Annotated in this window: 59 protein-coding genes, 1 pseudogene and 1 other annotated feature (2 of these 61 cut by a window edge); of the genes and pseudogenes, 10 read left to right on the top strand and 50 right to left on the bottom strand. The window is 41.1% G+C overall.

Annotation, left to right across the window (positions count from 1 at the left end; all coding sequences use genetic code 11):
• Positions 1 to 106, bottom strand: a binding site (T-box leader); it reaches 119 nt to the left of the window's first position.
• 59 nt (positions 107 to 165) lie between these two features.
• The 30 genes and pseudogenes from P6709_RS00570 to P6709_RS00425 form a co-directional block, all read right to left on the bottom strand.
• Positions 166 to 684: a DivIVA domain-containing protein gene (locus tag P6709_RS00570; RefSeq protein ID WP_278238937.1), complete on the bottom strand. Its 519-nt coding sequence runs from the start codon at positions 682 to 684 to the stop codon at positions 166 to 168.
• Positions 685 to 806: 122 nt separating this feature from the next.
• Positions 807 to 1583: a YlmH family RNA-binding protein gene (locus P6709_RS00565; RefSeq protein ID WP_278238936.1), complete on the bottom strand. Its 777-nt coding sequence runs from the start codon at positions 1581 to 1583 to the stop codon at positions 807 to 809.
• Between the two features lie 61 nt (positions 1584 to 1644).
• Positions 1645 to 1914: a YggT family protein gene (locus tag P6709_RS00560; RefSeq protein ID WP_278238935.1), complete on the bottom strand. Its 270-nt coding sequence runs from the start codon at positions 1912 to 1914 to the stop codon at positions 1645 to 1647.
• A gap of 34 nt (positions 1915 to 1948) precedes the next feature.
• Entirely contained in the window at positions 1949 to 2374 is a 426-nt protein-coding gene (locus tag P6709_RS00555; protein ID WP_278238934.1) for a cell division protein SepF, read from the bottom strand.
• Positions 2375 to 2389: 15 nt separating this feature from the next.
• The gene (locus tag P6709_RS00550) at positions 2390 to 3061 is read right to left on the bottom strand and encodes a YggS family pyridoxal phosphate-dependent enzyme (protein ID WP_278238933.1); all 672 of its coding nucleotides are present in this window, start codon (positions 3059 to 3061) and stop codon (positions 2390 to 2392) included.
• A gap of 3 nt (positions 3062 to 3064) precedes the next feature.
• Positions 3065 to 3874: a peptidoglycan editing factor PgeF gene (pgeF, locus tag P6709_RS00545; protein WP_278239777.1), complete on the bottom strand. Its 810-nt coding sequence runs from the start codon at positions 3872 to 3874 to the stop codon at positions 3065 to 3067.
• Between the two features lie 77 nt (positions 3875 to 3951).
• The gene (locus P6709_RS00540) at positions 3952 to 4209 is read right to left on the bottom strand and encodes a YlmC/YmxH family sporulation protein (RefSeq protein ID WP_278238932.1); all 258 of its coding nucleotides are present in this window, start codon (positions 4207 to 4209) and stop codon (positions 3952 to 3954) included.
• A gap of 65 nt (positions 4210 to 4274) precedes the next feature.
• Positions 4275 to 5051 (bottom strand): RNA polymerase sporulation sigma factor SigG, encoded by a 777-nt coding sequence (gene sigG / locus P6709_RS00535; protein ID WP_278238931.1) that lies wholly within the window; start codon positions 5049 to 5051, stop codon positions 4275 to 4277.
• Between the two features lie 98 nt (positions 5052 to 5149).
• Complete coding sequence (sigE, locus tag P6709_RS00530; protein WP_442905280.1) at positions 5150 to 5884, bottom strand: RNA polymerase sporulation sigma factor SigE; 735 nt, start codon at positions 5882 to 5884, stop codon at positions 5150 to 5152.
• 3 nt (positions 5885 to 5887) lie between these two features.
• Positions 5888 to 6763: a sigma-E processing peptidase SpoIIGA gene (locus P6709_RS00525; RefSeq protein ID WP_278238929.1), complete on the bottom strand. Its 876-nt coding sequence runs from the start codon at positions 6761 to 6763 to the stop codon at positions 5888 to 5890.
• A gap of 359 nt (positions 6764 to 7122) precedes the next feature.
• Positions 7123 to 8343: a cell division protein FtsZ gene (ftsZ, locus tag P6709_RS00520; RefSeq protein WP_278238928.1), complete on the bottom strand. Its 1221-nt coding sequence runs from the start codon at positions 8341 to 8343 to the stop codon at positions 7123 to 7125.
• 42 nt (positions 8344 to 8385) lie between these two features.
• A complete protein-coding gene (gene ftsA, locus P6709_RS00515) occupies positions 8386 to 9675 on the bottom strand; it encodes a cell division protein FtsA (protein ID WP_278238927.1) in 1290 nt (429 codons plus the stop codon).
• 143 nt (positions 9676 to 9818) lie between these two features.
• Positions 9819 to 9942, bottom strand: a pseudogene (locus P6709_RS00510) (DUF1290 domain-containing protein); the annotation flags it as partial.
• Between the two features lie 307 nt (positions 9943 to 10249).
• Positions 10250 to 11062: a cell division protein FtsQ/DivIB gene (locus P6709_RS00505; protein ID WP_278238926.1), complete on the bottom strand. Its 813-nt coding sequence runs from the start codon at positions 11060 to 11062 to the stop codon at positions 10250 to 10252.
• A 75-nt stretch (positions 11063 to 11137) separates the two neighbouring features.
• Positions 11138 to 12073: a UDP-N-acetylmuramate dehydrogenase gene (gene murB, locus P6709_RS00500; RefSeq protein ID WP_278238925.1), complete on the bottom strand. Its 936-nt coding sequence runs from the start codon at positions 12071 to 12073 to the stop codon at positions 11138 to 11140.
• Between the two features lie 381 nt (positions 12074 to 12454).
• A complete protein-coding gene (spoVE, locus tag P6709_RS00495) occupies positions 12455 to 13537 on the bottom strand; it encodes a stage V sporulation protein E (RefSeq protein ID WP_278238924.1) in 1083 nt (360 codons plus the stop codon).
• Between the two features lie 45 nt (positions 13538 to 13582).
• Positions 13583 to 14932, bottom strand: coding sequence for a UDP-N-acetylmuramoyl-L-alanine--D-glutamate ligase (gene murD / locus P6709_RS00490; RefSeq protein WP_278238923.1), 1350 nt, complete (start codon positions 14930 to 14932; stop codon positions 13583 to 13585).
• Positions 14932 to 15906, bottom strand: coding sequence for a phospho-N-acetylmuramoyl-pentapeptide-transferase (gene mraY / locus P6709_RS00485; protein ID WP_278238922.1), 975 nt, complete (start codon positions 15904 to 15906; stop codon positions 14932 to 14934). The genes murD and mraY overlap by 1 nt, the downstream gene beginning before the upstream one ends.
• Positions 15907 to 16152: 246 nt before the next feature.
• Positions 16153 to 17622: a UDP-N-acetylmuramoyl-L-alanyl-D-glutamate--2,6-diaminopimelate ligase gene (locus tag P6709_RS00480; protein WP_278238921.1), complete on the bottom strand. Its 1470-nt coding sequence runs from the start codon at positions 17620 to 17622 to the stop codon at positions 16153 to 16155.
• A gap of 72 nt (positions 17623 to 17694) precedes the next feature.
• On the bottom strand, positions 17695 to 19599 hold the full coding sequence (locus P6709_RS00475) for a stage V sporulation protein D (RefSeq protein WP_278239776.1): 1905 nt from the start codon (positions 19597 to 19599) through the stop codon (positions 17695 to 17697).
• A gap of 234 nt (positions 19600 to 19833) precedes the next feature.
• Positions 19834 to 22038, bottom strand: a complete 2205-nt coding sequence (locus tag P6709_RS00470; protein WP_278238920.1) for a penicillin-binding protein — start codon at positions 22036 to 22038, stop codon at positions 19834 to 19836.
• On the bottom strand, positions 22035 to 22391 hold the full coding sequence (gene ftsL / locus P6709_RS00465; protein WP_278238919.1) for a cell division protein FtsL: 357 nt from the start codon (positions 22389 to 22391) through the stop codon (positions 22035 to 22037). The genes P6709_RS00470 and ftsL overlap by 4 nt, the downstream gene beginning before the upstream one ends.
• 22 nt (positions 22392 to 22413) lie before the next feature.
• On the bottom strand, positions 22414 to 23349 hold the full coding sequence (gene rsmH / locus P6709_RS00460) for a 16S rRNA (cytosine(1402)-N(4))-methyltransferase RsmH (RefSeq protein ID WP_278238918.1): 936 nt from the start codon (positions 23347 to 23349) through the stop codon (positions 22414 to 22416).
• 29 nt (positions 23350 to 23378) lie between these two features.
• Positions 23379 to 23810, bottom strand: coding sequence for a division/cell wall cluster transcriptional repressor MraZ (mraZ, locus tag P6709_RS00455; RefSeq protein ID WP_278238917.1), 432 nt, complete (start codon positions 23808 to 23810; stop codon positions 23379 to 23381).
• 392 nt (positions 23811 to 24202) lie between these two features.
• The gene (gene bshC / locus P6709_RS00450; RefSeq protein ID WP_278238916.1) at positions 24203 to 25822 is read right to left on the bottom strand and encodes a bacillithiol biosynthesis cysteine-adding enzyme BshC; all 1620 of its coding nucleotides are present in this window, start codon (positions 25820 to 25822) and stop codon (positions 24203 to 24205) included.
• A gap of 168 nt (positions 25823 to 25990) precedes the next feature.
• Positions 25991 to 26380, bottom strand: coding sequence for a DUF3397 domain-containing protein (locus P6709_RS00445; protein ID WP_278238915.1), 390 nt, complete (start codon positions 26378 to 26380; stop codon positions 25991 to 25993).
• Complete coding sequence (locus P6709_RS00440; RefSeq protein WP_278238914.1) at positions 26377 to 27279, bottom strand: 2-dehydropantoate 2-reductase; 903 nt, start codon at positions 27277 to 27279, stop codon at positions 26377 to 26379. The genes P6709_RS00445 and P6709_RS00440 overlap by 4 nt, the downstream gene beginning before the upstream one ends.
• Before the next feature lie 194 nt (positions 27280 to 27473).
• Entirely contained in the window at positions 27474 to 29015 is a 1542-nt protein-coding gene (locus tag P6709_RS00435) for an acyl-CoA carboxylase subunit beta (RefSeq protein ID WP_278238913.1), read from the bottom strand.
• A 22-nt stretch (positions 29016 to 29037) separates the two neighbouring features.
• A complete protein-coding gene (locus tag P6709_RS00430; protein WP_278238912.1) occupies positions 29038 to 29250 on the bottom strand; it encodes an acetyl-CoA carboxylase biotin carboxyl carrier protein subunit in 213 nt (70 codons plus the stop codon).
• A gap of 1 nt (position 29251) precedes the next feature.
• Positions 29252 to 30598 carry an acetyl-CoA carboxylase biotin carboxylase subunit gene (locus P6709_RS00425; protein WP_278239775.1) on the bottom strand — a complete coding sequence of 449 codons (1347 nt, stop codon included), beginning with the start codon at positions 30596 to 30598 and terminating at the stop codon, positions 29252 to 29254.
• Positions 30599 to 30795: 197 nt separating this feature from the next.
• Between P6709_RS00425 and P6709_RS00420 the strand changes: the two genes are divergently transcribed.
• On the top strand, positions 30796 to 31269 hold the full coding sequence (locus P6709_RS00420) for an N-acetyltransferase (RefSeq protein WP_278238911.1): 474 nt from the start codon (positions 30796 to 30798) through the stop codon (positions 31267 to 31269).
• A 292-nt stretch (positions 31270 to 31561) separates the two neighbouring features.
• Here P6709_RS00420 and P6709_RS00415 read toward each other — a convergent pair whose 3' ends face one another.
• The 4 genes from P6709_RS00415 to P6709_RS00400 all read right to left on the bottom strand — a co-directional run bounded on the left by P6709_RS00415 (position 31562) and on the right by P6709_RS00400 (position 34020).
• Positions 31562 to 32179, bottom strand: coding sequence for an RsfA family transcriptional regulator (locus P6709_RS00415; RefSeq protein WP_278238910.1), 618 nt, complete (start codon positions 32177 to 32179; stop codon positions 31562 to 31564).
• Between the two features lie 82 nt (positions 32180 to 32261).
• Positions 32262 to 33038, bottom strand: a complete 777-nt coding sequence (locus P6709_RS00410) for an enoyl-CoA hydratase/isomerase family protein (protein WP_278238909.1) — start codon at positions 33036 to 33038, stop codon at positions 32262 to 32264.
• A 194-nt stretch (positions 33039 to 33232) separates the two neighbouring features.
• Positions 33233 to 33406 carry a 50S ribosomal protein L32 gene (rpmF, locus tag P6709_RS00405; RefSeq protein ID WP_278238908.1) on the bottom strand — a complete coding sequence of 58 codons (174 nt, stop codon included), beginning with the start codon at positions 33404 to 33406 and terminating at the stop codon, positions 33233 to 33235.
• Positions 33407 to 33465: 59 nt separating this feature from the next.
• Positions 33466 to 34020: a YceD family protein gene (locus P6709_RS00400; RefSeq protein WP_278238907.1), complete on the bottom strand. Its 555-nt coding sequence runs from the start codon at positions 34018 to 34020 to the stop codon at positions 33466 to 33468.
• Between the two features lie 283 nt (positions 34021 to 34303).
• Between P6709_RS00400 and P6709_RS00395 the strand changes: the two genes are divergently transcribed.
• Complete coding sequence (locus tag P6709_RS00395) at positions 34304 to 35515, top strand: nucleotidyltransferase (protein ID WP_278238906.1); 1212 nt, start codon at positions 34304 to 34306, stop codon at positions 35513 to 35515.
• Between the two features lie 99 nt (positions 35516 to 35614).
• Here the strand turns inward: P6709_RS00395 and P6709_RS00390 are convergent, their stop codons facing one another.
• Together P6709_RS00390 and P6709_RS00385 are read right to left on the bottom strand one after the other, a co-directional pair.
• Complete coding sequence (locus P6709_RS00390) at positions 35615 to 36664, bottom strand: SepM family pheromone-processing serine protease (RefSeq protein WP_278238905.1); 1050 nt, start codon at positions 36662 to 36664, stop codon at positions 35615 to 35617.
• Positions 36654 to 37451 carry a patatin-like phospholipase family protein gene (locus P6709_RS00385; RefSeq protein WP_278238904.1) on the bottom strand — a complete coding sequence of 266 codons (798 nt, stop codon included), beginning with the start codon at positions 37449 to 37451 and terminating at the stop codon, positions 36654 to 36656. The genes P6709_RS00390 and P6709_RS00385 overlap by 11 nt, the downstream gene beginning before the upstream one ends.
• A gap of 125 nt (positions 37452 to 37576) precedes the next feature.
• Between P6709_RS00385 and P6709_RS00380 the strand changes: the two genes are divergently transcribed.
• Positions 37577 to 38749, top strand: coding sequence for a nucleoside recognition domain-containing protein (locus P6709_RS00380; protein ID WP_278238903.1), 1173 nt, complete (start codon positions 37577 to 37579; stop codon positions 38747 to 38749).
• A 342-nt stretch (positions 38750 to 39091) separates the two neighbouring features.
• On the opposite strand, the gene coaD is transcribed toward P6709_RS00380, so the two are convergent.
• Together coaD and rsmD are read right to left on the bottom strand one after the other, a co-directional pair.
• Complete coding sequence (gene coaD / locus P6709_RS00375; protein WP_278238902.1) at positions 39092 to 39571, bottom strand: pantetheine-phosphate adenylyltransferase; 480 nt, start codon at positions 39569 to 39571, stop codon at positions 39092 to 39094.
• Positions 39572 to 39575: 4 nt separating this feature from the next.
• Positions 39576 to 40148, bottom strand: a complete 573-nt coding sequence (gene rsmD / locus P6709_RS00370) for a 16S rRNA (guanine(966)-N(2))-methyltransferase RsmD (RefSeq protein WP_278238901.1) — start codon at positions 40146 to 40148, stop codon at positions 39576 to 39578.
• Between the two features lie 137 nt (positions 40149 to 40285).
• On the opposite strand from rsmD, the gene P6709_RS00365 reads away from it, so the two are divergent.
• Positions 40286 to 40675, top strand: coding sequence for a DUF7147 family protein (locus P6709_RS00365; protein ID WP_278238900.1), 390 nt, complete (start codon positions 40286 to 40288; stop codon positions 40673 to 40675).
• Positions 40676 to 41037: 362 nt separating this feature from the next.
• Here P6709_RS00365 and P6709_RS00360 read toward each other — a convergent pair whose 3' ends face one another.
• On the bottom strand, positions 41038 to 41313 hold the full coding sequence (locus P6709_RS00360) for a YlbG family protein (RefSeq protein WP_278238899.1): 276 nt from the start codon (positions 41311 to 41313) through the stop codon (positions 41038 to 41040).
• Between the two features lie 86 nt (positions 41314 to 41399).
• Between P6709_RS00360 and P6709_RS00355 the strand changes: the two genes are divergently transcribed.
• Both P6709_RS00355 and P6709_RS00350 read left to right on the top strand, forming a co-directional pair.
• Positions 41400 to 41714 carry a hypothetical protein gene (locus P6709_RS00355; RefSeq protein WP_278238898.1) on the top strand — a complete coding sequence of 105 codons (315 nt, stop codon included), beginning with the start codon at positions 41400 to 41402 and terminating at the stop codon, positions 41712 to 41714.
• An 87-nt stretch (positions 41715 to 41801) separates the two neighbouring features.
• Positions 41802 to 42710 (top strand): glycerophosphodiester phosphodiesterase, encoded by a 909-nt coding sequence (locus tag P6709_RS00350; RefSeq protein WP_278238897.1) that lies wholly within the window; start codon positions 41802 to 41804, stop codon positions 42708 to 42710.
• A 51-nt stretch (positions 42711 to 42761) separates the two neighbouring features.
• Here P6709_RS00350 and P6709_RS00345 read toward each other — a convergent pair whose 3' ends face one another.
• Both P6709_RS00345 and ylbD read right to left on the bottom strand, forming a co-directional pair.
• Positions 42762 to 43208, bottom strand: coding sequence for a YlbF family regulator (locus P6709_RS00345; RefSeq protein WP_278238896.1), 447 nt, complete (start codon positions 43206 to 43208; stop codon positions 42762 to 42764).
• A 96-nt stretch (positions 43209 to 43304) separates the two neighbouring features.
• The gene (gene ylbD, locus P6709_RS00340) at positions 43305 to 43682 is read right to left on the bottom strand and encodes a spore coat protein YlbD (protein WP_278238895.1); all 378 of its coding nucleotides are present in this window, start codon (positions 43680 to 43682) and stop codon (positions 43305 to 43307) included.
• A gap of 108 nt (positions 43683 to 43790) precedes the next feature.
• Here ylbD and P6709_RS00335 point away from each other — a divergent pair, with 108 nt between their 5' ends.
• The gene (locus P6709_RS00335) at positions 43791 to 44276 is read left to right on the top strand and encodes a PaaI family thioesterase (protein ID WP_278238894.1); all 486 of its coding nucleotides are present in this window, start codon (positions 43791 to 43793) and stop codon (positions 44274 to 44276) included.
• Between the two features lie 88 nt (positions 44277 to 44364).
• On the opposite strand, the gene P6709_RS00330 is transcribed toward P6709_RS00335, so the two are convergent.
• Positions 44365 to 45438, bottom strand: coding sequence for a CAP domain-containing protein (locus P6709_RS00330; protein ID WP_278238893.1), 1074 nt, complete (start codon positions 45436 to 45438; stop codon positions 44365 to 44367).
• A 215-nt stretch (positions 45439 to 45653) separates the two neighbouring features.
• Here P6709_RS00330 and P6709_RS00325 point away from each other — a divergent pair, with 215 nt between their 5' ends.
• Positions 45654 to 46013: a YugN family protein gene (locus P6709_RS00325; RefSeq protein ID WP_278238892.1), complete on the top strand. Its 360-nt coding sequence runs from the start codon at positions 45654 to 45656 to the stop codon at positions 46011 to 46013.
• A gap of 189 nt (positions 46014 to 46202) precedes the next feature.
• Positions 46203 to 47252, top strand: a complete 1050-nt coding sequence (gene ytvI, locus P6709_RS00320) for a sporulation integral membrane protein YtvI (RefSeq protein WP_336618983.1) — start codon at positions 46203 to 46205, stop codon at positions 47250 to 47252.
• 295 nt (positions 47253 to 47547) lie between these two features.
• Here the strand turns inward: ytvI and P6709_RS00315 are convergent, their stop codons facing one another.
• The 7 genes from P6709_RS00315 to cyoE all read right to left on the bottom strand — a co-directional run bounded on the left by P6709_RS00315 (position 47548) and on the right by cyoE (position 54139).
• Positions 47548 to 48009, bottom strand: a complete 462-nt coding sequence (locus tag P6709_RS00315; protein ID WP_278238890.1) for a DUF420 domain-containing protein — start codon at positions 48007 to 48009, stop codon at positions 47548 to 47550.
• Positions 48010 to 48045: 36 nt separating this feature from the next.
• Complete coding sequence (gene ctaG / locus P6709_RS00310; RefSeq protein ID WP_278238889.1) at positions 48046 to 48954, bottom strand: cytochrome c oxidase assembly factor CtaG; 909 nt, start codon at positions 48952 to 48954, stop codon at positions 48046 to 48048.
• Between the two features lie 174 nt (positions 48955 to 49128).
• Positions 49129 to 49461 carry a cytochrome c oxidase subunit IVB gene (ctaF, locus tag P6709_RS00305; RefSeq protein WP_041057235.1) on the bottom strand — a complete coding sequence of 111 codons (333 nt, stop codon included), beginning with the start codon at positions 49459 to 49461 and terminating at the stop codon, positions 49129 to 49131.
• Between the two features lie 3 nt (positions 49462 to 49464).
• The gene (locus P6709_RS00300) at positions 49465 to 50094 is read right to left on the bottom strand and encodes a cytochrome (ubi)quinol oxidase subunit III (protein ID WP_278238888.1); all 630 of its coding nucleotides are present in this window, start codon (positions 50092 to 50094) and stop codon (positions 49465 to 49467) included.
• Positions 50094 to 51983, bottom strand: a complete 1890-nt coding sequence (ctaD, locus tag P6709_RS00295) for a cytochrome c oxidase subunit I (protein WP_278238887.1) — start codon at positions 51981 to 51983, stop codon at positions 50094 to 50096. The genes P6709_RS00300 and ctaD overlap by 1 nt, the downstream gene beginning before the upstream one ends.
• 37 nt (positions 51984 to 52020) lie before the next feature.
• A complete protein-coding gene (gene coxB / locus P6709_RS00290; protein ID WP_278238886.1) occupies positions 52021 to 53133 on the bottom strand; it encodes a cytochrome c oxidase subunit II in 1113 nt (370 codons plus the stop codon).
• A gap of 91 nt (positions 53134 to 53224) precedes the next feature.
• Entirely contained in the window at positions 53225 to 54139 is a 915-nt protein-coding gene (gene cyoE, locus P6709_RS00285) for a heme o synthase (RefSeq protein WP_278238885.1), read from the bottom strand.
• Positions 54140 to 54564: 425 nt separating this feature from the next.
• Between cyoE and P6709_RS00280 the strand changes: the two genes are divergently transcribed.
• Positions 54565 to 55443 carry a COX15/CtaA family protein gene (locus P6709_RS00280; RefSeq protein WP_278239774.1) on the top strand — a complete coding sequence of 293 codons (879 nt, stop codon included), beginning with the start codon at positions 54565 to 54567 and terminating at the stop codon, positions 55441 to 55443.
• A 285-nt stretch (positions 55444 to 55728) separates the two neighbouring features.
• On the opposite strand, the gene pyc is transcribed toward P6709_RS00280, so the two are convergent.
• On the bottom strand, positions 55729 to 57671 hold the 3' portion of the coding sequence (gene pyc / locus P6709_RS00275; RefSeq protein ID WP_278238884.1) for a pyruvate carboxylase. It continues 1501 nt past the right edge of the window; 1943 of the gene's 3444 nt are visible here — the last part of the coding sequence; its start codon lies beyond the right edge, outside the window; the stop codon is at positions 55729 to 55731.

Genomic DNA, 57671 nt, shown 5'->3' with positions numbered 1-57671 from the left:
GAACTCAAGGATGATGTTCTCCGGCAATTCTTCATCAGGCTTTCACCGTCCCCGACTCGCTGCAAAAAGTGTATCTGCCAGATACTGTTCCCATCAACGTTTATTTCTGCATTTTCATTGTTGAATGTACAAAATATTATATTTTAGTCCAGGTTGTTTCGTCAACTAGTAGTCGTTTTCATTCTCTGGCTGAAGACTTTTTAAATCCGTTGTGTCCAGATCATATTCCATCAGATCATCCCAGTCCCCGTTTGTAATTAATTCAAGCTGAGCTTCAATCAGCATTTTAAAGCGGGTGCGGAATACTTTTGACTGCTTTTTCAGTTCTTCAATCTCAATGGCAATCTTCCGTGCTTTTGTTAATGAATCATTGACGATCCGGTCGGCATTTTTTTCTGCTTCTTTGACAATCAGCTTTGATTCTTTAAGGGAATTGCGTCTTACTTCCTCTGCTGCTTCCTGTGCAACCACAATAGACTTATTTAGCGTTTCCTCGATTGTAGTAAAATGACCCAAGCGCTCACTGTTGTTTGACAGCTTTTCTTCAAGCTCTTTTTTCTCCCGAAGCAATATTTCATAGTCCTTAATAATCTGGTCCAGAAATTCATTTACTTCATCTTCATCATACCCTCGAAATCCGCGATTAAATTCTTTATTATGTATATCCAATGGTGATAGCGGCATACTGGCACCTCCAACCTCTCTTATGCTTTTCATTTCTATTATACTGATGATTACCTATTTTGTGGGCAATTCTCTGTAATTCACATCATTTTTTTTCTAAATTCGTCAATAAGACGTAAAGATTAACTGCCCATTGAAAAAATGGTCAGACGCCACTTATCTTTTTTTGTTTTCCCTTCAATTTCACCAATCCTCAGCCTTCCATACCCTCTGACGGAAATAATATCCCCTTGAGCACATTCAAAAGACGGCTGTTCTTCCTCCTTAAAATTCACTTTAATTTTACCTGCCTGAATCAATAGCTGGGCTTTCTGCCTGGATAATGCAAGCGCTCCTGCAAGTACTGCATCCAGTCTAAGGGAGCTTAAAGTAGCAAACCGCTCTTTCCATTGTTCATTTGAAGGTGTGTACTTTTCCCACTCGACCTCATTTACCAATACAGAATGCCTCCCAATATGGGTGAGATTCAGTGAAAAAAATGAGGCAAACTCTTTTGCAGCAACTAGATAGATTTTTTCATCCCTAATAATGATATCTCCGAATTTTTCTCTTTTAATCCCAAGGCCCATTAAAGAACCCAGCACATGTTTATGTTCCACAGATATAAATTTCGAAGGGTAGCTGATTTCAAGAAGCTGCAAATCATAATCTTTAAAATCAGGATCCATATAGTCAGGGTAAATTAATGCCCTTTTTCTTTCCGCCCCTTCTCCGCCTTCAAAAGAAGCTTTCACTTCCCCTGCTGTCCCAATTAAAGACTGCATAATAAATACCTGACGGGGGTCCAGAAAATCTGTGAGCTTTGGGGCGTATGATTGCTCCACCTGATCTTTCCAGCTTAACACACGATCTATAAAGCCCTGTTCTTCTTTTCGAAAATGCTGATATACTGATGTCATATTCTTTCACCTCTCAAGAGAAAATGCCTCTATCCACTAAGGATAAAGGCAAAATTTTATATTACGAAATCATGGTCGATAATGTTTGAAGTCCATTTCTGGCAAAATTCAGTACAAGAATGGCCACAAGCGGTGAAATATCAATCATTCCAAGTGGAGGGATAATCTTTCTGAATGGTTCAAGATATGGCTCACAAATCCTCGCTAAAGTTTGACCAAAACTGCTTTCTTTGGCATTAGGAAACCATGAAAGTAAAATATATATAATCAATGCGTAGCTGTAAAACGTCATGAGAATACCGATAATATCGAAAATTGTATCTACTAGCATTTGTTCTGAACCACCTATCTATCCTTGTTAAGGATTATTCTTCCTGAATAAAATCTGTAATATTTCCACTCACTTCGATATTGTCCGGAGTGACAAGAAAAATATCTGTACCTACACGCTGAATGTCTCCCCCGATAGCGTAAACGGTGCCGCTTAGAAAGTCGACAATCCGCTTTGCCTGGTCTTTATTAATACGCTGCAGATTTACCACAACTGCTCTGTGACTTTTCAGATGATCTGCTATATCCTGAGCTTCAGCATACATTCTCGGTTCAAGTAAAACCATTTTAGAGGACTTTTGAATGCTTTGCAAGCTGACCACATTTTGTTTATTAGGTGTCAGCTTTTTGTTTGTACGCATCGCTTCCGGTTCCTCTTTTGGTTCTTCTGTATATTCTTCTATATATTCTTCTTCGTCATCTACGAAAAAAAAGTTTTTAAATTTAGATTTCATTCCCATGGCATTATACCTCCTTTATTCACCTACGAGTGCCGTTCCGATCCGTATAAAAGTTGAACCTTCTTCAATAGCAATTTCATAATCATTGGACATACCCATAGAAAGTTCTTTACATGGAGCATTAGGCATTTGCCGTGTATGTATTTGGTTTTGAATTTGAGCTAAATCATGAAAACATTTCCTTATGATTTCTTCATCCTTTGTGTTAGGAGCCATAGTCATTAAACCTTCAATAACTATTTTATCATATTTCGACAGCTGTTCGATAAAATCTAATACTTTTTCAGGTTCAATACCATGTTTTTGTCCTTCGCCTGACACATTTACCTGAATAAAACAACGCACCTTTTTTTCTGCCCGCTTTTGAATTTCCTTTGCAAGGGATATTCTGTCAAGAGAATGAAGATAGTCTATTTTATTAATAACATCCTTCACTTTTCTCGACTGAAGAGAACCAATAAAATGCCACGTTGCTTTCCCTTGAAGATATTCCTGTTTCTCAAGTAATCCTTCAAGTCTGTTTTCGCCAAGGTGACGATATCCGGCTTGTACTGCTTCTATAGCCCTTTCATTTGAAACGTATTTTGTAACAGCCACTACCTGTATTTGTTCAGCTGAACGTCCTGAGCGTTCAGCTGCCTGCTTAATCTTTGCTTCAATCGTTTGTGCCTTTTCTGCTACATCCATTCGTTATTCCCTCCACCCTAAAACCGCTGACATCCTTCCAGTTTTCCCATGATCTCTTCGATGTGAAAAAAACAACTCTTTTTCACACGAGGTACAGCTTGAAGACAGCGAAATTTGATCTTCTTTTATTCCTGCATCCAGCAGCAGCTGTTTATTAAGCTGCTTTAAATCCAGGTTGTATTTCCCATTTACCTTCCTGGTCAGACTGCTGTGTTCTGCCCTGTTTAAACAAAACTGAACCTGGTTTGCTACTGCATCATTGACTTCATAGCAGCATTTTCCGATGGATGGCCCAATGTATATTTGAATTCGAGCTGGATCCACCTTGTTTTCAATGGCCTGCTGAATCATTTTTCCTGCTATATTTTGAACGGTCCCTTTCCATCCTGCATGAGCAACTCCGATAAATTTTGAATCGGGTTCTGCAAAATAGAGAGGAACACAATCAGCAAAACAAAGTGATAAAAATAAATTAGTTTCAAACGTCCATAACCCGTCAGTGCCGGGAATGGCATTAAAGTAATTTGTTGTACCTCTGCCTTTATGTTTGCTATGCACTTTTTTGATAATGGACCCATGGACCTGTTCTGCACATACCCAGTTTTCAATTGGCGCGCGGGCATGCATTCCTAATTTGTTCCTGTTTTGAATCACTTGGCTTTCGTCATCCTGTACATGCATTCCGGTGTTTAAGGAGGCGAATTCTTTTTCACTGAACCCGCCGTTTTTCGTTGAAAAGACAGCCGTCAGTCCGGGTAATTGCTCTTTCCATTTTTTTATAGACAAAAATGTTTCTGAACGTTCCCTGATCATTGTCACTTGAGGTCCCACCCATATATTTTTTTAAAGTGTATCACATCCCTTGCGATTATGGATAATGAAACTTAAGCTCAAATTGTATCGATGGTATCCTGGAGAATTTGTCCTCTTACTAAAATGACGTCATTGCCGATTTTTACTAAGTCCTTCCATGGGATCGTCACTTCTCCGCCTTTGCTGAACCAGCCCTTCCAATTGCCGTTGCCCTGAATAATAATCGCTTCGATCATCCCTGTTTTTACATTGATATCAATATCTGAAATGGGGCCGAGTCTTTTTCCATCAGAAACAGACACAACATCTTTTTGCTGCAATTCCGATATTCTCATGTAAAACGCCTCCTCTATGCACCTATTTTATGCAAAAAAAAGAGAGGAGAACACTTATCTCCCCTCTAATGCACATATCTATTCATTTGTTTAATGGCGCCTTTTTCTAATCTGGAAACCTGAGCCTGTGAAATGCCGATTTCATCTGCAACTTCCATCTGAGTTTTTCCATAAAAGAATCGGTTTTGAATAATCATTTTTTCTCTGTCATTTAAATGGTGCATGCCTTCTTTTATTGAAAGATCTTCCACCCATTGTTCATCGCTCGTACGGTCATCTTTCACCTGATCGAGAACATAAATGGGATCACCGCCATCCTGGTAGATCGGTTCAAACAGTGAAACCGGGTCCTGAATGGCATCCAGTGCAAACAGGATATCTTCTTTAGGCATTTCAATCCGTGCTGCTATTTCCTCAATCGTTGGTTCTTTAGAGGTTTCGCTGATTAATTGCTCTTTTGCCTGAAGGGACTTATAGGCAATATCCCTCAGCGACCGCGATACTCGAATTGGATTGTTGTCCCTTAGGTATCTCCTGATCTCCCCGATAATCATCGGTACTGCATAAGTTGAAAATCGTACATTTTGTCCCAGATCGAAGTTATCAATAGACTTCAACAGTCCGATGCAGCCTACCTGAAATAAATCATCAGGGTTTTCATTTCTATGAGAAAATCGCTGAATGACACTCAGGACCAGCCGCATATTCCCATACACTAATTTTTCTCTCGCATATTCATTGCCGCTTTGTAAATCTGTAAAAATCTTTCTCATTTCTTCATTTTTATAAATCGGTAATGTTGAGGTATCGACTCCACAAATTAATACTTTATTGCGTGCCATGTTTTTTCCTCCAGTCGGGAGTATGGGTTCTCGTTCAGTATTTCCCCCGGAGAAAAAAATATTCGGTTTTAAAATTACCTGTATTTGGAGGGTATAAATCAGACCATTTTGCTTACTTCTTTTTGCAAACGGCGAATAATTCTTTTTTCAAGCCTTGAAATATATGATTGCGATATTCCCATTAAATCTGCTACATCTTTTTGTGTGTGTTCCTGCTGTCCGTTCAGTCCAAATCTGCATTCAATAATAAATGTTTCTCTCTCATCAAGGATATTCAATGCCTGTTTAAGAAGAACGCGGTCCATTCTTGACTCGATATCTTTTACAATCAGGTCATTATCTGTTCCTAAAACATCGGAAAGCAAAAGCTCATTTCCGTCCCAATCTGTATTCAGTGGTTCATCAAACGATACCTCAGAACGCAATTTATTCGTTCTTCTTAAATACATCAGGATCTCATTTTCAATACATCTTGAAGCATAAGTTGCCAGCTTTATTTTTTTCTCTAAATCAAAGGTGTTTATGGCTTTAATTAACCCAATGGTGCCTATACTGATTAAATCTTCAATATTGATTCCCGTATTTTCAAATTTTCTTGCGATATATACGACAAGCCTGAGATTTCGTTCAATTAATGTCGATCGTGCTGCTTCATCCCCCTGAGAAAGCTTTAATAGGACGACTGCCTCTTCTTCTCTGTCTAACGGGGAAGGCAGTGCTTCACTTCCCCCAATATAAAATATATCTTTTACTTTAACGCCCAGTTTATTTGACGTTTCAATCAGCCATAGTTGAACCGTTCTCTTTGCTTGGATAAGTATCATTTTCTTCACTCCCTATATTTGGTGACAAGGCAAGAGCTGCAGAGGATTTAAAAGACAATTGCATTTTTCTTCAAATAGGAGAGATTGATTGGTAAAGACAACCGGCACGTTCGTTAATGAAAATTCTTTGCCATTAACAGAACAAGCTACGCGATCGCATAAAATCCCTGTCATCATCTGACTGCTTGAATGTACCGTTCTGGCTGGAATAAGACGGACTTTTTTCTGCCAGTTTTCAGGCCAGTTCACAAATTGATTGCCAGTGAGGGAATGAGCAATAAAATCAGGTAAAAGTTCTGAAGCAACTTTTAAATCCGCAAACACAACAGGTGATTTAGTAAAAGGGTCAATCACATGATTTCCACTGTCCAGAAATCCAAATCCACTCCAGGCTTGTCCGTTCACCTCAATTTCCACTTTATACGTAAAGCTTTCCTGGATCCGGTTCATCTGTAAGGAGGCTACGACTTTATTCATGCTAACCATTGCTGCTATAAGAATAAGGGAAAGAAGAATAAATTGAGAGATGGACTGATGAGATATAAATACTGACAAAGACTGATTCAGCACCCTCTCTGCAGCATACATAAGACCTCCAGCTAAAGTTGAACATCCCCATAAAATCAGACATGCTCTAAACACATGAGCCATTCCGTTGAGGCGAAACGATACAGCTGCCATCACCGGAGTAAAGAAAAGCAAAAATAAAAGTTCATATACATGGGGTAAGTGAAGCAGCATGATGACGATCTGACAAATGGTGCTAAGAGAAGTGACGAATAAAAAGCGTCTCCATCTTGGGGGTTGATTCAGCAGTCGTCCTGCCATCCAAATTACACAAAAGTCCACCCAGGAATTTAACGCCCACAGCGCTTCAACATGAAGCATCTATGGTGTCCCCCCTTTCTTTGAACCAAAGTATAGCGCTTCTAAAAAGAGAAAATTGTCAAAATTGATAATGGAAAGGAATAAATATTTCTTTAAAAACCCTCAAAAAAAGACCTATTATTCCAACTCACTATCAGGTTGGGGGAAATAAGTTCCTTCTCCTATAAACTCAAAAGGTAAAGCCCCCGGATTTATCAACAGTAAATTGCCTATTGTACCTGTTTTCTGCTGGCTGATTTCACGTTTAAAAGTTTCGACACTGCATGCTGCTGTGCTCAGACTGAATAAATTGATCTTTTTTTTTACACAAAAAAAGAGACTGAGCTCCTAAAGGAACCCAGTCTCCTGCTGGTTACTAATTAATTTCTTCTGCGATTACGGTTGCGCAGAAATGTCGGAATGTCGAGCGTATCTTCCACAGGCTGCTGAGAAGGGCGTGACGGCTGATCATGAGAAGATGCTTCATCTCTGTCGCGATTTCTATCACGGTCTCTATCCCGGTCTCTGTCTCTGTCACGGGAAGCTTCTCGGTCCAAATCCCGTTCTCTTTTTGGTGCCATAGAAGCTGGCTGCTGCCGTACTTGTCCACCCATTTGAGGACGTGATGGCTTTTGCTGCTGGTTCAGGTTTTCACTGAAACCTGTAGCAATTACTGTAACGAGTATTTCTTCTTTTAAATCTTCCCTGATTACAGAACCAAAAATCATGTTGACTTCCTGATCTGAAGCACTCGCAACAATATCAGCCGCTTCCTGAACTTCATAAAGGCTGAGATTATTCCCGCCTGTTATGTTCATCAATACACCTTGAGCTCCATCAATGGACGTCTCAAGAAGAGGACTTGAAATTGCCTTTTTAGCCGCTTCCGATGCTCTGTTTTCGCCTGAGGCAACACCGATTCCCATTAATGCAGAACCTTTATTGGACATAATCGTCTTAACATCTGCAAAGTCCAGATTGATCAGACCAGGCACAGCAATTAAATCTGAAATGCCCTGTACCCCTTGACGCAGAACATTATCCGCTTCACGAAATGCTTCAAGCATTGGTGTACTCTTATCCACGATTTCCAAAAGACGATCATTTGGAATAACAATCAATGTATCTACTGCTTCTTTCATGGCGCCTATACCGCCGCCAGCCTGGTTGGCACGTTTACGTCCCTCAAAGGTAAATGGCCGTGTGACAACACCTACAGTCAGGCTGCCCAATTCACGTGCAATCTGAGCAATTACAGGTGCCGCTCCAGTTCCTGTACCGCCACCCATACCTGCAGTTACAAATACCATATCAGCGCCTTTGATTGCTTCTTCAATCTGTTCGCGGCTTTCTTCAGCAGCCTTTTTGCCTACTTCGGGATTTGCTCCGGCTCCCAGACCGCGGGTCAGCTTGCCTCCAATTTGCATCTTAATTTCTGCTTTAGACAGGTTCAATGCCTGAGCATCAGTATTCACAGCGATAAACTCTACACCCTGTACCCCGTGCTCAATCATTCGATTGACGGCATTGTTTCCGCCGCCTCCTACACCGATGACTTTTATAGTTGCCAAGGAATCTACATTCGTATCAAAATCCAACATCATAAGTCCTCCTAATTCATCCAAATTACTTTTTCTGAAAGGTTATTCAAAAAAGTATCCTAAGAGCTTCTTGAATTTTCCTTCTTCGGTCTTTTGCTTCGGTTTGGGCTGTTTTGGTCTAGAGTCCGGTTGTTTTTTTGACGAATGATCACCGGCACCTTCGTATTCGGATGCAGAAGGCTGCTTATCGAGCCTTCCCTGCAGCTTGGCGTGTTTATGAGCATATTTAATTAAGCCTACAGCTGTTGTATATTGTGGTTCTCTGACACCAATATAATCTGGAATCGCTACACGCACCTGATTTTGCAGTACTGCTTGTCCAAGTTCAAGGATTCCCTGCATGTTTGCTACTCCTCCGGATAAAACAAATCCTCCCGGCAGAGAGTGCACATTTAATCTCTTTAATTCGTTTACTACCAAATCAAACATTTCTTCTAATCTTACTTCAATAATATCAGAAATTTCAAGCTGGTTAAATTGCTGATGCTGATCACTTCCAATGATTGGAACACTAAAAACTTCCTCTTCGGAAGCATAATCATAGAATGCGTGACCATGTTTAACTTTTATAGATTCAGCATCATCTGTCGTCGTCCTGAGTCCTATTGAAAGGTCCTTAGTGATATGTTCACCGCCGACAGGCACAATGGAAGTAGCAACAAGATTCCCCTGTTCAAAAACAGCTATGCTCGTTGATCCCCCTCCAATATCAATGATGGCTGTGCCAAGACTCTGCTCATCTTTAGATAATGCAATTGTTCCGGCAGCAAGCGGCTGCAGGAAAATGTCTGCGATTTCAAGTCCTGCCCGCTCCACACATCTAAGGATATTATGAAGCATCGTTTTTGATCCGGTGACAACGGTGCCTTCCATTTCAAGACGAACCCCTATCATTCCTCTTGGATCTTTTATTTCATCAAGCCCGTCTACAATAAATTGTCTTGGAACAATATTAATAATTTCTCTTTCCGGAGAAATTGGCATGACTTGTGCGGCATCTATGACACGTGCCACATCTTCATCCCTGATTTCCTTATCTTCAGTTGACACTGCCACTACTCCATGACAGGGCTGAAGAGTTACATGATTTCCCGGAATCCCGACTATAACATTATGTATATCAAGACCTGTCATTCTTTCCGCCTGATCTACAGCTTTTTGGATGGATCTGACCGTTTCGTCAATATCTACGATGGATCCTTTACGTATCCCTTCAGATTGCACATTTCCCACTCCGATGATATTGAGAGAGTCATGTACTAATTCGGCAATAATAACTTTTACATTAGATGTCCCGATATCCAGACTTACAAAATACTCATTATTATTCATCCTGTGGCACCTCCCTCAAAAGCAATTCAAATTATTTACTACTCGAATTTTATTTGTTTGTTTTATTCTGCAAAAAAAGCCTTTAAGCTTTTATAAATCTGTATCTGCTACAAGTTTCTTTCTGACCACTTTCGTGAAAACATTCAGTAAACAACAGCAATATGCTGGAAATCGCACTCTGAATGCAAAAATGGCTGTTACTAACAAGTCTACACCAAGATGAACGGCTAGAAAAGCCAAACTTGCAGCAAGTATGATTTTAAAAAAAATCCTGTCAATTAAAACTTGACCATCCTGTTCCGCTGCCAAAGACATAAGTCCCTTGCAGCGGAGTTTAAGAGGAAAGTGAAATCTCAATTTATTCGTAATCTGTTTATCTTGCAATAGTAAAAGATCGGTAAATTAGCCTACTTAAATACCAGGGTTTCAAACTGAAATCCGCTTTCCTCCAGCCTGATAGTTGACAGCTGAAACAGATCCCTGCAACAGCAGCTTTTTTATTAAATGATTAAAAGTTGCAAGTTCAGCTATATAAATCCAGGCTCCCATTTAACAGAATTCGTCTCTTAAAGTATTATTGGCCCTCTTCTTCGCCTGCTGCTTCCTCATCTTCAACTGATTCCTGAACTTCTTCATTTGAAGTTTCATAAGCGCGGAAATAGGAACCAACCTCCAGATCAATTATACCTTTAACATCCGGGTCAAGCTGCGTAATAATGGATGGATAATGTTCCATTTTTTCGGCAAACGTGTCGATAATAGCAGAAACTTCAAATCCGTCATTCATGTATACACTGATATGGCCTGCATCTGTATCATCTGGGGTTAAGTGGACTTCTGAGACCGACTGCTGTACTTCTGCGGGGAGTTTGGACAAAGCGCCTGCCATCTCTTTTAATACAGAGTCCGAAACAAACCCAAACAGCAGCGGAGCATGACTGGGCAGTTCATTAGATGGCACCGCATCCATTAACGCCCCGTTTTCAAGGACGGGCACAAATTGCTGATCCTGCTGAATAAATGCAACGTGGTCATACTCATTGATTTTAACAGTAAATGTTGTAGGAAATTTTTTTGTTACTTCCGCTGATTCCACTTCCAATTGTGAAAGCAGACTGTCTTCTACAGCTTGTGCATCAGTAGTCCAATAGGAATCCCCGATATTTACACCAGTGGCTTCTATGACTTTTTCATCCGTATGCCACTCTGTTCCTTCAATCGAAAATTGCTGCACCTTGCTGAATGAAGATTGGAAATACAGGATGACGAGAATAATTAATACAAATAACATCACCACAGCTAACATACGGCGATTTGCTTTTTTTCTTCTGCGCTGTTTTAACTGTGGGACTCGATCTTCAAGTGAAACGACTGGCTTTCTGCCCATCGATTCAACACTCCCCTTTTTTGGAACAAACCACAATCTAATTCCGTCCATATCCGGACACTAGCAAGTCAGGTTTTATGAATCAAGCTTGTTTTTAAATGGTGCTTCTTCTCCAACCCACTCAACTTCTGTTTCAATTTCAACCCCGTTTGCATCCAGTATGGTGTGTTTTATGTGCTTAATTAAATCCTGAACATCTTTAGAAGTGGCTCCACCTGCGTTTACGATAAAGTTGCCGTGAAGTTCAGATACTTGAGCACCGCCTATCTGAAAGCCTTTTAACCCCGCACTTTGAATAAGTTGACCTGCATATTCAGGCAGAGGATTTCGGAAAATGCTTCCTGAACAAGGGTGGTTCCATGGCTGAGTTTCTTTTCTGTAGTCTTTATATTTTTTCATTTCAGCTTTAATTTCTTCCGGTGTCGCTTCTGTAAGTTTAAACTCTGCTTCTATTACAATTCCGGGACGTTCTTCCTGAAGGATTGAAGTACGATAAGAAAACTTCATTTCCTCATTTGTGAGCCATTCCATACTGCCATCTGGAAACAGGATATGCGCTCTCGTTAACACCTTTGATATATCAGAGCCGTGAGCACCTGCATTCATATAGACGGAACCTCCAACAGATCCCGGAATCCCGCTGGAAAACTGGAGACCGCTAAGCCCCTCACGTGCCATTTTAGTGGCCAAAACAATAATTGAAAAGCCCCCGCCAGCCCGAATGGTGGTCCCATCTACTTCAAGATGATCCAGTCCTTTTCCAAGCTTTATCACTACTCCGCGGATTCCCTTATCGCTTACTAACAAATTCGACCCCCGGCCGATTACCCGCCAATCTATATTATACCGGTTAATGAGCTTCATAAGTGTTTGTAATTTTTCAATAGAAGCAGGCTCAACGAAAATCTCTGCCGGGCCTCCAACTTTCATCGTTGTATGATTAGTTAAATGTTCGTCTGAAGAAATCTTCCCTATTTCTGCAGCTGTTATTTCGTTAATAAACTTCTCCATACTTTCTCTCCTTAAAGCATCAGATATTCGCAGTGTACTGCTTTGACTATAAATGACCACGAGTATGTTCTTTCCCTATACTACACTATTCTAATCAAAGAAAATATAACTGAAAACCCTTCGTCATTAAAATGTAAAATAAATCAGTCTACAAACACGATTTTGGGGTACCTGTCTGCGTTTTATCTGAGCATCTCTTTTTATTAGTTAATGATAATTCCCGAATGGTTGTGCCGGGCATAGTGGTGTTCAATTTATTAGTATTCCAAATGCATACACTTCAAAACAGCGAATGAGCATCCATGTTTGAACTTCATAATGTTTTAGACGCAAAGAAAGCAGCTTGAGTTACACCTCAAACTGCTTTACTGCCCAGGAATGCTATAATGTTTTTTTGTTCTTGCTGATATTAAGTAAAATTCCGCAGGATAACAATACCAGAACCAGAGAAGATCCCCCATAGCTCATAAAAGGAAGCGTAATGCCTGTAACAGGAATGAGTCCGATCACAACGGCTACATTGATCATAACCTGTATTCCGATCATGAGAACGATTCCTCCTGCCAGCAGCTGTCCGAATTGATCAGGGGCATGCAAAGCGATAATGATTCCTCTCCAAACGATTGCACTGAACATCAGTAGAAGGAGAACGCCTCCGAAAAACCCAAGCTCCTCCCCGACAATGGCGAATATAAAGTCATTTTGAGGTTCAGGCAGATAAAAGTATTTCTGTCTGCTTTCTCCCAGCCCAAAGCCGAATAGTGCACCGGGTCCAATCGCGTACAAGGACTGAATCATCTGGAATCCTGCACCAAGAGGATCTTCCCAGGGATCCAGATAAGAGACAATACGCTGCAGCCTGTAAGGAGCTGAGATAATTAAAGCAGCAAAACCTGCAATACCTAAGAAGATTAAACCTGCAAAAAACCGGTATGGCGCTCCCGCTAAAAAAAGCAAGGCCAGTCCCGTTCCTAATATGACTGTACCTGTTCCCAAATCGGGCTGCAGCATGACGATGCCAAAGGGTATAAGCAGTAAAAATAGGTGAGGCGCCATTCCTTTCCGGAAATGAGTAACCGGATGCCGGCTTTCCTCTAAATTTTTTGCCAGCAGCAGCAATACACCAATTTTTGCAAATTCAGATGGCTGCAGCGATAACGGGCCGACTCCCAGCCAGCTCTGTGAACCGTTACGCACCAGGCCCACACCGGGGATCAATACCAGTATTAAAAGCAAGATGCCTCCACCGTATACAAACCAAGCATACTTTTTCCATTGCCAATAATTATAATTAGCTAAAAATAACATCAGGAAAATTCCAGCCACCGCAAAGATAGCTTGTCTTTTCGAAAAAAAATGGGCATCTCCAAAACGATCAAGCGCCCATACCGAACTTGCACTATCAATCATGACAATCCCAAACACCACACAGGAACAGACAAGAGCAACGAGCCATCGGTCCATAACCTTTTAGCCTCACAGTGAAAGATTGAGCAGGTAAACGCCCTTTTAAAGCTTATTCACCCCGTCAATAAATATGTCTCCTCTTACTTCAAAGGTCGGGTGCTGATCCCAGCTGGCACATGCCGGAGACAACAGAACAATATCACCTGGAACTGCAATTTCTGCAGCTTTGATAACACTTTCCTCTACGCCGCTGACAGACCACAGCTCTTTTATGCCTGCCCTCTTTCCAAGTTCCAGCATTTTTTCACTTGTCTGACCGAATGCCACCATTGATTTGACATTTGTAAGAAATGGAAGAAGATCATTAAAATCACTGCCCCGGTCCAGTCCTCCGCAAAGAAGAATCGTAGGATGTGAAAATGCATTTAACGCACTTTTCGTTGCGAGCGAATTGGTGGCCTTTGAATCATTGTAAAACTTTACTCCGTTCCACTCCCTGACAAATTGCGTCCGGTGCCGAACACCTGTAAAAGTCGACAGAACCTGCGTGATTGCTTGGTTACTGACACCTGATAGCTTCGCTGCCCCAATAGCACATAAAATGTTCTCAAGATTATGGGCACCAGGAAGCACAATTTCCGATAATGAGATAATAAATTCATCTTTGAAATAAATGCCGTTATCCATTACATACAACCCGCCGCTGACTTCATTTTTGGTTGAGAAAGGGAGCAGCTGAGCCTTCGTACGCCCGATCAGGTCCATCAATTCGGGCTGATCTGCATTTACAATCAGATAGTCCTCCTCTGTCTGATTGCGCGTGATAGCTGCTTTTGCTTCTGCGTACTCATGTACGGAGGAATGATAGTCTAAATGGGCTTCATATAGATTTGTAATAATAGCAATAGAAGGCTTAAACGTTTCGATCCCCATCAACTGGAAGGAAGAAAGTTCCACTACCATCGTATCGTTTTCTTCCGCTTCCTGAGCGACTTCACATGCCACCGTTCCTATATTTCCAGCCATGTAAACCTTTTTCTTTTCCGCCTCAAGCATATGATGCACGAGGGTAGTCGTTGTTGTTTTTCCGTTCGTCCCTGTTATTCCAATCATTTGTGCATCACTAATTTGATAAGCCAGCTCCACCTCTGTAATCACGGGCAGCCCTTTTTCAATCGCCCCTCTAATCAGATCATTCGTATAGGGTATACCGGGGTTTTTAACGATTAATTCAAATCCTTCATCCAGCAGTTCAACTGGATGACTTCCGCACACAACCTTAATTCCCGCATCTAAAAGAGACTGCGCCTCTTTATTTTCTGACAGCGGCTTCCAGTCATTTACGGTCACGAAAGCGCCCAGACGGTGAAGCAGCAAAGATGCGGCAACCCCGCTTTTTGCCAGGCCTACTACTAATATTTTTTTATTTTGATATGTTGTGATTTTTTTCATCAGCCAGACACTCCTATCCATACGCCCAATATTCCTACAACAAGTCCTGCAGTCCAGAAAACTGTTACAACTTTCCATTCGGACCAGCCGACTAGCTCAAAGTGGTGATGCAGAGGACTCATTTTAAAGATTCGTTTGCCTGTTAATTTAAATGAAGTAACCTGCATGATGACAGATAGAGTTTCAAGGACAAATACAAGACCGATTAGAAGCAGCAAAACTTCCTGCTTGGCAAGTAAAGAAACGGTGCCGATTGCTCCTCCAAGAGCCAATGAACCTGTGTCTCCCATAAACACCTTGGCAGGGTGAGCATTAAATACAAGAAATCCAAGCACAGCCCCTACAACCGCCATACAGAAAACGGTCAATGCAATCTGTTCCTGCTGCCACGCTATAATCGCAAATGCACTAAAAGCAATCGCTGCTGTTCCTGAAACTAAACCGTCGAGACCGTCTGTTAAATTGACTGCATTTGAAAATCCGACAAGCCAGAAAATCACAAACCCAACATAAATGACGCCTAGATTAAATTCGACGTTTGTAAAAGGAATGGTGATAACAGACGAAAATCCATTGGCTTGAAAAATAAAATAAAAGATGATGGCAATGACAATCTGCCCAATAAGTTTTTGAAGAGAAGTTAAACCAAGATTTCTTTTCATTACTACTTTAATGAAATCGTCCAGAAATCCAAGGATTCCAAATGTAATAGTGACCATTAACAATAAAAACATTGTGACGTTAAGAATATTCCACAAGGCTCCTACTGCTAAAGTGGTAATTAAAATGGAGAAGAGTATAATGATTCCGCCCATTGTAGGGGTGCCGGATTTTTTCTGATGGGATTCCGGTCCTTCTTCACGTATGCTCTGACCGAATTTTAATCTTCTTAAATATGGAATAAAAAGTGGTGACACTGCTACTGTTACAAAAAAAGCTCCAAACAAAGCAGCAAATATTGCCCAAATTGACATGCTTGATCCTCCTAACAAAATTCAACACCTATGTATCATTTTACAGATAGTTTACCATGTTCTGACCGTTTACGTATGATCAGAACTCCCCATATTATAATAGTAGTGAATTAACTGAACGTAAAGAATTTTTTCTTTACAAATTTAATATGGATAGCAAAAAACATCTGTCAATTATTCCTTTTAAAAGTGTCATCACTTTGTATAAAGGAAAATCATTGATCAGATGCTTTATGTGGCAGTCATTTAAGAAGTGGACCCTTTGACTAATTCATAAGCGACCTGCTTGTCATCAAACGGGATCAACGTTTCTCCAATGATTTGAACTTTTTCATGTCCCTTTCCCGCAATGAGGATAATATCATCTTCTGCTGCCTGGCTGATCGCATAAGCTATTGCTTCTTTACGGTCAGGTATTACGGTATATGTTTGACCTGTGACGCCATCTTCCATGTCTCTAATAATTTCGAGCGGGGATTCGGATCGCGGATTGTCTGAGGTAAAAATTACATCGGTTGCATAACCGCACGCCACTTTTGCCATCAGAGGCCTTTTACTCCGGTCTCTGTCTCCTCCACAGCCCACCACCACGAATGTTCTGGCAGCTTTCATTTTAACAATCGCCTGCAGGACATTTTCAAGGCTGTCAGGCGTATGGGCATAATCCACAATAATCGTATAAGGCTGTTCTGCTTCCACTATTTCAAATCTGCCAGGTACACTCTGCATTTGCTCAAGTCCGTTTGCAGCTATTGTCAAAGGAATTCTCCTCGCGAATGTAGCAGCTATCGATGCAAGCGCATTATAAACATTAAAAATCCCCACAACAGGCAGTGTAATGGTTTTTGACTCTACCGGTGTATGCGCGGTAAATTCGGTCGAATGCCTCCCGTACCGGATATTGCTTGCATACACGTCTGATCTATCATGCAAACCGTAGGAGATAATGTGAGCAGATGTCGCCTGCCTCACCATATCTGAAAAAGGGTCATCGTCGTTTACGATCGCAAATTTCGGAAGTCCATTGTAGTGCTGATGACCCAGCTGAGAAAACAAAAGGCTTTTTGACCATCGGTAATGGTCCATCGACCCATGATAATCTAAATGATCCTGTGTTAAATTAGTAAATACCGCTATGTCAATATCACAGCCGAACAGTCTTCCCTGTGCCAATCCATGGGACGACACTTCGATAATGGAAGTCGTCACCTTTTTTTCTAAAAAACCACAAAGTGTTTGCTGCAGAAGCAGACTATCAGGCGTTGTATTTACAGCTACCTTCGATTCTGTTCCCTGTTTCATATAAAGTGTTCCTATAACCCCTGTATGCTCACCGGCCGTCTCAATAATAGACTGAATCATATGGGAAACGGTCGTCTTGCCATTAGTACCTGTTACACCAATGATATTCATTTTAAAGCTTGGGTAGCCGTAAAATAAATTAACGATTTGAGCAAGTGCATGCCTTGGATTCCTAACTTGTACTACAGGAATGGATAGTGTCATTTCCTGATCACAAATGACTGCTGCTGCTCCATTTAGAACTGCCTGCTGGATAAAATCCTTGCCATCCCTGTGCTCTCCCTTCATTGCTATAAAGAGTGTTCCTTTTTTTACATTTTTGTGGTGATGTGAAATCGCCTGTATATCTGGATCAGAAGTTGGTCCTTTCATATCATAAAATGGAAGGCAGCTTACCAGCTCTGAAAGTCTCATTTTTTCACTCCTTACTCCGTCACATCCGAATATTTTCATTGTAGCTTACTTTGCATTCGAGTTCCATACATCTTATTCTCCCCCGCCCATCATAACCCGGACTGTGGTCCCCTCGTTAACAGTTACATTTGCTTTTGGAGATTGCTCAATGACTTTTGGACCAGTCCCTTCTACTTCCAGTTTAAGCGGAAGAAGCATATCCTTTAATTCTTTCGTCGTAACACCAATTAAATCAGGCACTTTATACGTGACCGGATCAAGCCAGCGCACTGATTTTTCAACCTGTGTTTTCCTCGGTTCCACCCCCAGCGTTCTCAGGCCGTCTTCAAGAATATTCCCGACAATTGGCGCTGCTACCACTCCTCCAAACTGGACTGTATTCTTAGGGTGATCGATGGCAATATAAACAATTAACTCCGGATCGTCACTTGGCGCGAAACCAATAAATGAAACGATATAGCTGTCGTCCATGTACCTTCCATCTTTAACTTTTTGAGCTGTTCCTGTTTTCCCGCCAACTCTGTAATTTTCAACATAAGCTCCCCGGCCTGTCCCTTGAGCAACTACAGTTTCAAGTGCTTCCCTGACTTTTTTCGAGGTTTCTTCCGATATGACCTGTCTTTTTATTTCAGGCTCAATTTCTTTAATCACCTCGCCTGTGTCTCCATTAACCCATTTTTTTGCAATATGAGGCGTCGGCAAGTGTCCGCCGTTAATGGCTGCTGACACCGCTGTAATCTGCTGAATCGGGGTAACGGAAACCCCTTGACCGAAGGCTGTAGTGGCAAGCTCCAACGGACCTACATTATCCAGTGAAAATAAAATACCGCTCGCTTCTCCCTGCAGATCAACGCCTGTTTTGTCCCCAAATCCAAAGTTATGAATATATTCAAATAGTTTTTCTTTTCCAAGACGATTTCCCAGCTCAATAAAACCGGGATTGCATGAGTTTTGAACTACCTCGAGAAAAGTCTGCTGGCCATGTCCCTCTCTTTTCCAGCAATGCAAGTGAGTACCTGCAATTTCAACGGAGCCTGAATCATAAAATTGTTCATTTTCAAGATCCACTTTTCCCTCTTCTAAAGCGGCTGCAAGCGTTATAATCTTAAAGGTTGACCCCGGCTCATACGTACTCCATACAGGTAAAATGCGATTATAAATATCAGGATTAGCATCCTGATACGTTAAGGGATGAAAATCCGGTCTGCTGGCCATTCCTAAAATTTCACCAGTTTTAGGATTCATGGCAACAGCAAGCATTTGATCAGGCTCATATTGAATTTGAGCATTTGTTAGTTCGCGTTCCAAGATGGATTGAATATCCTGATCTATTGTTAAATACAGATCATTTCCTTTTTCAGGCTGATTATAATTTGCACTCATATCTTCCATATCTCTGCCTTTTGCATCTGTGTAAAGTTCAATTGCTCCTTTTTCACCATTCAGCATTTTATCATGCATAAGTTCAAGGCCCGATAACCCCTGGTTGTCCACCCCAATAAAACCAAGAACGTGAGCAAGAGAGCGTCCGTTGGGATACTGCCTTTCAAAATCATCTGCAATATAAATGCCTTTTAATTCGGCTTTTTCTATTTGCCTTACTTGTTCAAATGACAATTTTCTTCCTTCTGGATGAAGCTTTTCCATTGAGCCTTTTCTTTCTACAAATTCCACTGCTTTTTCAAGCGGCATCTCCAGGACTTCAGCTAGCATTTCAGCCGCTGCTTTTCGGTCTTCTATCTGTCTTGGGATAATAAATAAACTTGGTGCCAGTTTATTCGTGACAATCGGTTCGCCATTCCGGTCGTAAATCAACCCTCTTTCCGCTTCCATCGGCAGTTCTCTGCTCCAGCTGCTTAATGCCTTTTTTAATAAAGTGTCATGGGAGATAAACTGAACAATAAACATCCGTCCTGATAAAATAACGATTCCAGTTAAAAAGAGCAGAAGAGCCAGTGCCAGTCTTTTTTTAACCATTCGATTTGTGATCTTTTTCAAGGAGCACAATCCTCCATTTTCGTAATACTTTATGTATATGAATGGAGTAGAAAGTAATGACAAAAAAGCCTGAGACACTGTCTCAGGCTTTTGACCGGTTTAATACTTTTCACTTTGCAGGAGCGGCGCTTACGTTTTCAGGGTTTTGCCCTGTAATGCCGCCTTAAACTCTGAACATCTATAAATAATTGGTGCAATTTCTACTCTTTTCAGTTAATCCTGTACAAGGTCTTCTTCATCAGTTTCACTGCTTTGCTGCTGGTCATTCGTTCCAAATGAAACAATGAGCGGTTCATCACCGGAAATTGGGGTATCCGGTTTAATACTTTGTTTTTGTGCATAACCGGAGCCTGCTGTATTAATTTCCAGCTTAGCAAGGCTGGCCATTTTAATTACGTCTCGTACAGACCACCCGCTTACATCCGGTATAGTCAGTTCCCCGTCTGTTAATAAAATAAATTTCTCACCAGCAAGCAGCGAAGTGTCTTTCGATGACTGGCCAATGACTGTTTCACCATTTCCCAACAGCACCGTTTCAATCCCTTGTTCTTCCAAAGCTTTTTTAATCTCTCCAGCGTTTTCACCTTCATAATTTTCAATGGCTACAGCCTTAGCCGAAGGTGCTTCTGCCGGTTCAATATTTAAATATTTCAAGCTGTTGAGCATAACCGGATTAAACACTTTTGAAACCGGATCTGATCCGATTTCGGAATTGCCGATAGACGGCTGTTGAATTGCCACATAAACTATTAGCTCCGGATCATCTGCAGGGGCCATACCCATGAAAGAAAACAGGTAATTACTTCTTCCCTGCATGTACTTTCCTGTGTCAGGATCCGGTATTTGTGCAGTCCCTGATTTTCCGGAAACTTCATAGCCTGGAATAGCAAAGGGCTGTCCTGTACCGTTCTCAGATGTAATAGTTGTTGCCAGGTATTCTCTTACCTTTGCTGCCGTTTCAGCTGAAATAGGTTCGCCAGAAACCTCAGGCTCTCCTTTGTGAATGGTCATATCTGTATTAGGGTCAACAATCTTAGAAATAACGTATGGAGTCATCATCTTTCCGTCGTTTGCAACAGCTGTCTGAGCCTGAATCATTTGAAGAGGGGTGACAGTCGTTCCTTGACCAAAAACAGTGGTCACTTTTTCGATTGGCCAATCATATAGTATATTTCCTCCAGCTTCGTTCGGTAAATCTATACCCGTTGGGGAACCGAAACCAAACGCTTCAAGATAACTTTCATAGCGGTCTTCCCCCATTGATTCAAGCAGTTTGGCAAACGCCACGTTGGAAGAGCGCTGCACGCCTTCAAGATAACTGATTTCTCCCCAGCCAGCTCCGTTGTTATGGTCGCCTATAACTGTTCCTAAAACATCATATGTCCCGGACTGATATACAGCATTTGGGTTAAATACGCCTTCTTCCACAGCTGCAGCGAGAGAAAATGCTTTAAATGTTGATCCAGGTTCAAAGGTGCTTTCAACAATTTGGTTTAACCAGTTATCTGAAAGTCCTTCCCTTGAGTCAGGATCAAATGTCGGGCGCTGACTCATTGCAAGAATCTCACCAGTTTTTGGATCTGCAACAACTGCATACATTTGTTTTGGATTGTATTCCTCTGCAACCTGACTCATTGCATCCTCAAGAAATGTCTGGACTTTTTTGTCGAGTGTTAAATAAACATCGTTTCCATCTTTAGCTTTTTGTATCGTTTCTTCTCCGGAAGGAAGGAAAAATTCTCTTGCATCTACTTCGTATTCCATTTTCCCATTTTTACCTTGGAGATATTTGTTTAGATTTTTCTCGATTCCCATTTGACCGACTGCATCAACTGTTCCGTCTGCCTGTTCCTCAGGACGGGCGAATCCGACCAAATGAGAGGAGAAGATTCCATTTGGATAAAACCTCTTTAAATCCTCCAAAAAGAAAATACCAGGCAATTCAAGATCCTCGAGAGCACTTTTAATCTCCAAAGGAATATCTTTCCCTTCAGGACCAAATTCCACTTGAAAACGTTCATTCGCAATCCCCTGTTCAAGTGTCTCAAGAATTTCTGATTTTTCTATTGAAAGATGCTCAGATAAAATCTCAGCCGTTTGTTCAGGATCCTCTACATAATTCGGATCTCCTGCATTTGTTTTCATTTCTTCATTAAGAACCGCGACAATTTTGTAGGCAGATGTGTCCTCAGCTATGACTTCACCATGCCTGTCTACTATTTTGCCTCTTTCTGCTTCAAGCGTGCGCTCTCTTGCATATTGAGCCTCCGCCTGAGCAGCTAGATTGCGGCCTTCTGCTTCACCAGTGATCTGAAGGGTCAAGAACCTTGTAAGTAAAATAAAAAAGAGAGCACCAAATACCAAAAATAACAGGTAGGCGCCCCAATTTTTTTTTACTGTTTTCAAAGCCGATTTCATGGCTGCTGAACAACCTTCACATTTGCTTCATCAAGCGTTAATCCAAGCTCTTTTGCCTTTTCCCATACTCGCTCATATGTACTCATCTGGCTGATTTGAATAGATAAGTCATCATTGATATTCTGCTGACTAACGATTGTCGTCTCAAGGTTTTGTATATCTTTGTTAGTATTATATATTTCCGCCTGAGCGGTAATGATTTGCAGACTCGCTATGCATACAAAAGCAACAAAAACCATTGCAATCACCTTTTCACCTAACGTAAAAGGAGAGGTTCTCTGCTTCACCACTCTGACTTTTTTTACTTGTTCTGCTGATTGATATTCTTTGTACTGCCTTGCAGTATTTGCCATTCTAATTCCCCCCATCAATTTTTTATATGTTTTTCTCTACAATTCTGAGTTTTGCCGATCTGGAGCGGTTATTCACTTCAAGTTCTTCAGTGCTGGCAACGATAGGCTTGCGTGTAATCAATTTGAGCATTGGTTTGTATTCTTCCGGTATCACTGGAAATCCCGGCGGAAGCTCAGGCCCCTGTGAGGCTTTTTTAAACATGGTTTTGCAGATCCTGTCTTCGAGTGAATGGAATGTAATCACACTGATCCGCCCGCCCGGTTTTAAAATCTCCATGGCTTGTTCCAGAGATTCTTCAACTACACCTAATTCATCATTGACCGCAATCCTGATTGCCTGAAACACCCGTTTTGCTGGATGTCCGCCTTTTCGCCTTGCTGGTGCAGGAATTCCATCCTTGATTAATTCAACTAATTCGCCAGTGGTTTCAATCTCTTTTTCTTCTCTTGCAGCTTCGATTTTGCGGGCAATCTGCTTAGAAAATTTCTCTTCTCCATACCGGTAAAAAATCCGTACCAGATCTTCAAACGCCCATTCATTGACCACCATCTTCGCCGTCAGAGGTGCAGATTGGTCCATTCTCATATCAAGAGGAGCATCATTGTGATAGCTGAAGCCTCTTTCCGGCGTATCCAGCTGGGGCGATGAAACGCCAAGATCGTATAAGATTCCGTCCACTTCATGTACATCCAGCAGAGCTAATTCCTCTTTTAAAAAACGGAAATTAGCTTTAATAAACGTAACCTGGCCTTCATAAGACTCTAATTTCTTCCGTGCATTATCAATGGCTGTCTGATCTTGATCAAAACAATATAATCTTCCATTTACAGACAGTTTGGACAAAAGATATTCACTGTGTCCGGCTCCGCCAAGTGTACAGTCCACATACACTCCATCTGGTTTTACAGCCAGACCATCCACCGTTTCTTTTAACAATACAGTTGTGTGATCGAACATTTCGGGGTCACCTCAATATTTCTTTGCGTTTATAAATCAAAATCAATCAGATTCTCTGCAATTTCTGCAAAAGAGTCCTCCTGCTCATCCAAATAATTTTCCCAAATGGATTTCCCCCAAATTTCAATCCTGCTTGATACTCCAAGGATCATACATTCCTTTTCGATTTTCGCGTAATCAAGTAAGTTTTTAGGAAGGTTAATACGGCCCTGCTTATCAATTTCACACTCTACAGCTCCAGAAAAGAAAAACCTCGCAAATGCACGGGCATCCTTTTTTGTTACAGGAAGTGAACGAACTTTTTCTTCAAGGCGGCGCCATTCATTCATAGGATAGCCGAAAAGACATTGATCAAGTCCTCTGGTTATGACAAAGACATCATCCACATATTCACGGTATTTAGCAGGAACAATAATTCTGCCTTTGGTATCAATATTATGTTGATATTCTCCCATGAACATGCGTCTTTCCCACCTCTCCACCTAAATGTACCACAGTCCCCCACTTCGTACCACTTCTTTCTTTACATTCTAACACAACTGTAATCTGGGAAATAGAGAAGGATAAAATTTTTAATTTAAATATTTCTGAATTATAAGAATACTTTTCTTTTATCTAGAAAAATTCTATATTTTCTTGCGTATTCAAATGAAGAATAATAAAAAAAAGAGACCGTGACAAAAATGTCACAGTCTCTTTGACCGGTTCGCTGCACTTAGGGCGCTTTCTGCAGGGATGGGGAGCTTTTCCAGGGCGCTGACCTGTAAAGGCTCAACTAACCGTCATCTCCTGCTGGAGTCGCCACCTTCCGCTACCCTCACACCTTTAATACTTTCTTTAAGTTTTAAAATGTTTATACATAAACGACCTTATGGTTATGATCAAATTGAAAATCGAGCTGAACTAATTCAGAGACAAACTCGATCCCGTATTTGTTCATAAAATAAAACACGTTCCAAATACGCTCCTGTGGTCCGTCTTCGGGTCTGAGTCTGCTTTCAACCTGATCATATTTTAAAAGCTCTACCTGATGCTTAAATGCTACATAGTCATTTGCTTTCCGCTTCAAATAAGTTAATTGCTTATTATGAATCGCCAGGTTTTTTTCAACGATGTCAGGCAGTCCAGGATGCAGATCCTGTGCTATTTGTTTCATTTTGCGATATTGATCCATCATCATGGTTTGTGTTTCTTCTATATATTCTTCCATCGTTTCATCTTTTACATTATCCCAGAAGTGCTGTTTCTCTTTTTTTATACCACTTGATAAAACTTTATCGATGGGAAGATTTAATTCAGAGAGTTTTTGCTGAACATCCCTTTCCACAATCGTCATGTTCAATCTTGGCATGATTGGAGGGATTGTCATTCCAAGCTTTTCAAACGCACTTTTTAATTCGGCCCAATAAGCAATTTCTCCAGGACCCGCAATAAAGGAAAGTGAAGGAAACAGCCATTCCTGCATAAGAGGACGGGTCACTACGTTATTACTGAATAAGTGAGGAGTTTTTTTCATGAGCTCAGTCAGCTCATCATTTGTAAATTTGTTTCCTCCATTTTTATCCTCGTATCCTTCAGAAGTCTTAACAAGCAAAATACGCTCTCCATTAACATTTATAAATAGATTAACGGCATTGTCAGCAATATCAATTAAGGACTGATAGCCCTCTTTTTTCAATAAGTCCTGCTGCTTTAAAACCGATGTGGTAACTGCATCGCTTTGCTCAAGAAGCTTTTGAAAAAATGGCTGTTCGATATTTCTAAGTCCTTTGTCAGCAGAATCAATCACTAACAGTCCCTCTTCTTTAAAAAGTGCCATAATAATAAAAGCAAACAGAGAAGTAATAGAGTTCGATTTTTCAATGGCCTCATCCAGCACTTCAATCAAATCAGCTGTGTGGGAAGTTTCACCAAAATCTCTAAGAATAGATCTGACCCATTTTTTCATAGACGTTTTTTCAAATGGTGTATCTGAAGCCATCCTTTTATCCAGTACACGCTCTGAATAGCCTTTTTTGTCCAGCTTCCCGTCTCTTTCCACGTAAACATGATTTATTTCCATAAAATCATGGTCTTCCCCTGCTATCCAAAAAACCGGTATGACAGGGACATTCAGTTTTTGAGACTGCATTTTTGCTAATTGGATGATGGAAATCACCTTATGTATGGAATAAAGCGGGCCAGTTAATAACCCAGCCTGCTGACCGCCTATTACAACAACACCCTCTGACCGCAAATCAGCAAGTGATTGTTCGACTGCGTCGCTTGATGGGAATGGTTTCATATACGCTGCTATACAATCAGCGAGCTCTGCCCGTAGAAAGGAGCGTTCCTGCAAATCTTTTAACCGCTTAGTATAGGCTTCCTGACCATCGTATCTGTAGTGAAAATTCGCTAGGACTTTTTCATCCTTTTTCAGATAGCGAGAGGCGAACGGCTGGATAGCCGGAAGTGATATATTTTCAAATAGCATAGCTTAAAACCCCTTTTTCGGACATTCTTCTTAAAGAGTATAGCATTTGGGGCTTTAAATACGAAAGAAGATGCTTCAGAAAAATCAACCCGGTCAGGCTGATAAATTTCTTTAGGAAAAGAATCAATTATACTGTAGTTCCCCTTATCTGAAATCCTCTTATCTTTGTTAACTATTTGATCTGATTACACTGTACAATAATCCAAAAACGATAAGGATTCCGTAAACAAGGGTAAAAAGAGCAAAATTCATTCTCCAAAACCCTCGATAGATTTTCTGCCAATCAAAATCATCATTGTTCTTCCAGATATAAAAAGCTAAATAGATGCCTATAAAAGCCATAAGAATAAGAATCAGCCACAAAAAAGACTGTTCCCAGATTGCAAGCATTAGAAAATAGACAGAACCTATAACAAATGGCGTCGAACAGTAGACAGCGAGATTAACTGCGTACTTGTGATTACCCGTCAGCCATTTTGTAATTGAAAAAAGCAGGAGATAAACTAAAAAGGGCATAATAATAAAAATTGAGAGTACAAACGCAATAGCGTTGGTCAATGCCTGATCCCCTTTCTATATTCAATCGCTAGAATACTTTCATAAATAAAGGCTGTCACCGGCAGGCTGCATCCCTCCGTTCTTCCTTTTTGAAGACCAAATCCAATAATCGCATCCACTTCAGTAGGTCTGTTCAGCCTTAAATCCGTTCTCATAGAAGAGCTGTTTTCAGCTGTTCTGCTGCAGAGTGATTCAATTTCAGCAAAAGAGGGGGGATCAGTTAGATCAGAAAAAACACTCATCATTTCTTGATAAAGAGAATACAGGAGCTTGTGCAGGTGCGGGTTGTTGATTAACTCCCCATTTTTCACATCAAACAGAGCAGTAAGTGAGTTGATGACGATATTTTTAATCACTTTATCTGCCAGTAAAGGATAATAATCTAAATAGAATTCAATTGGGAATGTATGATCTTTACTACTTATGAGAGAGGAAAGGACATCTGTTTGTCCCTTTACTGCTGCAATTCTCCAATTCCCTATTCCATTGTGACGAACTTCTCTGTCTGATATTCTTTCTGCTCCATGTTCAACCGTACTGACAAAAATGTGGTGCTGAGGGAGAGTTTCAGTTATCTTCAGGTGCGACATTCCGTTCTGTGTAAAAATAATAGGTACGGAAGCGGGGAGAGAAGATAAAAATGGAATTAACGCCTCTAATTGATATTGTTTAACAGTCACAATATAACAATCACGATCTTTTCCATGCTCTAATAAATGGCTTGAAGATACCTTCAATATATTCGTTTTAATTCCGTTATACAGTGTAATACCATGAGACGAAAGCTCATCACTTTGAATTTGATGCCGGCTGATGATATGTATATCATGGCCAAGTTCAGTTAGTTTTGCAGCAAACAGTAGACCGATTGAACCTGCCCCAATAATTGTAATGTTCATAGATTCACCTTCTTTAGTACCAGTTTAGCAAATTTTAAAGCGTATATGGTTAATTGAAAATTTGTTTTATGCCGGCTGCTATTTCATATGAGATACAGTGTCTTAAAGCCAAATGATCCATTAAAAAAAGAACTTTACGCCTCTGACGAATAATTCGACAGGAGGATGTAAAGTTCCTTGCTGTTTTGAGCTAATTAAACAGGATTAACTGATCTTTTTTTAGGTGCTGGTGCGATTCTTTTTGACGAGTAAAAGTTAAAACGTGTAATTAATTCTTTTCGCAGCTGATCGGGCTCTACAATGTCATCAATGATCAGCTCTGACGCGAGTTTGTAAACATCGATTTCTTCTTTGTATTCCTGATGTTTTTGCTGAACATAGGCAATACGCTCTTTAGGATCTTCTATTGCCTGGATTTTATTTGAGTAGACCGCATTTACTGCAGCTTCAGGTCCCATTACGGCAATTTGAGCTGTAGGGAGTGCTATGCAGCAATCCGGTTCAAAAGCGGGTCCGGACATTGCATAAAGGCCTGCGCCGTACGCTTTTCTGACCACAACAGATATTTTAGGCACAGTAGCCGAACTCATCGCTGCTATCAGCTTGGCTCCATGCCTGATAATCCCCGCCCTTTCAACTTTTGTCCCAATCATAAAGCCCGGAACATCCGCCAAAAAGAGAAGAGGTATATTGAACGCATCGCATAACTGAATAAACTTTGCTCCTTTATCGGCTGAATCCACAAAAAGAACGCCGCCTTTTACCTTTGGCTGGTTCGCTATGATTCCAACTGATTTTCCGTCCAACCTGGCAAAGCCTGTTATCAGCTCAGGTGCAAACAGCCCTTTGATTTCAAAGAAGCTTTTTCCATCCACAAGCGCCTCAATTGCGTCGTACATGTTAAACGGAGCATTTTGATTTTGGGGAATCAACTCTGATAACTTTTTTTCAGAAGCCGGTATGCTTTGTTTAAAAACCGGAACCGCAGAGCTGAAATTAGATGGAATATAGCTTAAATAGTCCTGAGCCTGTTTTATGGCTTCTTCTTCATTTGCTGCCAGGATGTCCCCGCAGCCGCTGACGGAACAATGCATTCGTGCGCCGCCCATTTCTTCAAGGGATACTTTTTCTCCAATCACTTTTTCAGCCATTCTTGGAGATCCGAGATACATCGAGGCGTTCCCTTCTACCATAATAACAACATCACAAAAAGCAGGTATGTATGCACCGCCTGCTGCTGATGGTCCAAATAGCAGACAAACCTGTGGAATGGACCCGGATAAACGAACCTGGTTATGAAAAATCCTGCCTGCTCCTCTGCGGTTTGGAAACATGTCTAGCTGGTCTGTAATTCTCGCTCCCGCCGAATCCACTAAATAAAGCAAAGGAATCATTAGCTTTTCAGCAGTTTCCTGAATGCGGATGATTTTCTCAACCGTTCTCGCTCCCCACGAACCCGCTTTTACAGTCGAATCATTCGCCATAAAGCAAACAGGTCTTCCGCTTATTTTCCCCGTTCCGGTCACAACGCCATCTGCAGGTAAATCGCCTGCTGCCTGGTTGGCAAAAAGTCCATCTTCCTGTAGAGAACCCTCATCTAAGAGCAATTCCAGGCGCTTTCTTACAAAAAGCTTTCCGGCAGCCGCCTGTTTTTCATGATATTTTTCATGGCCGCCTCTTTTTATAGTATGGGTGACCTCTTCAAATCTGCTTTGATTTTCTGTTTGATTGTTCACGACGATTTCCCCCTTTTACTAACTAAGCTAATACGGCTAAAATATCTCCCTCGTTGACGAAATCTCCTACAGCTACCTTTATTTCCTTCAAGGTTCCGTCATGCTCCGAATCCACAGGAATCTCCATTTTCATTGATTCAAGAACCAGCACAGTTTGTCCTTTTGATACGGTATCTCCTTCTGCTGCTAATACCTGAAATACAGTTCCTGCCATTGATGAATAGATCTCTTTCATATTAATTCTCTCCTTTTTTTAGCTGTTCCAGCGTCTGAGTGTGATATTTTCCCTGTTTAAATGACTCAGATTTAAGGACTTGCTGAAACAGCGGGATATTTGTTTTAACTCCTTCAATCTGAACCTCATTTAAAGCATGTTCAGCCTTCTTTAAACAGGATTCTCTTGTTTGGTCGCTAAAAATTATTTTTGCAATCATCGGATCATAATAGGGGGTAATTTTATTCCCCTGTTCATACCCTAGATCGATTCTGACCCCTTCACCTTCAGGAAAAGTTGCTGTGTTAATTTCCCCTGGTGAAGGATAAAATGTTACCGGATCCTCTGCGTACACTCTAAACTCAATTGCGTGTCCTTTCTCCCCAATCTGATGCTGATCCGATACCGGTAGAGGAATATTTTGTGCAGTCAGAATTTGCCACTCTACCAGATCAATTCCTGTAATCATTTCTGTGACCGGATGCTCTACCTGCAGCCTGGTATTCATCTCGAGAAAATACGCGTTTTCATTTTCATCAACAATCATTTCAATTGTGCCTGCATTCTTGTAGTTAACGGCTTTGGCTGCCTGGATTGCTACTTTAAAGATATGCGCTCTGGCATCGTCTGACAGATTAGGAGAGGGTGATTCTTCAATGATTTTCTGGTTTCTTCGCTGAATCGAACAGTTTCTTTCAAACAAATGATAAATTTCCCCATCAGCACTCCCAAAAATTTGTACTTCTATATGTCTGGCGTTTGGTATGTATTTTTCAATAAAGAGATCGCCTGATCCAAAGTAGGATTCAGAGCGCTTTTTTGTGCTTTCAAAATGCTGAGTGAGCGCTTGCTCATCCTTGCAGTGAACCATTCCAACCCCGCCCCCGCCGTTACTTGCTTTCAGCATCACAGGATAGCCTGCTTTTTGAGCGAATGCCAGTGCAGATTCAAGATCAGCCGACTTGCTTTCCTGACCCGGAACAACCGGTACACCAGCTTGAATCATCGTGTTTCTGGCTTTGATCTTATCTCCCATGCTTGCAATGACAGCCGAATCCGGACCAATAAACCTGATGCCTGCATCCTCTGTCATCTTTGCAAATTGAGCATTTTCAGATAAAAGACCATAGCCGGGATGGATGGCATCGGCTCCTTCTTTTATCGCAATATCCAAGATCTCCTGTGCTTTTAAGTAGGATTGAGCAACAGGAGGCGGACCGATTAAAAAAGCAGAATCTGCTTGCTTTACATACGGCAGATCTGAATCTGCTTCTGAATACACTGCAATGGTTTCGATGTTCATTTTTTTACACGTGCGAATAATGCGCAAGGCAATTTCTCCGCGATTTGCAATCAATATTTTTTTCACCACTGTCTGCCCCTTTCTATAAAACATAGAACCTTTCACTCCTCTATTACAGCAAGTTCTTCTCTTATTGTAAACGCTTTCTATTCAAATGTGCAGAATTTTTTGTTTCATTGTTATATAATAAAGAAAAATATTGTTAAAAGTGATTATTTTTTATGATCATTTTTTAGCATAATGCTTTTAAGGGGTGTGAGGATATGGGATTTAAAGTTGAACATTTGCGCATTAATTACAAAACGCTGGAAGAATTTAATAAATTCAGGGAAGTCGGATTGCAGGAGCTTTCCATGAAAGAAGAACTTGAATCTAATATGGTTGAAAATGACAGCGATTCCCCTTTTTACGGGATTTATCTGGGCAACAAGCTGATTGCCAGAATGAACTTATTCAGGAGAGACGCGAGATTTGATTTTTATTTTGAACCTGCTCAGGACTACTTGGAACTATGGAAGCTGGAAGTACTGCCGGATTACCAGAAAAAAGGGTACGGAGCTCAAATGGTTGAATTCGCCAAGAGCTTTGGTCTTCCAATAAAAACAAATCCTAGAGTTCAATCTCATGATTTCTGGAAGAAGATGGGCTTTGAAGAAGTCACGTATGACATGGAGCGTGATCGCGGTGAAAATCCACTCGTATGGTATCCGGAAGGGGTTACGGAACAAAAGCACTAATTAATCATCCAATTGAAAGCTGAAGCCTTAAGAGTTTTGTGATGCATAAAAGAGCTTGGGACAAAAGTGTCTCAAGCTCTTTGACCGGTTCGCTGCGCTTCAGGCGGACGCTTTCCGCAGGGACGGCGCTGAGCCTTTTCAGGGCAAGGCCCTGTAAAGTCTCAGCTTGCCGTCAAGTCCTGCAGGAGTCGCCACCTTCCGCTCCGCTTTCCTCTTACTATTGATAAATACTTCTTCATTTTTTACATTCTTTTGAGTTATGTCCCAGCCTCTTTATTTGTTTCTCTTTTGACTACAAATCCACAGCTTCGCTTTGCTCCGCTCTTACCGGGTTCCGGTTCATTCTGAAGAGGTTTCCATTTGGCTCCATTTTAAATACTGGTGCTTCATACGCTTCTTCTTTTCCTTCTTCAACACCAAGCTTTCTTGCTTTCTCTATTAGATAAAGCAGCGCCCTGTAGTCCTCTTCAAGTCCCTGAATCTTTGTTTCTAGCTTCTCTTTTTCTTTGTTCACATGTTCTAGTGTTTGTTCTGCTTTAACGTATTTTTCTTTCCAGTCTATAGAATGATCATGGGAAGAAATCCGCTCGATCCAATTTGAAAGCTGTGTGGTCATTTCTTCTGCTGACCAATTACCGGATGTTTTTACCGATGCCGCTGGAGTGACTGGAGATGAAGCTTTACGGCTTGCATATCTTTCTTTTTTAGCTTGATCAATTTGCTGCTGGCATTCTTTACGTATACAAGAGTTCCATCTGAATCCGCAGGCGGCTGGAGTACGATTCACTTTTTGGGCAATCTCTTCGAAGGCTCTTAATTGAGTGCTTCCGTTGCGTATATGTGACAGTACCGCATCCTCCAGCCATTTGTCTTCTTCTGCTGTCCAGCCATCTTGTCTAAGTTTTGTCATCTCTTTAACCCCCTAGTAATATTGAATCTACTTTTAGTCTATGCAAGAACAATAGGAAATAGACACAAAAAAACACGAAATTTTAAGATTTCGTGTTTTTACGAGTAGAAGAGTTTAAGAATCTTTCAACCGCTTCATGATGAGCTTCTTTTTCCCACAGCAGAGAGCATTCTTCAATTTCCATTTTCATCCTCTCTTGCAAGTCTCCTCTTTTCCATTTTTCAATCAGCATTGTCTTATATGCTGAAAGAACGTGCACATTTTTTAACAGAATGGGCTGCAGCTGTCCAATCGCTGCTTCAAGTGACTTTTCCTGAACGATATAGTCGATAAACCGTTTATTCATTAATTCTTCTGCACTGTATAATTCTGCAGTTGTCAGAATGTGCAATGCATGGCTTGCCTGCAGCCGTTCGTAAAGGAGAGTTCCGCCTCCCCAGCCGGTAGTAATGGCCAAATTTGCTTGAATAAATCCCATCTTAACCCCCGGGTAGGCAATACGAAAATCACAGGCTGCAGCTATCTCGCAGCCTCCTCCTATAGCCGTGCCATTTATTAGTGCGACTGTTATTTTTGAAAGAGTCGATAACTCATATACTATCTCTCCCATTTCAGAGAGCATGCCATGCGCTTCATGTGAAGTTTTTAATGAATGAAATGCCTGAAGATCTCCCCCTGAGCAAAATGCATCATCTCCGCTTCCGGTGATCACAAATGCTTTAATTTGATCATCTCCTGAAGCTTGCTCAATTGCCTTTTTCAATCCACTCATCACTTCATAATTTATTGCGTTTTTTTTCTCAGGACGATCAATTGTAAAAAATAGTACAGCATCCTTTTTTTCGATTTTAAAAGCCAAGTCCCGCTCCCCCTTTTTACATGTTCTGTGTTATTGTACCATGCAGCAATTAAAGATATAATCCAGCAAATGAGGGAAATTCAGAATGTGTTTTGTTCACTTGCTCCTCATCTGATCAAAATGAAAAGCAAAAAACCTGTACAAGAGCCATGGCCTCTCATACAGGTTTCTTACACGAACTGCGTACAGTTCAATTATTTGTTTACGATTTCCTTGCCCTTATATTGTCCGCACGCTTTACACACGCGGTGAGAAAGCTTCATTTCTCCGCAGTTAGAGCATTCTACCATACCTGGCACTGACAATTTGAAATGCGTACGACGCTTTCTCTTTGCAGTTTTTGATGTTCTTCTAAATGGTACCGCCATGTTTCCCACCTCCTTATAGAGAGTGATTGTAAAATGAACGATCTGAGAAGGTTCATGTTTTACGTATTTTTGTTTTCGTCGAAAAATTTCGCAAGATCAGCTAAACGTGGATCCTTCTTCGGCTGGTCATTTTGTTCCTTTTCTCTTTCTTCTTCCAGTTCTTCTTCAGAGACAACTTCCCAGCCTTTGCCGTTCAGCATGCCTTCATCTTCCATTGCTTTGTCACTGAACACCTGCAACGGAACCTGAAGAATAAGAATTTCCTCAATTACAGATTCAAGATTCACTACTTCGCTATCAAGCAAATGTACTTCTTCATGAAGCCCGTCTTCTTCCACATGGGAAGAATTGAGCAGAAAGGTTTCTGTTGTATCAACAGAAACAGGATAAGGAACATCAACAAGCGTTCTCGCACAAGGAAGCGTTAAAACTGCTTCAATGTGTAAATGAAACGTAATTTTAGATGAGCTAATATCTGCCCGCCCTGTTATATGAACAGGACTTACATCTCTTATCTCAGAATCGCGTTCAGGCAATTCTTTTAATTCTATCGTCTCGTCTATTGGGAACGCTTCGTTACGAAATTTTTGTAATTGAATGATTGACCATTTCATATGTCATCACCTCAAGGCACAAAGTTGATTATATTCCCTTGTATAGGGAATGTCAAGATTTTTTCTTTACAACATGTCATAATTAATACTATAGTTTAAAACCTGATTTATTAAGGTTCATTCACCATGCAGAAAACATTTCTTAATTAAAGCGACCCGCTGCAAAGAGTATTTGCAAGAAAAAGAACGATGCTTCCACCCATCGGCCTCAAATGCTATTATAACCTAAATGAAACCTGCTATAAAGGGTAAATTACTGCAGGGTATGAACAGGGGGATTAAAATGAAAGCAACAGGGATTGTCGTTGAATACAATCCATTCCATAACGGACATTTGCTGCATGCAGCAGAATCACGAAGATCAACTGGCAATGATGTAGTAATTGCGGTCATGAGCGGTCCTTTTCTGCAAAGAGGCGAACCCGCTCTCGCATCTAAATGGTCACGAACCAGAATGGCACTCGCATCAGGTGTTGACATAGTAATCGAGCTCCCGTTTCCATATGCCGTTCAGCATGCAACACACTTTGCTGCAGGATCTGTGCAGCTCTTAAATTCCATAGGTTGTTCTTCCCTTTGTTTTGGCAGCGAAGATGGGTCTGTGAAGCCATTTGTAGACACTGTTAAATGGAGAAGAGACAACCAGGAAGTACTCGACCATCAAATTCAGTACTACAGCAAAAGAGGCCTGAGCTACCCTTCAGCTGTTGCGCAAAGCTATGAAGATTTAACTTCAGGACAATTAAACCGGCTGGATTTATCCAAACCTAACAACATGCTCGGTCTTCAATATATGGAGGCAATTGAGCAATATGCTCCAGCGATCCGCCCCTATACCATTAAACGTCAATCGTCCGACTACCATGATCCTTTGCTCCATGAAAATAAAATTTCAAGTGCGACAAGCATCAGAAAAACCATCTCAGAGTCGTCACTTGCTGCCATACAAGACCATGTGCCCGCCCCGTCTTACAAAGAGCTGTCTGCCTATTATGAGCAAACGGGACAATTCCATTCGTGGACACATTACTGGCCGGTCCTGCAGCATTTAATTTTAACAAAATCACCTCAGGAACTGGGCAATTATTATGAAATGGAAGAAGGCATCCAATATAGATTAGTGGAAGCGGCAAAAAGCTGCCAGTCTTTCAACTCTTTTATGGAAGCGGTAAAAACGAAGAGGTACACCTGGACACGAATACAAAGAATTCTTACTCACCTATTAAATGGCTCAAAGAAAGAGGAGATTTTCACTCATCTTACCCCTTCCTATCTTCGGCTGCTTGGTATGAATGAGAAGGGAAGAAATTACTTGCAGCAGCATAAAAAACAATTTTCTTTGCCATTAATAAGCAGAATCGGAAAAGAAAATGAACAGCTGCTGAGGCTCGATATCAGGGCTGGCTTAGTGTACGCCATGGGATTACAAAACAGAAAAGCCCGTCAGCAGTTAATGGACAGTGATTTTAAACAGCCGCCCATTATCTTTGGTTAATCTCTTTATCAGGCTCCTTTTCAACGTTGCTGCTCATTCAATTAACTGCAAGAGGAGCCTGAGACATAATGTCTCAGGCTCCTTGATAAGGAGGAACGTCTATGATTTCACTTCCAGCTCTTCAAGAAATTTAAGAGCATCCTCAAAGGTTTTTACCGGGATAATTTCCATAGTCGTTTCAATCTCTTCTGCGGTTTTTGCAGCTGATTCATAATTGGTAAGAATATCAGGGTTTTCTTCCATAACTTCTTCAGGGATTTCATCATCCGGTGCCAGGAAGTATTCCATACCCTGTTTATCAGCTGCGACTACTTTCTGATCAATGCCGCCAATTCTTCCTACCACGCCATCACTCGAAATGGTACCTGTTCCTGCAATGCTGTAGCCTTTTGTCAGGTCCTCTTCGACCAATTGGTCATATATTTCAAGCGAATACATCAGTCCTGCTGAAGGTCCGCCAATATCTTCAGAATTAATATGAACATCAGGATCGGTTTCAATTGTCCGGTCATCCACTAAAGATATTCCTAATCCAACCTGTTCCGGTGCTTCAGGAAATGCTTTCAGCGGGAGGGTTTCTTCTATTATCTGTCCGTTCCGGTCCACTCTGATCGACACTTCCTCTCCCTCCTGCTTATCTTTAACATAGTCAATAAACTCTTCAGATGACTCAAACGCATTCCCATCGATCATCGTAATTCTGTCTCCAGCACGAAGTACGTCTTCAGCAGGCATGGCAGGAAATACATTTAATATATATATGCCGCGGTAGGTAAACGAATAGTCTGCCTGCGCTTCCTTAAACGCCACTTCAATGGCCTGAACAGCAGAACTGTCCATTAGATGCAGTTGTCTTACTGAGTATTCTTCATCACTTTCATGAGGGTTTCTGATTTGATTTACAGGATATATAACCTGATACTCATCAAACTTAGCCCAAAGGTAAGCAAAGATATTCGCCTGAACCTGGGATACCGTCATAAGAGAAAAGTCTCCCTGGCTCCTCGTACCTTTTTCCACTTCTACAATATCATCAAGGGCAAAGGCGCTGCCTGGTTTTTGAATGTAATAAGGAAGTGAATAAAAGCTAGCAACTGCAAAAACCAGAACTGTTACAGTCAGGATCCATAGCCATATTTTATTTTTCATTTAACATTTGACGCTCCTTCCAATGATCAATTGCCTGATGGATAGCAGGCAATGCTCTTCTTGCTTCTTCTTCGCCAAGCAGGATGATATCGGCAGCCTGCTGAAACGTTTTGCCCCCGAACTGCTCCACTTTCGGACTCATTAAAACATCTGCTGTTGACAGCTTATATCGTAGCACTTCAGATTGTAAAATATCTATACTTTGCATGATAACATCATAAATTGTACTTATTTCAGCATTCCTTTTTACTTGAGATACGTCTACTCCTATTACGATATCTGCACCCATGTCCCTGACAACACTTGATGGGACCCGGTCAATTACTCCTCCATCAACCAGCAGCCTGCCATCTACTTTTTCCGGGACAAAGATGCCTGGCACCGATATGCTCGACCTGACGGCCACATCAACTGGACCCTTAGTAAACACAACCCGCTCCGCTTTGACAATATCCGTTGCTACGATCGACAGGGGAATGTCCAAATCTTCAATATGTTTTTGATGAGTAAACAGCTTAATAAATTGTTTCACTTTCTCTCCTGAAATAAAACCCATTCTCGGAATGGTCAAATCCACAAAAAACTTGCTTCTAAATGTGTGCGCAAGCCGGTAAAGATCTTCAAGTTCATGGCCGGCACAATACATTGCCCCTACCAGTGAGCCCATTGAGCTTCCTGCAACCATATGAACAGGGATGTTATCATCTCGAAGCACTTTTAATACACCAAGATGTGCAAATCCCCTTGCGCCTCCTGAGCCCAGTGCAAGGCCAATTTTAGGCTCCATTTCTTCCCCTCCCGGTTGAACGTTCTAATATGATGGCAAAAACATACTTTATAAAAAAAGCAGCGTATCCATTTTAGTTTTAACAGTAAACGCTAAGCAACTGATTTAAAGAGAGGATCAACCCTATGACGCAGCGTCTGTACCCTCATTTGTTTTCAGCAGGAGTCTTTTTTTGCTTGCTTGGTCTTATTGTACACCCTCAGGCGTCACTTGATGCTTCCATCAAAGGATTAGAGCTTTGGTGGACCATTATTTTTCCCTCATTGCTGCCATTTTTTATAGTAGCTGAACTTCTCCCTCAATCCAATTGGATGTCCCAGATTGGAAAAATAGTTCAGCCTGTCATGAAGCCGCTTTTTAATGTTTCGGGGAAAGGTGCAATGGTTCTCTTATTAGGATTTACGTCAGGTTTCCCCGTAGGCGCTAAACTATCTGTAAAATTATATAATCAAGGCGCGCTTAATTTATCGGATGCCCAGCGTCTTGTGTGCTTTACCAATGGAGCGAGTCCAATCTTTATTCTCGGCGCGGTGTCTGCGGGCTTATTACATACTCCTCAAGCAGGTCTTTTACTTTTGATTGCTCATTACGCAGGCAACGTTGTCATAGGCATTTTTGCAGGAAGGATGATTAAAGAAAGAAAGGATATAAATGAAGCGGAGCATCCTGTTGTAAAAAGTGCTCCCTTATCCTTCGGTACTGCTCTTCAAAACGCAGTGGCCTCTTCTGTGCAGCAGCTGATGGTAATAGGTGGTTTAATTATACTATTTTCAGTAATCAGTACGTTAGCATTAAAATTCAACTTCCTGGTGCTGCCGGAAATCATTTTGAAGGAACTCAGTTTAACTGCAGGGATTTCAACAGACTGGGTTAGCGGATTTTTATTGGGGGTTCTTGAAATTTCAAATGGCGCAGCAACTGTCGCAGAAGATGAGAAAAATATCCTGGTTAGCTGTCTCGCAGTACTGGCAATTATTTCGTTCGGAGGGTTTTGTATCCATGCACAAATCATTGCCTGTATTCATCAGTCACCGATCAGCTATAAGCCATTTCTTTTTGCGCGAATCGCTCATCTTTTTATCTCTCCGATCATTTTTATGCTTTTAATTACCTGGATGAACCGCTCTGCTTCATGGCTTCCTTCCTTCAGTGAAAAGGTATCCATCTCTCAAGTATACCAGGATTCAGGGGTACTTGACTGGTTTATGGAATTTGGACCTATCCTGTGCATTGGCAGCATACTGGTCGCTATTTTTATCATCCTGAATCAGTTTTATGCTGCCCATAAACGAATATGAGACCTGGAGCGATATTCTCTCTATCTCTTTGAGAGGTAAAGAATTAGTAATTTACATGTAAATGTGATTGATGTTATCAACAGGATTAGATGTTAAAAGAATCTGCAAAACAAAAGAGGCTGGAATAAAACTCGAAAAAGTTTACAAAATGAGGATATATTTAGTAGTAGTAGGTGAGCGGAGCGGTGGGTGCGACTCCTGCAGGATTTGACGGCAAGCTGAGACTACCCCAGGGCAAGGGCCTGGAGAGGCTCAGCGCCGCTTTACGGAAAGCGTATGCCTGAAGCGCAGCGAACCGCTCAAAGAGCTTGAGACACTTTTGTCTCAAGCTCTTTCTATTGTTTAACTGTATTTTTGCTGCAGAGCTTTCTCAACCTGAGGAGGCACTAGCTCGGAAATGTCCCCTCCGTACTTGGCCACTTCTTTAACTATGCTGGAACTTAAGAAAGAATATTGATTATTTGTCATAATAAAAAACGTTTCAAGTTCCTCATGAAGAACACGGTTCATCGAAGTGATCTGCATCTCATATTCAAAGTCAGAGACCGCTCTCAGTCCTCTGATAATAACATTTGCTTCAACTTCTCGTGCGTAATTTACTAATAGTCCCTGATAGGAATCCACCTTAATATTCGGTATATGCGCTGTGACTTCTTTAATTAATTGTATTCTTTCTTCTACTGAAAAGGCGGGTTTTTTTGATGAATTATTCAAGACGACAATCCTAAGTTCATCAAAAACCTTTGCACCTCGTGAAATTATATCCAGATGTCCATATGTTATTGGATCAAAACTGCCGGGGCAAACTGCTCTGCTTTTCATCCCGTTATTCCTCCTCGTCGTTAAACCCTTGTGTCTTGTAAATGGATACTGCTGTGACGCCATATACTTCTTTACGGCTGCAAACCAATGTTCCAACCGATTCCGGGAGTTCTACTTCAGAGCCGTGCTCACACATAATAATCCCATTCTGCTTTAACAGATTATTCTCATCTATTTTCTCCAATAGACTCACCAGTTTCTGCAGCCGGTAAGGAGGGTCTAAAAAAATGCAGCTGAATTGAAGCTCACGTTTAGAAACCGCTTTCAACGCTCTTTCTGCCTCGTTTCTGAAAACCTCTGACTGGTCGGTATATCCCAATCGCTCTATATTTAATTTAATTGTATGTATTGCGTCCCGGTCGCGATCGATAAACACTACTTTTTCAAGCCCTCTGCTCAGCCCTTCAAGACCCAGGCTGCCGCTTCCAGCAAAAAGGTCCAGTCCCAAACCGCCATCAAAATAAGGTCCGATCATATTAAAGATCGATTCCTTCACTTTATCTGTCGTCGGTCTGGTATTTAAACCTGGTACGGCTTTAAGTTGAATCCCTTTTTTATCACCAGAAATAATTCTCATTTCATCACCACTCAGTCATTATGTCGAAGATAATGCTACCATATTTTAAACGGCAAAGCTATTGCGTTTTTTAAAGAACAGGTGTTAAAAAAAGATGGCAATGGTAAAATAAAAAAGGTTCGAAAGGATGTGAAAAGATGATTCAACGATTTATCGAATTAGGAGAAGGCTATTCAGATTTATACGAGTTCTTGGAGATTGTTAAAGCAAATACACACCGTATAGAGAGAATCCTTGCTCTTCATACAAATAAAAAAGAAAAATCTGTAACTTCTGTCGTAGCAGTCATGAAAAAGACAGATCCAGGCAGCTTCCAGGCACTGTATATTTGCAGGGAAGGGATTCCCAACCCTCATGATACCCCCAACAAACGGTTTGAACTGGTTCAATCAGCAGCTGCTGAGGCCGGTCTGTCTTTAATAGAGATGGAAGTTCAACCATCAGACAGATTCGCTGAGAAAGAACTGTTTTTTCAGTACTTAACCGGTATTTTACGCATGAACCGCTATATCAGTCCACTGTCATAATCAGGTTATTTGAACTCAATTTATGTAAAAAAAGAAAAATGAGCTTGAGACATAAATGTCTCAAGCTCTACTACCGGTTCACTTCGCTTAAGGCGGATGCTTTCCGCAGGTACGGCGCTGAGCCCTCCTCAGGATTTGCCTTGCGGGGGCTAAAGAGCGAGCGTCATGTCCTTCAGGAGTCGCCACCTTCCGCTCCGCTCACCTCATACTTTTCATAAATATGTCTTAATTTTTAAACTTTTTCAAGTCTTGTTCCAGCCTCATTGAATTTGTTCGATGCTTTTCACAGTGGCGGGTGCAAAAGCGTTCACCTGCTGCAGGGTCCACCTCATATCTTCAATAAAAACTTACGGTCAGGAACATCAAAGTCCCATTTTATAATCATACTCCTTGGCTTTGTCCGGCTTTGCATTTTCATATTCAGTTTTAACAAATGGCCGCTGGGAAACCTCCACTTTTTTTACATATGAATAATTAGACAATTTATCCGCAAGCTTTTCAACTTCATTCTGATTGCAGTATAATAGTACATATTTCATCTTTCTGGAAACATAATGAACGTTTCCAAATCTTCTTAACGTTTTCGCATGCTTTAAGCTGTGAAGCCATACGATCAGTCCTTGTCGATCCATTAGCATAGTCATTACCTCACCTGATTTTCTTATGTTAAATTGTAGCATACGTGAACAATGATCGGCAATGATATCAAAAAGGAGCATCGGCGATGGATATCAACCTAATATGGGAGGATTTTGTACAGAGACTCTCCAAAACAGAAGGAATTACAGGTGTACGGTGGAAAAAAATCGCCGGAATCCCCTTTTTATATATTTCTGTGGACGGCCTCGAAAAAGAGCGACTTCATTATGAAATCAGAAAAAATGCCGGAAGGGCTATGAGAGGCAAGCGGCTACATGCTGAAACAGTGCCTGTCCGGCAAAACCAGGATGAATATGTTTTTCGCCACCGCTTCTATGTTCCTCAGGAAAAAATGTTTTGCTGCGGAAATCTCTGTCCTGACTGCATTCGTTTTAAATAACGGGTTAAGTAGGTTACATTTGTTGTGAAGAGGGTAACATGCTACCATGAAGGTAGAAAAGATACATAATGAAACGGGGGATAAAATATGGGTAAAAAAACAAATATAGGCTTGGCATTGGCAGCATCCGGAGCAGCTCTATGGGCTGGTTCCAAGATGGCTTCCAAGCCGGTAAAAAGACCGGCAAAAAAATATTTCGAAGGTGAGAAGCCTCGCATATATGCTCACCGAGGAGGCGCAGATTTAGCTCCTGAAAGCTCGATGGCAGCTTTCAAACATGCTGCTGAACTCGGTGTAAATGGATTTGAAATCGATGTAAGACTTACAAAAGATGAACAGCTTGTCGTTTTTCATGACAGATTTATTGACCGTACAACTGACGGAGCAGGAAGAGTTGCAGATTACACCCTGGATGAGCTGAAGGATTTTGACCTGGGCTTTCATTTCCGTGACCTGCAAGGAAAACAGACCTATCGTGGAAAAGGCGAAAAAATAATTACGCTTAAAGAATTACTCGAAGCTTTTCCTGAGCATTTAATTAATATTGATATGAAAGAAGATCCGGATACATACGAAGGAAGCTTAATGCCTTCTAAAGTATGGCGGCTGATTGAAAAAATGGGAGTGGAGGATCGTGTACTTGTCACAAGTTTTTACGATGAACAAATCGATCGCTTCTCTCTTTATGCCCAGGATCGTGTAGCAATCGGAGCTGGAGAAAATGAAGCCAAAAAAGCTTTTTCGTTGTTTAAAAGTGGTTTTGGCCATCTTTATTATCCAAAAGCTGACGCGCTGCAAATCCCAACCAAACACGGCGTCATTCCGTTGGATTCACAATCATTTATAGAATTCCTGGACTCTTTAAATGTTCATGTTGAATATTGGACGGTAAATGATGTGGAAACAATGGATCGCTTGCTCCGTTATGGAGCGCATGGTCTTGTGACGGATCGTCCGGACATTGCCCTTCAGCTTATTTCTACTGATTCAGAATAAATTAACCAAAAAAACCCGTTGCTGAAAACAGCAACGGGTTTTTAATATGAATTATGCGGAACAGGAGCAGCCCCCGCCGGATCCACAGCCCCCGCTGCAGCTTGATCCGGAATCGAAAAACGCGTTTCCGGTAGGGATTTTTACGTGTTCGGATACAGAATACCCGATAATTTTACTTACTTCATCCAAAAGACTTTGCACTTTGTTTTCTGCAATCCTAAACTCCGCAACGTTAGTATCCATATCCATTTCTCTTTTTCGTTCCCTGATTTCTTTCATCACTCTCGAGTAATCGGGATGATATCTTCCAAAACGCTGAACTTCCTCATAAAGTTCCTTAAGTTTAGCAAAGCGGTTTATTTTATCCATTGATTCATCAGCCCCACGCAGCTGCTTATATTTAGTTAAATAATTTTGAATGTCCTCTGAAAACAAAATCATTCTGCTTAACTCATCTGCTGAATCCAGCAATTCAATTCCTTCTATGGTAGCAAACATCCTTCCACCTCCGTGAATGTATTTTATCACGAAAGGATAAAAGTTGAAAATTTTTCTTTCTGTTCTCAGCTGAAGTCTGTGTTATGCTATGCAGTTCTATTTCCAGTATGTCATATAGGATTCATTTTTAGTACCGGATGAAGGTCCGCCTTTTTTTGACGCCTGGGATTGAAACTGGGACAGCAGTCCTGACACCATTTCCAAAGCATCCTTGCACTGCTCTACATACTGCTCGATTTGATCATCGTCCAGAGATTGCAGCTTATTTTTAATTGAATGAATCCATTGCTTGGATGGAGCAGATTCGGAGCTGTCGTTGTCTGCTTTCCACCTCTTATCATCTTCGCCAAACAAATACCACTCTTCAAATAAGTCCTGCCAGGTGCTTTCTTTCTTGCGTACTTTTTGTATAATATGCGGATTCTTCACCAGAAAAGATTTAAATTCCTGCAGACGTTTTTCCCGTTCTTCCATCAAGACCGCTCTCCTCTCCGTAATTGGGACTCTGACCCGTTGTTAGGTCACCTCTATGCTTTATGATATGATAAGTACGATACATTGGTTAAGGAGGAGCAAGAGTTAATGAAAGAGGATTTACAGCAATTAACAAATAAAATATTGACTGACGGTACTCAGGAAGACCTTACCGTTCTTAAACAGATTCTTACAGGATTGAATGATAAAATTAACAAAAAACACACCTCCTACACAAGTGCTCTGCTGAATATGAAAAGGAATGTGGACTCGGATTCATGTACCGTTAAAATTCCTGTTTCAAGTACCTTGCATAATTCTTTAGGGATTGTACATGGGGGTATGTCTGCTACTTTATTAGACACAGCGATGGGAGCGCTTGCGAATCAGTTAGCTCCCGAAGGCATGGGTGCAGTAACAAGCCAGCTCAATGTGCACTTTGTACAGGCGATAGCCGGTGAAGAAATGACTGCAACTGCCTGCATTCTTCATAAGGGACGCAAAACGATGGTTCTCGAAGCGTCTATTATGAATCCTGATGGCAAAATAGCCGCACATGGCACCGGGTCTTTTTATTTAATTGAAATGAAGTAAATTTTTTCTATTTAAAAAAGCTGCCAAATTACCCAAAAAAGGCAATGTGGCAGCTTTTGCGCGTTTGCAGTTTTATTATAAACGCGGTTTACTCTTCTTCTGATTTCTCATCCGAATCGTACTTAATAAAATCCTGTGTGAAAAATAGATAATAGACACCGGCACCAAGATGAGTAAATTCCTCTTTAAGCATTGTATCCCGATGCCCCTCTGAATTCATCCAGGCATGAAGAACTGAAAAAGAATGTGTAAAGTTTGATGCACTGTTTTCAGAGGCTTCATCAAAGGCTTCTACTCCTTCTGAAAGCCTTTGTTGAAGTGTTCCCTGAGGTGAATCATTTGTAAGCAAAGAATCATCATAAAGCAATCTGCTTTGTTCTTTCGCAACTTTGGCTAATTGAAAATCAGGATCGAGCTGGCTGATCCCCCTCTGTTCACGAATGACATTCGTCATATCAAATATTTGCTGTTCAGCTGCAGAATCAATTTCACTCTGATTATCCTGTTCAACCGGGACGGCTGGCAGATCTCCTCTATATACCAGTTCATAAGGTCTCTGTTCGAGAAGAGTTTCCTTGTCCATAAAATAAACAGCTAATATATTTCCACTAAAACGATCTACAAAAAGCTGGCCGAACATATCACCAAATGGGACGAGCAGGCGGGTATGAAGATCCTGTTCACTAAGCTCAAATTGGTACGTCCCATTATCGTCTTCAACGATAATTTCACTGGTTATCATCGTGAACCGATAAATTTCCTCCAAAGGCTGTCCTATTTTAAATGGAGAAAGGTCAATATTCTCACCGAGCACATAAATGGCCTTTACTGTCTCGTTTTTAACAGCAACCTGAATATATGCCCCAGCTCCCCCCTGATAAATCAGCCATTCTAAATCGTAATATCCCGGATCTATGCGGTCCGGCTGCCCGTAGCTTGCGATAAATTCTTTAAGAGGTTTGCCTATATAAACGGAGATTCCGGTTTTTGGACGTGTTAAGCCATCCGAAAGATCAGTAGGTACGTTCGCAGCGCTATCATCCTTAGATAATTTTACAGGCTCATTTTGAAGAAGTTCATTTTCCTGTATGGAAGGACCGCTGTAAAAGCCGATTAAAAATATGACGACAAGAACCACCAGTATTCTTAAAAATACTTTCATTCCTGTACCTCCTTTCTTAATCTTCTTTCTTTAATTATACACACACGATGTTTGAATGTGTAGAATGTTTCATTTTCGAGATATTTCAAGAAATCGCCACAAAAAGCGTGATTTTCATAAGAGACATAATTGCAACTTGGTTTTCTTTCGACTATTATAAAATGAGACAACATTTTTTTTACTTTAAGTAAGGAATTACAGGAGGGAAATTTTCCATGCGCTTTGAAAATACTGGCTTAGAAACATTGCTTATTGAACTGGATCGACTGGATGAAATCATGAGAAATCATGGCTTAATTCGTGCAGGTCAATGGGATTGGGAAAGAGTTACATACGACCGCAAGTTTGAAATTCGTGAAGGTACATTTTATCTGCGTATATTCGGCTATACTGAAGACGGAGATGTTGGCGCGCACGATGCTGATATCAAATTAATGACCCCGCTTTTAGGCAAGCATTACTATCCTCATGGTGTTGAATATGGAGAAGGCGAGGAATTTCCAGAGCACCTTGTTCAAACTTGTGAGAAAATACTTGTTGCTGTTTATCAGGAACTTTCTTTAATCACTGAATAATAACTATAAAAGAGCCAGTAACGATTGGCTCTTTTATTAAATTTATTGGATTCATCCTCTCCCCATGAAGCTGCTGCTAAACAGCCTCATTCACTGGCTGCACCCAGCTGCGGGTGAATTTATTCCATCGTTTCATTTATTATCATTTACTTGAACTAAATACTGGAAAGGGGTCCTACATTGTCAAAAGTGTTTACGAAACGAAATGGGTATATTTTATCCCTTTTGATAATTGCCATACTCGTTATTTACTTTATATTACCAGTGTCGGTCCCATTAATAATGGCCCTCATTACAGCACTGATTTTGGAACCAATAGTGAAATTCCTTCAAAATCAGTTAAAGATCAAAAGAAAATGGTCCGTAGGGGCTGTGTTTATTCTGTTTATTGCCTCGATCGGAATACTGTTATATTTTTCCATTACGCGTCTTGTCGGTCAAGCTATTCAATTTGTTGAAAACTTACCGGATTATGTCAACGAATTAACAGAGTGGTGGGGAGAATTTGAAGCCGACCTGACAGTGGCTTTTGCTAGAGTTCCAACAGAGGTTCTCGATCAGTTAAGCGCAGAAATGGAAAATTTTCTAACAGATTTCAGAACCAGTATTACAGGTTTTATCAATGCTGAAACGGTTACGGGTGCTGTCACCAACATTCCTGAATATCTTGTAAGCTTTATTGTTTATTTAATTGCTCTATTTTTAATTATGATCGATCTGCCAAGAATCAGATCTGGTATTTACACCCATTTAAAAGAGCGGACAGCGGAAAAAGTCAGATTCATGACCGCCAGGCTTTCAAAAGTTATTTGGGGATTTGCAAAAGCTCAATTCCTAGTCAGCTTGCTGATATTAGCAGGATCTTTAATCGGCTTATGGATCATTGCACCGGAAGTTGCTTTAATTATGTCTCTTGTTATATGGATTATCGATCTTATTCCAATTATTGGCTCCATAGCAATATTAGGTCCCTGGGCAATTTTCCAGCTGATAACAGGAGATATCGAGCAAGGGATACAGCTTGCTGTGCTGGCAACCCTGCTTCTTCTTATCAGAAGGGTCGTAGAGCCTAAAGTTATGGGAAGCCATATCGGGCTTTCGCCGCTTGCCACACTCGTCGCAATGTTTATCGGACTTAAACTTTTTGGTCTTTTAGGCTTTATAATTGGACCTCTAGTGTTAATCATTTTCAATTCATCTAAAGAAGCAGGCATTATTAAGGTAAACTTTAAATTTTAGTGATTGCGCTGCATAATGATTAAAAAAACTCACTTTCTAATCTGAAAGTGAGTTTTTATCTTTAAATTGAATGAGTTTGGGACAAAACTCAAAAAAGCTTAAATAATGAGTAAGTCTTTATCAATCGTGTGAAGTGAGCGGAGCGGCAGGGTGGCCACTCCTGCAGAATGTGGAGGTTGCTTTAGGCCCTGAAGGCTAATCAGCGCCGTCCCTGAGAAAAGCGTCCTCCTGAAGCGCAAGCGACCCGGCCAAATAGCTGGAGACGCTTTTGTCTCAGGCTCCTTTAAATTGAAGACTATGAGCCAAGAATTGCTTTAATGACCGAAGTTGTTTCCCCGCCATCATACAATATATAAAGAAGTGAATAGACCATAACACCTGTTGTTGCGGTAAAAAACCAGATTACAGAAGTAATGGGCCCGATTTTTCTATGTTTTTTTATTCTGTTTTTATAGCCGAGCCAGATTGTTACTAGTCCGAATACTGCTCCGGTTGTAGCCAGGATAATATGAAAAACGAGAAAAATTGTGTAGTAGATTTTAATATCGTCCGGACCGCCAAAAGCAGTATTTCCGACAAAAATGGTGCGGCTGACGTAAATAATAAAAAATGTAAGTGCAGCCACAGCAGCTGCAAACATTGTTTTTTTGTGGGCTTCTACTCTTCCTTTAACTACAAGGATCCAGCCTGCTGCAACTAATATAGCACTGAGCACAATAAAAATCGTGCTCAGTGTTGGCAATAAAGGTAAACTCATCTGCAATATCCTCTTTCCCTTTAAATAATCATAAAGTTAAACTTCTTCTGTTTTGTAATAAGAAGCGTTTAGCAAATCACCCTCATCTTTTTCACGTCGGTACCATTCAAAGAATACCTGGGCTAGAACGACTCCATATACAATCTCCTGTATGATTTTCATTACAACGCCGCCTGTCTGCTGATCGTCTAAAGGAGGCATATTGCTGAAAAGCTCAGGTCCTGTTAATCCGAGTGAAGCAAGACTTTGCAAAGTTCCTGCCGGCACACACAGCGCCATCGCCTCAAGCCATGCTCCCCCATTATAAAACGTTTCGTACATTGGGGCGTCTGCAAAAATAATCAGCGCACAGGCGGGAGTCAGTAAAATCCCATCTGCGAAAATATATCCAATCTTTTTAAGACCACTCAGTCGGTATTCATCCTCCACCTGATTGACCAGTGGCCACCACATAAAGAAAGCCAATGACAATAACACCGCAGTATATCCGGCATGTAATACCTCATCCACTTTAATGGTATCAAATACTAATGGAATATGATAAAAGGAAAACACACCATTAAATAAGATGAGCGCTATAATTGGCAGTGTAAAAAATCTGAATACAGGTCTGACAAATCGATTCCGAATGACAGCCTTCCACATATAGCTTGGAACTGCCACGATAAATAATGGCGGGATCAGTAGATAAAAGATCCCCATTTGAATCATATGGACCGAAAACATAATATGTGCAAGCAAATCAATTGGAGAACCTTTCACGATATACGTGATCGTTATGGCTGTCAGGAACAATACTATTTGTTTCCTTGTTAAAGGCTCACTGTCTTTAAAGCGGTGTCTCCATTTAGTTGCCAGCAAGAAAAACAGCACCGTTAGCACAATCATACTGATGAGAAAATAGGGACTCCATAATGCCTGGAAGCCAAAGATCTCTATTGACATCTGGCACCTTCCTTTCATTAATAACGTACTTAACTTTAATTATATCGGTGACCATGTTTTACTTCAACGCCCTTACATGACAAAGTCTTGACAATCTCACTCTGCCCTAAGCAGATAAGGGTCCATAAAAGGTAAAAAAGACTGTTGAGCACATGCTCAACAGTCTTTTACTGTTTACCACCAGACAATGGTTAAAAAGGTAAGGATGGTGATAAATGCGACTAGCGCACCTGAGTATAAAAATAACGCAGCAGCGCCATGGCCTTTATGGCTCATGTGCATAAAATAATACAGCTGAAGAACTACTTGAAGTGCTGCCAATGCAAGCAGAACCGGATATACGAATGTTTTGTCGAACCCAGCCAGCACCATAATAAAAGCAATAAGAGTAACAAAAATCATTAATGCGAACGATGTAACATGTTTGCGCATTTCCTCTGCTGCTTTTTTACGTCTGTACTCATAGTTCACTTTCGGGTTCGCTGAAGTTGATTGTTGAGTCGCCATCAGTTATCCCACCATTCCCATTAAGTATACAACCGTGAAGATAAATACCCAAACAACGTCAATAAAATGCCAGTAAAGTGATGCTACAAAGAATTTTGGAGCGTTGTATAAGTTTAAACCACGATTGGTATTCCGTATAAGCAAAAGCAAAAACCATCCGAGTCCAACAACTACGTGAGCCCCGTGAAAGCCAACCAGAGTGTAAAACGCTGATCCAAATGCACTGCTGGTAAACGTATGCTCAAATGCATGTACATAGTGGTAAAACTCGTAAATTTCAAATCCAAGAAACGCTAATCCCAAGCCTACAGTAATGATCAACCATGTTTTCATTTTTTGGAAATTATAGTTTTTCATATGATACATGGCATAAACACTTGTCAATGAAGATGTTAAAAGCAGCATTGTCATAATAAACACGAGCGGCAATTCGAACATATCAATCGCGAGCGCATGATCATCACTAGGAACTTTGTCTTTTAACGCAAGATACGTTGCAAATAAAGATGCGAACAAGACGGTCTCGCCACCAAGAAATAACCAAAAACCTAGAAATTTATTTTTACCTTCAAGGGTCGTTTTCTCAGGGGATTCCGGCCATGTTCTGCTTGTAAACTTTTGTTCAGCGTCCATTAGTCCCTGCCCCCCTCATCGTCATTTAACAAATCTTCCTTATGAATATGGTACCCATGGTCATCCTTCAGTGAACGAACAGCCATAGAACCTATTGTGATCAGCATACCAATAATTAAAACCGGTATTGCCCAGACAAAGCTTTCACCGTCTGATGCCCTCCAGTCCACTTGGTACATGGCTCCAAATGCTGCGATAAATAATCCAAGAGACATAACAAACGGTATAAATGAATTGTTTGGCATGTGGATGTCTCCGACCGGTTCAGCAGGAGTCATTTTTGTGTTGCCTTCCATTTTTTCAATCCAGTATGGATCAAGTCCGCGTACTAATGGAAGCTGTTTAAAGTTGTAAAATGGCGGTGGAGAAGCAATTGCCCACTCTAATGTACGGCCGTCTCCCCATGGATCATTACCAACTCTTACATTTTTGATTTGCGTAATAATAATATTGTACACAAGCACCAGTACAGCGACAGCCATAAATACTGCACCTATCGTACTGATTAAATTGAACAGGTTAAGCCCCTGTCCGTCAAGAAATTTCCAGATACGTCTAGGCATCCCCATTAATCCAAGGAAATGCTGAACAAAGAACGTAGCATGGAACCCGATTAAGAATAGCCAGAACGTTATTTTACCTAGAAATTCATTCAGCATGGTTCCAAACATTTTTGGCCAGTAAAAGTGAGTTCCTGCAAGCAGTCCTAATACTACTCCCCCAACAATTACATAATGGAAGTGAGCTACAACAAAATACGTATCATGGTATTGATAATCAGCTGCTGCTGATGCGAGCATAACGCCTGTTACGCCGCCTGCTGTAAAGGAAGGTATAAAAGCCACTGCATACAGCATAGGTGTTGTAAAGACAATGCTTCCTCCCCACATGGTCAGCATCCAGTTGAAAATCTTTACTCCTGTTGGAACTGCAATTGCCATCGTAGCAACAGCAAAGATCGCGTTTGCAGTTGGTCCAAGACCAACAGTAAACATGTGGTGAGCCCAGACCATGAATCCTAAAAATCCGATAAGTACGGTAGCAAAAACCATTGCTGCATACCCAAAAAGACGTTTTCTTGAGAATGTAGCAAAGATTTCAGAGAAAATACCAAATGCCGGAAGAATCAGAATGTACACTTCAGGATGTCCAAAAATCCAGAATAAATGCTCCCAGATAATCGTATTTCCTCCCATTGATACATCAAAGAAATTCGCTCCAAACATACGGTCGAACATCATAAGGAAGAGCCCGACAGTTAATGGTGGAAACGCAAACAGGATTAGAGCCGATGCTACAAACGTAGACCATGTAAACAACGGCATACGCATGTAAGTCATACCAGGTGCTCTCATATTAATAATGGTTACCAGAAAGTTAATCCCTGCAATAAGGGTACCTGCTCCTGATATCTGAAGCCCCAGTACATAAAAGTCAATTCCATGGCCTTCAGAAGTTATGGACAGAGATGCATAAGATGTCCATCCGGCATCAGGTGCACCACCTAAAAACCATGACAGGTTAAGGAAAATTCCTCCGAAGAAAAACAGCCAGAACCCCAAAGAATTTAAGAATGGAAAAGCTACATCACGTGCTCCGATTTGCAAAGGAACAACGGCGTTCATAAAAGCAAATAATAATGGCATGGCTGCAAGAAAGATCATCGTCGTTCCATGCATCGTTAAGATTTCATTGTAAAGTCCTGCACTGACAAAGTTATTGTCAGGAACAGCCAATTGTATCCGTATGATCATGGCTTCTATACCGCCGACCAGAAAGAAGAAACCTCCGGATGCTAGATAAAGGATCGCAATCTTCTTGTGGTCGACCGTTGTGAGATAATCCCACAGGACTGCCAGGAATCCTTGTTTTTGTGCAACGGTACTCACTCATTAAACCTCCCTTGTTCAATCTCCAAGTAATTCATTACTCTGTATAAACTTTTAAACTCATTAAGTACTCAGTTAAAGCGTCCAGATCTTCATCAGATAAATCGTCTTCATTATAAGCACCCATTGTGTTTCCGGGCTTTAACTTATCTGCATTTCGAATCCAGTTTTTAATATTTTCTTCTCTTGAGTCTTCACCATCTCTGTTATCGAGAATGCCGGCCACATAAGAACGTTCCCCAAATGTTGCAAGGTTTGGTCCTTGAGAGGTGCCAGCTCCTGAAGTTGGTGAAACAGCGTGACACTGTATGCAAGCTTGACCATCCGGGCCAAAGACCTCTTCCCCTCGGGCTATGGCATCATTTGCAGGCTCGCTTTCTTCTTCTCCTGCTTCCTGCATAGCAGCGACCCACTCGTCAAAGTCTTCGCTTGAGAGTGTCTGAACTTTAAAGTCCATTAACGCATGGGAAGGTCCGCATAGCTCAGCGCACTTGCCGTAAAACAGATTATCCACCTGTTCGGCACTCCCGCTGTCAAAGTTCAGATAAAACGTGTTCATATTATCTACATTCGTATCGATCTTTCCTCCGACTGCCGGAATCCAGAATGAGTGCTTTACATCAGAAGCAATTACGTTAAAGTAAACGTTTTGATCAGTTGGAACGACTAAATCCTGAGCCGTAACAATCCCCTGGTCAGGATAATTAAATTCCCACCAGTAAAGATTTGCCCTGACATCCACAACTAACGCGGTTCTGTTTCCTTCCTCGTCCACTTCTTCCATTTCAGCCGTGTCTGCCAAAGCAAACGTAACAGCTACTGTTGGCACCGCTAACACTAAAACTAAAATGATCGGAATAACCGTCCACAGAATTTCAAGTGTATGGCTTCCTTCCACTTGTTTAGGAATAACGTCTTCTCCGACTTTTGAACGCCGGAATTTAGTAATGGCAATGGAGTATACGATGGATACAACGATAATAACGACAACCATCACAACTGCACTAAGCACCATTAGGTTATATTGCCTTTGAGCCACTTCACCTGCCGGCTGAAGCGCAGACAAAAACGGCTCTCCACAGCCGGACAGAATAAACGCTAAAGCCGCAATCATCGGCAGAAGCCGCCATTTCTTTAGCCCTTTTTTCATAGCTTCATTAAACCCCTCTTTCGTTTAAATAATAGTAAGTATGGAGAACAAAATCTATATGGATTTCTTATAAAGAAAGAATTCCTGAACATCAAATGAACGTAATAATAACCATTCCCACAAAGAGAATTGTTAAATAGTTCAAAGAATACACAAACATTAAGGTTGCCCATTTATGATCCTTTTTCATGCGATACCCTGAAATTGAAAGCGCTAACCAGCCGGCATTTAAAAGTGTTGCCAGTGTCAGAAATACAGGGCCCAGTGAAGGCATAAGAAACGGCAGTGGAAATAACGCGATGATCCACACCAGCATGTGATTCTTAGTTGCTGCGAAGCCTTTTACGACAGGCAGCATAGGAATATTCGCAGCGCGATATTCTTCTACTCTTCTCATGGCAATTGCATAAAAATGAGGCATCTGCCAAACAAAAATGATTAAAAACAGTGCAAGCGGCATCATGCCGAGACCAGGATCCACAGCTGACCACCCGATTAACGGGGGAACAGCACCCGATATACTGCCTACAATGGTATTGCTGACATATCTTCTTTTAGACCACATCGTGTACAGCACGACATAACTAAATACACCAATTAATCCAATTACACCCGCTGTAAAGGTTGTCATAAAGAGCATAATCTGCCCTATTGCGATTAAACCAAGTCCCAGCACCAGGACACGCGAGGGCTGAACTCTCCCGGTTACAGTTGGGCGGTTTTTCGTCCGTTCCATCAAATGGTCGATATCCCTGTCTATATAATTGTTAATACTGCACGAGCCGGCAACAATTAATGAGGAACCGATCATGGTTAAAAAAATGATATCTAATGAACCGAGGAAGTGGGCATTGGTAAAATATAATGCCAGCCACAATCCAGTAAACGTGGTGATAAAATTAGAATTTACAATCCCAATTTTTATAAGAGCGAGGAAATCTTTCCAAGCAGTTGTTCCAGAAAAATCTGCCTCTTTCACAGCCGACACAACTCGACTATTTGACACATTTTCCCCTCCTCTCCATACTTGCTAATACATTTTACTACATCTACTATAAAGGATAGCGAATCTGATTTCTATATTTAAAATGAAATTCAGATAACTTGTCGCATTCAGAATTTAGATAAATGTAACAATTCCTTCACATCTAATAGAAGCTTTTTTATAATACCACATCATTATGTTATCCTTAAATAATATTTGATATTAAATTGCGATTGTGAAAATATTTTGTCGCTTAGTTTGACTAAACTGTGTCACTTTTAAAAAAGGGTACCATCCTCCATAAATCTGTACCATAATGGAAGAGATGTATGTTGAAATCATTGTAACCCTATAAAAATAAATTAATTCTTACTATTACTATTAAGAAGGTGAACTACTTGCAGTCGAAGTCTTTAAAGTTTTTAGCCGTGTTAACGACTATTGTTATGCTCCTGGTTTTACTCGGAGGAGCTTTAGTTACCAAAACAGATTCAGGAGCAGGCTGCGGCCAGTCCTTTCCGTTATGTCATGGACAAATCATTCCGGATGAACTCCTTTTTGAAACGATCGTTGAACTTTCCCACAGAGTTGTATCTGCAACAGCAGGAATGCTTGTATTGATTTTGTCTATATGGTCCTGGCGTGCAATCGGCCACAAAAGAGAAACCAACTTTCTCGCAGTTCTTGCTTTCTTCTTTTTAATGCTTCAGGCTTTGCTTGGGGCAGGTGCTGTTGTGTGGGGTCATTCTGATCTCATTCTGGCTTTGCATTTCGGTATTTCCCTCATATCTTTTGCTTCTGTTTTACTGCTCACACTCCTTATTTTTGAAGTGGACAAAAAATTTGAAGCTGAAAGAATCGTTATTGATAAGCGAATCCGCTATCATACGTATGGAGTCATGACATATATTTTTCTAGTTGTTTATTCCGGTGCTTTTGTCCGCCATACAAACTCAAGTCTAGCCTGCCCTGATTGGCCGATGTGCGTGAACAGTCAATGGGCCTCTCTTCCTCTTAATTCGTCACAATGGTTTCAGATGGGGCACAGATTTGCAGCAGGGTTGATTTTTATCTGGATTGCTTATATTGCATGGATGGCCTTTCGGAATTACAAACATCAAAAAGTCATTTATTACGGCTGGATGATCGCTTTCGGCCTTGTATCTGCGCAAGTGATAACAGGAGCACTGGTTGTTGTTACCAGACTTAATTTAGTATTGGCATTAATGCACGCACTTATAATCTCTTTATTATTCGGACTGCTCAGTTACTTCCTGCTGCTTATGTCAAGAGCGAAGGTGAATTCTAAAAAGCAGGACGAATAAATGAGTAATTCAAACCTGTAACATACTAGTGGTGCAATTCGGTTTTTGCTGAATTTCTCCTAAAAAACGAGCCTGAGACAAATGTGTCTCAGGCTCTTTGACAGGTTCATTTTGCTTCAGGCAGACGCTTTTCTCAAGCCTCCGTCATATTCAGCAGGAGTCACCGGCTTCCGCTCCGTTCACTTCTTCCTACTAAATATACTGCCTCACTTTTACTCATTTTTCAGGTATATCCTAACCACGTTTTTCATTGATTTGAAAAATAATAAAAAGCTTGCGATTAATTTAATCTTTCTTTTTTAATCTGATCAAGAGATCTCCAGGTTTCAGCGCTTCTCCATTTTCAACAAAAATATCATCCACTACTCCATTAAAAGGAGCCTGTACGGTCGTTTCCATCTTCATCGCTTCTGTAATCAGCAGATGCTCGCCCTGTTTGACTTCATCTCCTCGGCTTATCAGTACTTTTATAACGGTGCCCGGCATTGTCGCTCCTAATTCTTCATCATTGTCAGGAGCTGCTTTTTGTTTAATGGCAACAGTCGACTTGATGCTTTCATCTTTAATCACAACTTCCCGCTGCTGACCATTTAAATCAAAGTATAAAACCCTCGTGCCATCTTCTCTCGCTTCACCAATCGAAACCAGTTTTAAAATAAGCGTCTTGCCTTTTTCAATTTCCACCTCTATTTCTTCACCGAGTCTCATCCCGAAAAAGAACGTTGGTGTATCGATGACGGAGACATCTCCAAACAGCTGATTCGTAGCAGTATATTCCTTAAATACTTTTGGATATAAAGCATGAGCTAGCGCATCAAAAAGCGTAACCGGACGGCCAATCTCCTTAAAGAGTTCTTCACGCAGCGCTTCAAAATCAACAGGCTCCAAACGTTCTCCCGGCCGCACTGTGATCGGGGTTCTGCCTTTTAGAATGACCTCCTGAAGCTTTTCAGGAAACCCTCCATGCGGCTGGCCAAGATAGCCGGAAAACAATTCAATTACAGAATCCGGAAAATCAATAGACGAACCTTTTTGAATGACAGCTTCTTCATCTAGGTCATTTTGCACCATAAATAATGCCATGTCCCCTACCACTTTTGAAGAAGGAGTTACTTTAACGATGTCTCCAAATAACTGATTGACACGCGCATACATCTCTTTTACTTCTTCCCAGCGTTCGCCAAGCCCAACACCTTTTGCCTGCTGCTGCAGATTACTGTACTGCCCGCCAGGCATTTCATGCTTATAAATTTCTGAATGCGGGGAATTCATTCCGCTTTCGAAATCCTTATAATACTTACGCACATCTTCCCAGTAATGGGAGAGCGTTTGTGAATGGTCCACATTCATTCTTAGCTGCCTGTCATTTCCGCTTAGAGAGTAGTAAAGACTGCTGGCGCCAGGCTGTGAGGTAAGTCCGCTCATTGATCCTAATGCTGTATCAACGATATCGACTCCTGCTTCAATGGCACGTGCATACTGAAAGATCCCATTTCCGCTTGTGTCATGAGTATGGAGATGAATCGGCAGTTCAACAGTCGCTTTTAGCTCTGTAATTAGACGGTAGGCAGCTTCAGGCTTCAGCAGGCCTGCCATATCTTTAATCGCTAGAATATGCGCACCCTGTTCCTGCAGTTCTTTCGCAATGGTCTTATAGTAGTCAAGATCATACTTCGATCTGCTCGAATCCAGAATATCCCCCGTATAACAGATCGCCGCTTCAGCTACTTTACCTGAATCTCTCACCGCTGTAATAGCGGTTTCCATTCCCTGAACCCAGTTTAAACTGTCAAAAATTCTAAATACATCGATGCCAGCGTAAGCAGATTTTTGTACAAACTCTTTTATGACATTGTCAGGGTAGTTTTTATAGCCGACCGCATTGGACGCTCTTAACAGCATTTGAAAAAGAACATTTGGTATTTTTTCACGCAATGTCAGCAGTCTCATCCAGGGATCTTCTTTTAAAAAACGGTAGGCTACATCAAACGTAGCTCCTCCCCACATTTCAAATGAAAACAAATCTGATTGCAATCTTGAAGAGGCATCAGCAATATTTTTCAAATCATTGGTTCTGACTCTGGTTGCAAGAAGAGACTGATGCGCATCACGAAAAGTAGTATCCGTAATCAAAACATCATCCTGTTTTCTCACCCAGTCTGCGAGTGCTTCAGGCCCCAGTTCGTCAAGCAGCTGCTTAGTTCCGGCAGGAGGCTTTTCAAGCAGAT

The sequence above is a fragment of the Jeotgalibacillus sp. ET6 genome (assembly GCF_029667115.1).
Taxonomy (GTDB): Bacteria; Bacillota; Bacilli; order Bacillales; family Jeotgalibacillaceae; genus Jeotgalibacillus.
The sequence above is the reverse complement of the archived record's forward strand: the minus strand, read 5'-3'. Positions and strand labels throughout refer to the sequence as shown.

Coding starts and splice junctions, on each gene's coding strand:
- pgeF (WP_278239777.1), bottom strand. CDS start 3,874: ATGATCAGGGAACGTTCAGAAACATTTTTGTCTATAAAAAAATGGAAA.
- P6709_RS00360 (WP_278238899.1), bottom strand. CDS start 41,313: ATGCTAATGGATCGACAAGGACTGATCGTATGGCTTCACAGCTTAAAG.
- P6709_RS00550 (WP_278238933.1), bottom strand. CDS start 3,061: ATGGATGTAGCAGAAAAGGCACAAACGATTGAAGCAAAGATTAAGCAG.
- sigG (WP_278238931.1), bottom strand. CDS start 5,051: ATGGCACGCAATAAAGTATTAATTTGTGGAGTCGATACCTCAACATTA.
- P6709_RS00355 (WP_278238898.1), top strand. CDS start 41,400: ATGGATATCAACCTAATATGGGAGGATTTTGTACAGAGACTCTCCAAA.
- P6709_RS00280 (WP_278239774.1), top strand. CDS start 54,565: ATGCTCCTGGTTTTACTCGGAGGAGCTTTAGTTACCAAAACAGATTCA.
- P6709_RS00300 (WP_278238888.1), bottom strand. CDS start 50,094: ATGGACGCTGAACAAAAGTTTACAAGCAGAACATGGCCGGAATCCCCT.
- P6709_RS00555 (WP_278238934.1), bottom strand. CDS start 2,374: ATGGGAATGAAATCTAAATTTAAAAACTTTTTTTTCGTAGATGACGAA.
- spoVE (WP_278238924.1), bottom strand. CDS start 13,537: ATGGACCGATGGCTCGTTGCTCTTGTCTGTTCCTGTGTGGTGTTTGGG.
- P6709_RS00475 (WP_278239776.1), bottom strand. CDS start 19,599: ATGGTTAAAAAAAGACTGGCACTGGCTCTTCTGCTCTTTTTAACTGGA.
- ylbD (WP_278238895.1), bottom strand. CDS start 43,682: ATGGAAGAACGGGAAAAACGTCTGCAGGAATTTAAATCTTTTCTGGTG.
- coxB (WP_278238886.1), bottom strand. CDS start 53,133: ATGAAAAAAGGGCTAAAGAAATGGCGGCTTCTGCCGATGATTGCGGCT.
- P6709_RS00415 (WP_278238910.1), bottom strand. CDS start 32,179: ATGACAAAACTTAGACAAGATGGCTGGACAGCAGAAGAAGACAAATGG.
- rpmF (WP_278238908.1), bottom strand. CDS start 33,406: ATGGCGGTACCATTTAGAAGAACATCAAAAACTGCAAAGAGAAAGCGT.
- murB (WP_278238925.1), bottom strand. CDS start 12,073: ATGGAGAAGTTTATTAACGAAATAACAGCTGCAGAAATAGGGAAGATT.
- P6709_RS00440 (WP_278238914.1), bottom strand. CDS start 27,279: ATGAACATTACAATTATTGGGGCAGGTTCAATCGGTCTACTGTTTGCT.
- ftsL (WP_278238919.1), bottom strand. CDS start 22,391: ATGGCAAATACTGCAAGGCAGTACAAAGAATATCAATCAGCAGAACAA.
- P6709_RS00420 (WP_278238911.1), top strand. CDS start 30,796: ATGGGATTTAAAGTTGAACATTTGCGCATTAATTACAAAACGCTGGAA.
- P6709_RS00560 (WP_278238935.1), bottom strand. CDS start 1,914: ATGCTAGTAGATACAATTTTCGATATTATCGGTATTCTCATGACGTTT.
- P6709_RS00325 (WP_278238892.1), top strand. CDS start 45,654: ATGCGCTTTGAAAATACTGGCTTAGAAACATTGCTTATTGAACTGGAT.
- P6709_RS00335 (WP_278238894.1), top strand. CDS start 43,791: ATGAAAGAGGATTTACAGCAATTAACAAATAAAATATTGACTGACGGT.
- ftsA (WP_278238927.1), bottom strand. CDS start 9,675: ATGAATAATAATGAGTATTTTGTAAGTCTGGATATCGGGACATCTAAT.
- P6709_RS00525 (WP_278238929.1), bottom strand. CDS start 6,763: ATGCTTCATGTTGAAGCGCTGTGGGCGTTAAATTCCTGGGTGGACTTT.
- P6709_RS00345 (WP_278238896.1), bottom strand. CDS start 43,208: ATGTTTGCTACCATAGAAGGAATTGAATTGCTGGATTCAGCAGATGAG.
- P6709_RS00385 (WP_278238904.1), bottom strand. CDS start 37,451: ATGGAGCCTAAAATTGGCCTTGCACTGGGCTCAGGAGGCGCAAGGGGA.
- mraZ (WP_278238917.1), bottom strand. CDS start 23,810: ATGTTCATGGGAGAATATCAACATAATATTGATACCAAAGGCAGAATT.
- rsmD (WP_278238901.1), bottom strand. CDS start 40,148: ATGAGAATTATTTCTGGTGATAAAAAAGGGATTCAACTTAAAGCCGTA.
- bshC (WP_278238916.1), bottom strand. CDS start 25,822: ATGCTATTTGAAAATATATCACTTCCGGCTATCCAGCCGTTCGCCTCT.
- P6709_RS00540 (WP_278238932.1), bottom strand. CDS start 4,209: ATGAGAATATCGGAATTGCAGCAAAAAGATGTTGTGTCTGTTTCTGAT.
- ftsZ (WP_278238928.1), bottom strand. CDS start 8,343: ATGTTGGATTTTGATACGAATGTAGATTCCTTGGCAACTATAAAAGTC.
- murD (WP_278238923.1), bottom strand. CDS start 14,932: ATGAAAAAAATCACAACATATCAAAATAAAAAAATATTAGTAGTAGGC.
- ctaG (WP_278238889.1), bottom strand. CDS start 48,954: ATGTCAATAGAGATCTTTGGCTTCCAGGCATTATGGAGTCCCTATTTT.
- P6709_RS00380 (WP_278238903.1), top strand. CDS start 37,577: ATGACGCAGCGTCTGTACCCTCATTTGTTTTCAGCAGGAGTCTTTTTT.
- coaD (WP_278238902.1), bottom strand. CDS start 39,571: ATGAAAAGCAGAGCAGTTTGCCCCGGCAGTTTTGATCCAATAACATAT.
- rsmH (WP_278238918.1), bottom strand. CDS start 23,349: ATGTTCGATCACACAACTGTATTGTTAAAAGAAACGGTGGATGGTCTG.
- P6709_RS00390 (WP_278238905.1), bottom strand. CDS start 36,664: ATGAAAAATAAAATATGGCTATGGATCCTGACTGTAACAGTTCTGGTT.
- P6709_RS00480 (WP_278238921.1), bottom strand. CDS start 17,622: ATGAGACTTTCAGAGCTGGTAAGCTGCCTTCCATTTTATGATATGAAA.
- mraY (WP_278238922.1), bottom strand. CDS start 15,906: ATGTCAATTTGGGCAATATTTGCTGCTTTGTTTGGAGCTTTTTTTGTA.
- P6709_RS00315 (WP_278238890.1), bottom strand. CDS start 48,009: ATGAGTTTACCTTTATTGCCAACACTGAGCACGATTTTTATTGTGCTC.
- P6709_RS00430 (WP_278238912.1), bottom strand. CDS start 29,250: ATGAAAGAGATCTATTCATCAATGGCAGGAACTGTATTTCAGGTATTA.
- P6709_RS00350 (WP_278238897.1), top strand. CDS start 41,802: ATGGGTAAAAAAACAAATATAGGCTTGGCATTGGCAGCATCCGGAGCA.
- P6709_RS00570 (WP_278238937.1), bottom strand. CDS start 684: ATGCCGCTATCACCATTGGATATACATAATAAAGAATTTAATCGCGGA.
- P6709_RS00400 (WP_278238907.1), bottom strand. CDS start 34,020: ATGAAATGGTCAATCATTCAATTACAAAAATTTCGTAACGAAGCGTTC.
- P6709_RS00565 (WP_278238936.1), bottom strand. CDS start 1,583: ATGACATCAGTATATCAGCATTTTCGAAAAGAAGAACAGGGCTTTATA.
- P6709_RS00470 (WP_278238920.1), bottom strand. CDS start 22,038: ATGAAATCGGCTTTGAAAACAGTAAAAAAAAATTGGGGCGCCTACCTG.
- P6709_RS00365 (WP_278238900.1), top strand. CDS start 40,286: ATGATTCAACGATTTATCGAATTAGGAGAAGGCTATTCAGATTTATAC.
- ctaF (WP_041057235.1), bottom strand. CDS start 49,461: ATGGCGACTCAACAATCAACTTCAGCGAACCCGAAAGTGAACTATGAG.
- P6709_RS00330 (WP_278238893.1), bottom strand. CDS start 45,438: ATGAAAGTATTTTTAAGAATACTGGTGGTTCTTGTCGTCATATTTTTA.
- P6709_RS00395 (WP_278238906.1), top strand. CDS start 34,304: ATGAAAGCAACAGGGATTGTCGTTGAATACAATCCATTCCATAACGGA.
- P6709_RS00505 (WP_278238926.1), bottom strand. CDS start 11,062: ATGGGCAGAAAGCCAGTCGTTTCACTTGAAGATCGAGTCCCACAGTTA.